At 58.7% G+C, this 57,671-nt stretch carries 54 protein-coding genes and 1 pseudogene; 42 read left to right on the top strand and 13 right to left on the bottom strand.

What is annotated here, in order from left to right; translation table 11 throughout:
• Positions 1-117: 117 nt before the first annotated feature.
• A complete protein-coding gene (gene tenA, locus V1280_RS18285; RefSeq protein WP_334526797.1) occupies positions 118-792 on the top strand; it encodes a thiaminase II in 675 nt (224 codons plus the stop codon).
• Positions 793-1,241: 449 nt separating this feature from the next.
• Here tenA and V1280_RS18280 read toward each other — a convergent pair whose 3' ends face one another.
• Positions 1,242-1,829 (bottom strand): TetR/AcrR family transcriptional regulator, encoded by a 588-nt coding sequence (locus V1280_RS18280; RefSeq protein ID WP_334526794.1) that lies wholly within the window; start codon positions 1,827-1,829, stop codon positions 1,242-1,244.
• Positions 1,830-2,008: 179 nt separating this feature from the next.
• Here V1280_RS18280 and V1280_RS18275 point away from each other — a divergent pair, with 179 nt between their 5' ends.
• Both V1280_RS18275 and V1280_RS18270 read left to right on the top strand, forming a co-directional pair.
• Complete coding sequence (locus V1280_RS18275) at positions 2,009-3,673, top strand: L-lactate permease (protein ID WP_334526791.1); 1,665 nt, start codon at positions 2,009-2,011, stop codon at positions 3,671-3,673.
• Between the two features lie 113 nt (positions 3,674-3,786).
• Entirely contained in the window at positions 3,787-5,313 is a 1,527-nt protein-coding gene (locus V1280_RS18270) for a UxaA family hydrolase (protein WP_334526789.1), read from the top strand.
• Positions 5,314-5,404: 91 nt separating this feature from the next.
• On the opposite strand, the gene V1280_RS18265 is transcribed toward V1280_RS18270, so the two are convergent.
• Positions 5,405-6,073, bottom strand: a complete 669-nt coding sequence (locus tag V1280_RS18265; protein WP_334526786.1) for a Crp/Fnr family transcriptional regulator — start codon at positions 6,071-6,073, stop codon at positions 5,405-5,407.
• 435 nt (positions 6,074-6,508) lie between these two features.
• On the opposite strand from V1280_RS18265, the gene V1280_RS18260 reads away from it, so the two are divergent.
• The 8 genes from V1280_RS18260 (at position 6,509) to V1280_RS18225 (ending at position 15,248) form a co-directional block, all read left to right on the top strand.
• The gene (locus V1280_RS18260; RefSeq protein ID WP_334526783.1) at positions 6,509-8,302 is read left to right on the top strand and encodes a tannase/feruloyl esterase family alpha/beta hydrolase; all 1,794 of its coding nucleotides are present in this window, start codon (positions 6,509-6,511) and stop codon (positions 8,300-8,302) included.
• A 213-nt stretch (positions 8,303-8,515) separates the two neighbouring features.
• Positions 8,516-9,148, top strand: coding sequence for a hypothetical protein (locus V1280_RS18255; RefSeq protein WP_334526780.1), 633 nt, complete (start codon positions 8,516-8,518; stop codon positions 9,146-9,148).
• Positions 9,149-9,488: 340 nt separating this feature from the next.
• A complete protein-coding gene (locus V1280_RS18250; RefSeq protein ID WP_442895140.1) occupies positions 9,489-10,490 on the top strand; it encodes an alpha/beta fold hydrolase in 1,002 nt (333 codons plus the stop codon).
• 133 nt (positions 10,491-10,623) lie between these two features.
• A complete protein-coding gene (locus V1280_RS18245) occupies positions 10,624-11,823 on the top strand; it encodes an adenylate/guanylate cyclase domain-containing protein (protein WP_334526777.1) in 1,200 nt (399 codons plus the stop codon).
• A 386-nt stretch (positions 11,824-12,209) separates the two neighbouring features.
• Positions 12,210-13,004 (top strand): haloacid dehalogenase type II, encoded by a 795-nt coding sequence (locus tag V1280_RS18240; protein WP_334526774.1) that lies wholly within the window; start codon positions 12,210-12,212, stop codon positions 13,002-13,004.
• Between the two features lie 24 nt (positions 13,005-13,028).
• Positions 13,029-13,808 carry an MOSC domain-containing protein gene (locus V1280_RS18235; protein ID WP_334526771.1) on the top strand — a complete coding sequence of 260 codons (780 nt, stop codon included), beginning with the start codon at positions 13,029-13,031 and terminating at the stop codon, positions 13,806-13,808.
• Positions 13,809-14,025: 217 nt separating this feature from the next.
• Positions 14,026-14,499: a nuclear transport factor 2 family protein gene (locus V1280_RS18230; RefSeq protein ID WP_334526768.1), complete on the top strand. Its 474-nt coding sequence runs from the start codon at positions 14,026-14,028 to the stop codon at positions 14,497-14,499.
• Positions 14,500-14,858: 359 nt separating this feature from the next.
• Positions 14,859-15,248: a PAS domain-containing protein gene (locus tag V1280_RS18225; RefSeq protein ID WP_334526766.1), complete on the top strand. Its 390-nt coding sequence runs from the start codon at positions 14,859-14,861 to the stop codon at positions 15,246-15,248.
• A gap of 156 nt (positions 15,249-15,404) precedes the next feature.
• Here the strand turns inward: V1280_RS18225 and V1280_RS18220 are convergent, their stop codons facing one another.
• The 4 genes and pseudogenes from V1280_RS18220 to V1280_RS18205 form a co-directional block, all read right to left on the bottom strand.
• Positions 15,405-16,019, bottom strand: coding sequence for an SH3-like domain-containing protein (locus V1280_RS18220; protein ID WP_334526763.1), 615 nt, complete (start codon positions 16,017-16,019; stop codon positions 15,405-15,407).
• Positions 16,020-16,022: 3 nt separating this feature from the next.
• Positions 16,023-16,539: pseudogene (locus V1280_RS18215) on the bottom strand (nitrile hydratase subunit alpha).
• 232 nt (positions 16,540-16,771) lie between these two features.
• Complete coding sequence (locus tag V1280_RS18210) at positions 16,772-17,716, bottom strand: MBL fold metallo-hydrolase (protein ID WP_334526760.1); 945 nt, start codon at positions 17,714-17,716, stop codon at positions 16,772-16,774.
• Between the two features lie 138 nt (positions 17,717-17,854).
• Complete coding sequence (locus tag V1280_RS18205; RefSeq protein ID WP_334526757.1) at positions 17,855-18,799, bottom strand: pyridoxamine 5'-phosphate oxidase family protein; 945 nt, start codon at positions 18,797-18,799, stop codon at positions 17,855-17,857.
• A gap of 129 nt (positions 18,800-18,928) precedes the next feature.
• Here V1280_RS18205 and V1280_RS18200 point away from each other — a divergent pair, with 129 nt between their 5' ends.
• Entirely contained in the window at positions 18,929-19,492 is a 564-nt protein-coding gene (locus V1280_RS18200) for a TetR/AcrR family transcriptional regulator (protein WP_334526755.1), read from the top strand.
• 217 nt (positions 19,493-19,709) lie between these two features.
• Here V1280_RS18200 and V1280_RS18195 read toward each other — a convergent pair whose 3' ends face one another.
• Positions 19,710-20,609 carry a LysR family transcriptional regulator gene (locus V1280_RS18195; protein ID WP_334526751.1) on the bottom strand — a complete coding sequence of 300 codons (900 nt, stop codon included), beginning with the start codon at positions 20,607-20,609 and terminating at the stop codon, positions 19,710-19,712.
• A gap of 119 nt (positions 20,610-20,728) precedes the next feature.
• On the opposite strand from V1280_RS18195, the gene V1280_RS18190 reads away from it, so the two are divergent.
• From V1280_RS18190 to V1280_RS18180, 3 genes are all read left to right on the top strand, one after another.
• On the top strand, positions 20,729-21,163 hold the full coding sequence (locus tag V1280_RS18190; protein WP_334526749.1) for an organic hydroperoxide resistance protein: 435 nt from the start codon (positions 20,729-20,731) through the stop codon (positions 21,161-21,163).
• Between the two features lie 65 nt (positions 21,164-21,228).
• Positions 21,229-21,948, top strand: coding sequence for an SDR family NAD(P)-dependent oxidoreductase (locus tag V1280_RS18185; RefSeq protein ID WP_148776631.1), 720 nt, complete (start codon positions 21,229-21,231; stop codon positions 21,946-21,948).
• Positions 21,942-22,406 carry a RidA family protein gene (locus tag V1280_RS18180; protein WP_334526745.1) on the top strand — a complete coding sequence of 155 codons (465 nt, stop codon included), beginning with the start codon at positions 21,942-21,944 and terminating at the stop codon, positions 22,404-22,406. The genes V1280_RS18185 and V1280_RS18180 overlap by 7 nt, the downstream gene beginning before the upstream one ends.
• Before the next feature lie 590 nt (positions 22,407-22,996).
• Here V1280_RS18180 and V1280_RS18175 read toward each other — a convergent pair.
• Positions 22,997-23,596 carry a glutathione S-transferase family protein gene (locus V1280_RS18175; protein ID WP_334526743.1) on the bottom strand — a complete coding sequence of 200 codons (600 nt, stop codon included), beginning with the start codon at positions 23,594-23,596 and terminating at the stop codon, positions 22,997-22,999.
• A gap of 501 nt (positions 23,597-24,097) precedes the next feature.
• Here V1280_RS18175 and V1280_RS18170 point away from each other — a divergent pair.
• From V1280_RS18170 to V1280_RS18125, 10 genes are all read left to right on the top strand, one after another.
• Positions 24,098-24,352 (top strand): hypothetical protein, encoded by a 255-nt coding sequence (locus V1280_RS18170; protein ID WP_334526740.1) that lies wholly within the window; start codon positions 24,098-24,100, stop codon positions 24,350-24,352.
• Between the two features lie 24 nt (positions 24,353-24,376).
• On the top strand, positions 24,377-25,987 hold the full coding sequence (locus V1280_RS18165) for a sodium:solute symporter family transporter (RefSeq protein WP_334526738.1): 1,611 nt from the start codon (positions 24,377-24,379) through the stop codon (positions 25,985-25,987).
• A 333-nt stretch (positions 25,988-26,320) separates the two neighbouring features.
• Complete coding sequence (locus V1280_RS18160) at positions 26,321-27,289, top strand: LysR family transcriptional regulator (RefSeq protein WP_334526735.1); 969 nt, start codon at positions 26,321-26,323, stop codon at positions 27,287-27,289.
• 174 nt (positions 27,290-27,463) lie between these two features.
• Positions 27,464-28,441, top strand: a complete 978-nt coding sequence (locus tag V1280_RS18155) for an NAD(P)H-dependent flavin oxidoreductase (RefSeq protein ID WP_334526732.1) — start codon at positions 27,464-27,466, stop codon at positions 28,439-28,441.
• Between the two features lie 369 nt (positions 28,442-28,810).
• Positions 28,811-29,701, top strand: a complete 891-nt coding sequence (locus V1280_RS18150) for a LysR family transcriptional regulator (RefSeq protein ID WP_334526729.1) — start codon at positions 28,811-28,813, stop codon at positions 29,699-29,701.
• 509 nt (positions 29,702-30,210) lie between these two features.
• Positions 30,211-31,635 (top strand): MmgE/PrpD family protein, encoded by a 1,425-nt coding sequence (locus V1280_RS18145; RefSeq protein ID WP_334526726.1) that lies wholly within the window; start codon positions 30,211-30,213, stop codon positions 31,633-31,635.
• A gap of 28 nt (positions 31,636-31,663) precedes the next feature.
• Complete coding sequence (locus V1280_RS18140) at positions 31,664-31,894, top strand: tautomerase family protein (protein ID WP_044999827.1); 231 nt, start codon at positions 31,664-31,666, stop codon at positions 31,892-31,894.
• A gap of 15 nt (positions 31,895-31,909) precedes the next feature.
• The gene (locus V1280_RS18135; protein WP_085403820.1) at positions 31,910-32,101 is read left to right on the top strand and encodes a tautomerase family protein; all 192 of its coding nucleotides are present in this window, start codon (positions 31,910-31,912) and stop codon (positions 32,099-32,101) included.
• A gap of 178 nt (positions 32,102-32,279) precedes the next feature.
• Positions 32,280-33,389: an enolase C-terminal domain-like protein gene (locus tag V1280_RS18130; RefSeq protein ID WP_334526715.1), complete on the top strand. Its 1,110-nt coding sequence runs from the start codon at positions 32,280-32,282 to the stop codon at positions 33,387-33,389.
• A gap of 347 nt (positions 33,390-33,736) precedes the next feature.
• Complete coding sequence (locus tag V1280_RS18125; protein ID WP_334526712.1) at positions 33,737-34,165, top strand: ester cyclase; 429 nt, start codon at positions 33,737-33,739, stop codon at positions 34,163-34,165.
• 280 nt (positions 34,166-34,445) lie between these two features.
• Here the strand turns inward: V1280_RS18125 and V1280_RS18120 are convergent, their stop codons facing one another.
• The 3 genes from V1280_RS18120 to V1280_RS18110 form a co-directional block, all read right to left on the bottom strand.
• Positions 34,446-34,835, bottom strand: a complete 390-nt coding sequence (locus tag V1280_RS18120; protein WP_334538347.1) for a tautomerase family protein — start codon at positions 34,833-34,835, stop codon at positions 34,446-34,448.
• Positions 34,836-34,981: 146 nt separating this feature from the next.
• Positions 34,982-36,535, bottom strand: a complete 1,554-nt coding sequence (locus V1280_RS18115) for a CoA-acylating methylmalonate-semialdehyde dehydrogenase (RefSeq protein ID WP_442895239.1) — start codon at positions 36,533-36,535, stop codon at positions 34,982-34,984.
• A gap of 226 nt (positions 36,536-36,761) precedes the next feature.
• Positions 36,762-37,724 carry a GlxA family transcriptional regulator gene (locus V1280_RS18110; protein ID WP_334526707.1) on the bottom strand — a complete coding sequence of 321 codons (963 nt, stop codon included), beginning with the start codon at positions 37,722-37,724 and terminating at the stop codon, positions 36,762-36,764.
• Between the two features lie 217 nt (positions 37,725-37,941).
• Here V1280_RS18110 and V1280_RS18105 point away from each other — a divergent pair, with 217 nt between their 5' ends.
• The 6 genes from V1280_RS18105 (at position 37,942) to V1280_RS18080 (ending at position 43,034) form a co-directional block, all read left to right on the top strand.
• A complete protein-coding gene (locus V1280_RS18105; RefSeq protein ID WP_334526704.1) occupies positions 37,942-38,250 on the top strand; it encodes a putative quinol monooxygenase in 309 nt (102 codons plus the stop codon).
• Positions 38,251-38,375: 125 nt separating this feature from the next.
• Entirely contained in the window at positions 38,376-39,143 is a 768-nt protein-coding gene (locus V1280_RS18100; RefSeq protein ID WP_334526701.1) for an alpha/beta fold hydrolase, read from the top strand.
• 125 nt (positions 39,144-39,268) lie between these two features.
• On the top strand, positions 39,269-40,114 hold the full coding sequence (locus tag V1280_RS18095; RefSeq protein WP_334526698.1) for a cytochrome b/b6 domain-containing protein: 846 nt from the start codon (positions 39,269-39,271) through the stop codon (positions 40,112-40,114).
• A complete protein-coding gene (locus V1280_RS18090) occupies positions 40,104-40,892 on the top strand; it encodes a molybdopterin-binding protein (protein ID WP_334526696.1) in 789 nt (262 codons plus the stop codon). The genes V1280_RS18095 and V1280_RS18090 overlap by 11 nt, the downstream gene beginning before the upstream one ends.
• Before the next feature lie 208 nt (positions 40,893-41,100).
• Entirely contained in the window at positions 41,101-41,985 is an 885-nt protein-coding gene (locus V1280_RS18085) for a LysR family transcriptional regulator (RefSeq protein WP_334526694.1), read from the top strand.
• A gap of 221 nt (positions 41,986-42,206) precedes the next feature.
• On the top strand, positions 42,207-43,034 hold the full coding sequence (locus tag V1280_RS18080) for a hydroxypyruvate isomerase family protein (protein WP_334526692.1): 828 nt from the start codon (positions 42,207-42,209) through the stop codon (positions 43,032-43,034).
• A gap of 50 nt (positions 43,035-43,084) precedes the next feature.
• Here the strand turns inward: V1280_RS18080 and V1280_RS18075 are convergent, their stop codons facing one another.
• Positions 43,085-44,389, bottom strand: a complete 1,305-nt coding sequence (locus V1280_RS18075) for an adenylate/guanylate cyclase domain-containing protein (protein WP_334526690.1) — start codon at positions 44,387-44,389, stop codon at positions 43,085-43,087.
• Between the two features lie 544 nt (positions 44,390-44,933).
• Between V1280_RS18075 and V1280_RS18070 the strand changes: the two genes are divergently transcribed.
• The 11 genes from V1280_RS18070 to V1280_RS18020 all read left to right on the top strand — a co-directional run bounded on the left by V1280_RS18070 (position 44,934) and on the right by V1280_RS18020 (position 56,873).
• A complete protein-coding gene (locus V1280_RS18070; RefSeq protein WP_334526685.1) occupies positions 44,934-46,061 on the top strand; it encodes an acyl-CoA dehydrogenase family protein in 1,128 nt (375 codons plus the stop codon).
• A gap of 57 nt (positions 46,062-46,118) precedes the next feature.
• Positions 46,119-46,337 carry a hypothetical protein gene (locus V1280_RS18065; RefSeq protein WP_334526682.1) on the top strand — a complete coding sequence of 73 codons (219 nt, stop codon included), beginning with the start codon at positions 46,119-46,121 and terminating at the stop codon, positions 46,335-46,337.
• A 125-nt stretch (positions 46,338-46,462) separates the two neighbouring features.
• The gene (locus V1280_RS18060; protein WP_334526679.1) at positions 46,463-47,110 is read left to right on the top strand and encodes a GntR family transcriptional regulator; all 648 of its coding nucleotides are present in this window, start codon (positions 46,463-46,465) and stop codon (positions 47,108-47,110) included.
• A gap of 106 nt (positions 47,111-47,216) precedes the next feature.
• Positions 47,217-48,209, top strand: coding sequence for a thioredoxin-disulfide reductase (gene trxB, locus V1280_RS18055; protein WP_334526676.1), 993 nt, complete (start codon positions 47,217-47,219; stop codon positions 48,207-48,209).
• A 64-nt stretch (positions 48,210-48,273) separates the two neighbouring features.
• Complete coding sequence (gene dctA, locus V1280_RS18050) at positions 48,274-49,632, top strand: C4-dicarboxylate transporter DctA (RefSeq protein ID WP_334526673.1); 1,359 nt, start codon at positions 48,274-48,276, stop codon at positions 49,630-49,632.
• 87 nt (positions 49,633-49,719) lie between these two features.
• Complete coding sequence (locus tag V1280_RS18045) at positions 49,720-51,171, top strand: thioredoxin family protein (protein ID WP_334526671.1); 1,452 nt, start codon at positions 49,720-49,722, stop codon at positions 51,169-51,171.
• An 8-nt stretch (positions 51,172-51,179) separates the two neighbouring features.
• The gene (locus V1280_RS18040) at positions 51,180-51,722 is read left to right on the top strand and encodes a UGSC family (seleno)protein (RefSeq protein ID WP_334526668.1); all 543 of its coding nucleotides are present in this window, start codon (positions 51,180-51,182) and stop codon (positions 51,720-51,722) included.
• Between the two features lie 263 nt (positions 51,723-51,985).
• Positions 51,986-52,696, top strand: a complete 711-nt coding sequence (locus V1280_RS18035; protein WP_334526665.1) for an SDR family NAD(P)-dependent oxidoreductase — start codon at positions 51,986-51,988, stop codon at positions 52,694-52,696.
• A 306-nt stretch (positions 52,697-53,002) separates the two neighbouring features.
• Positions 53,003-54,268, top strand: coding sequence for a CaiB/BaiF CoA transferase family protein (locus V1280_RS18030; RefSeq protein ID WP_334526663.1), 1,266 nt, complete (start codon positions 53,003-53,005; stop codon positions 54,266-54,268).
• On the top strand, positions 54,265-55,149 hold the full coding sequence (locus V1280_RS18025) for an enoyl-CoA hydratase (protein WP_334526660.1): 885 nt from the start codon (positions 54,265-54,267) through the stop codon (positions 55,147-55,149). Before V1280_RS18030 ends, V1280_RS18025 begins: the two co-directional genes overlap by 4 nt.
• Positions 55,150-55,247: 98 nt before the next feature.
• Positions 55,248-56,873: a GMC family oxidoreductase gene (locus V1280_RS18020; RefSeq protein ID WP_334526657.1), complete on the top strand. Its 1,626-nt coding sequence runs from the start codon at positions 55,248-55,250 to the stop codon at positions 56,871-56,873.
• Between the two features lie 172 nt (positions 56,874-57,045).
• Here the strand turns inward: V1280_RS18020 and V1280_RS18015 are convergent, their stop codons facing one another.
• Complete coding sequence (locus V1280_RS18015) at positions 57,046-57,420, bottom strand: nuclear transport factor 2 family protein (RefSeq protein WP_334526654.1); 375 nt, start codon at positions 57,418-57,420, stop codon at positions 57,046-57,048.
• Between the last annotated feature and the right edge of the window lie 251 nt (positions 57,421-57,671).

The following is a 57,671-nucleotide window of genomic DNA, read 5'->3' as shown; positions in this document are numbered from 1 at the left end:
GAGTCGTGCCGGCTGATCGTGGCGGCGTGCTCAAGGTCAGCGTCCACCCGGTTCGCAACGCGCTATCGGTAGCGAGCCAAAGACGTTCATGGGAAAGCAAGCTAGGCGAAAGAGATCGTGAGTTTTTTCGAGCGTCTAAAGGCAGAAGCATCCGCTGAGTGGCGGGCCTACACCGAACATCCCTTCACGAACGGGTTAGCAGACGGCTCGCTCGCCGAAGCGGCGTTTCGTCACTACCTCGTTCAGGACTACCTGTTCCTCATCGAGTTTGCTCGCGCCTACGCGCTCGCGGTCTATAAGTCGCCCAGGCTTGCGGACATGCGTGAAGCAGCGGCCGGTCTCTCGGCCATCCTTGATGTTGAGATGAACCTTCACGTGAAGCTCTGTGCCGGTTGGGGGTTGTCTCCGAGCGACCTTGAACAAACCCCTCCAGCGGTCGAGATGCTAGCCTATACACGCTACGTGCTCGACGCAGGAATGCGCGGCGATCTGCTAGCACTCAGGGTGGCGCTTGCCCCCTGCGTGATCGGCTACGCGGAGATCGCAACGCGGCTCGCCTCGCGCCCCGATGCGGGCGCTGCGACGAACCCCTATCGCGTTTGGATCGCCGAGTATGACGGCGTGCCATACGAGGAGGTCGCGACGAAAGCGCGGGCGCACCTTGAGCGTCTCGCCGATCTCTACGCCACGCCGGCCCGCGAGGTCGAACTGATTGCGATCTTCAAGGAAGCCACCCGACTCGAGGCAGACTTCTGGGAGATGGCCTGGCGCGCGGGCCAGCGCGATGAATAACCATTTCGGCAATCGTCAGGCTCATACCAAGGTCATAGATTCAAATCCTATCCCCGATTTGAACCTACCGTTCGACAAGGTTCTGAGCTTTAGGTGGAAATATCGCAGATTGGCGTCGTGTGGGGAAAGGCGATAGCGGTCTCTCGCCACCAAGCCTCTGCGATTTTGCTCGCGTTCCCTCGATCCTCTACGATCCCGAGTGCTGAATGGTAGCGACCGTCAGCGCGAACGGATGAAGACGCCCTGCAAACTTGGCAAAAGTCGAGGGGATGAGCGCCGCTCGCGCGAGCCAGTATAATAAGCGGCTGATCTTCAATCATCATGGACATACGCCACGACATTCAAACTCTCTCTTATCCCCGGAGCGATAGTACTTGTCCATGACTGCACAGTAGGCCTTCGTGTCGGCTGCGTCTGCCACCGCAGGTCTGCGCGCGTCGTTCAACGTTTCACTTTGTCCTTAGCAGCGCGAACAGTGGGCGGACGACACCGGTCAGGAGCTCGCGTTCCGAGCTGGTCCGCGCCAGCACGCGGATGCCTAGCATTGCGCCGAGGAAGAGGCGGGCCAGGTCAGCAGCCGGCAGTTTGGTTCGAATTGTCCCGTCTGACTGGCCGCGGACGATGCAATCGCGCATGTACTTCTCGATTCGGCCGAAGACGTTCGTAACCAGATCACGGAAGTCAGCGTCATGCGGGGCGACCTCAAGCGCGGTGTTGACGACGAAGCATCCTTTCCGCAGGGCGTCGGCCCGCGTCTCCTCTATGAGAGCGTCGAAGTACCGCTCTAGTGCGCGCAAGGGCGGGTCATCGTCTCCGAAAATCGCAGAGCAAGATTCGAGCGCGCGACGAACATACCGATCGAGCACGAGGCGGTAGATGGCTCTTTTGTCACCGAACGCATTGTAGAGGCTCGGTGTGGTCATTCCAGTGCGGTCGGCGAGGTCGCGCATCGATGTCGCCTCATAGCCGTTCGTCCAAAAGCGCTGCGTTGCGGCTTCGAGCACCGTGTCTTCATCGAATTCCCTGGGCCTGGCCATCTAGATTTGTCTGCCAATGGTGAGAGCGATAGCTTGCGACCTGTTTTATCACGTTTGTCAAAAAAATCTATTGCGTGTTTTCTTACGATCGTTATAAAAAGCGCCTGGCCTGGCCTGACCCGCGACGACAAGGGGCGCGGCGAGCCCACAGTCGACCTTGTTTGGAGAGGAGCTACCCATTGTGGAATCAAGTTTACAATCCGTTCGGTAATGCCGCCCTGTCGACCGTCGCTGCCGCCGTTCCCGCCGTCACCCTGCTCGTCTTGATCGCATCGAATAAGGTCAAGGCTCACATTGCAGCGGTTATCGCGCTGATTGCCACCAATATCGTCACCATCTTTGCCTTCACGATGCCGGTCGGAATGTCTATCCGTGCCTCTCTGCTCGGGGTTGTCGTAGGATTTTTCCCGATCGGCTGGATCGTGCTCAACGTCATCTTTCTTTATCGCATCACGGTCGAGACTGGACGGTTCGAGCTGCTGAAGCGCGCCATCGGCGGCGTCACGACGGACCGCCGCCTGCAGCTCTTGCTGATCGCGTTTGGATTCGGCGCCTTTTTTGAAGGAACCTCCGGCTTCGGAACGCCGGTCGCAATCACCGGCGCTGTTTTGCTCGGCCTCGGCTTCTCGCCACTGGCAGCATCCGGCCTGTCGCTGATCGCCAACACCGCGCCCGTCGCCTACGGTGCGCTGGGCGCACCGATCCAGGGTCTCGCGTCCGTCACCGGGCTCGATCCCTATATCCTTGGCGCGATGATCGGCCGGCAACTGCCGTTCTTCTCGATGCTCGTGCCGTTCTGGCTGATCTGGGCGTTCGCCGGATGGCGTGGCATGATAGCGATCTGGCCGGCCATTCTCGTCACCGCCGTGTCATTCGCGATTCCGCAATTCGTGATCTCGAACTACATCAACCCCTGGATCGTCGATATCGGCGCGTCGCTGATCTCGATGGGCTGTCTCATCCTGTTTCTGGAAGTCTGGCAGCCGAGGGAACTGTGGCTGTCGCCGGCGCTGCGTGGCAAGGACGAGTCGATCTCGACGATGAAGCCAGTCAAGCCGCTGGACACAAAACCGCTCACCCAGTCGCAGCTCTGGAACGCGTTGCTGCCATGGATCATCGTTTTCATCGTCATGCTGATCTGGGGCAACGGTTCGTTCAAGACTTGGGCAAATTCCATATTTATCTGGAATTACCAAGTCCCTGATCTGCACAACATGATCAACAAGATGCCACCGGTGGCGGCCAAGCCGACGCTTGAAGGTGCGGTTTTCTCGTTCCCCTACCTGTCGTTGACCGGAACCGGGTTGCTGATCGCCACTCTGATCTCGGGCGCCCTGATGGGCGTCGCGCCGGCCAAGATGGTCGTGGAATATGGCCGCACCATCCGGCTGTGCGCGGTCTCGCTGATCACGATCTCGGCGATGCTGGCGATCGGCACTCTGACGCGGCTGTCCGGCGTCGACGCGACGCTCGGTCTGGCGTTCGCTACCACCGGCGTTCTCTACCCCTTCTTCGGCACGCTGCTCGGCTGGCTGGGCGTGGCGCTGACGGGATCGGATACTGCCTCCAACGTGCTGTTCGGCAATTTGCAGAAGATTACCTCCGAACAGCTCGGCCTGTCGCCGATCCTGATGGCCGCCGCCAACTCGTCTGGTGGCGTCATGGGCAAGATGATCGACGCGCAGTCGATCGTGGTTGCCTCGACCGCGACCAACTGGTTCGGCCACGAAGGCACGATCCTGCGCTTCGTGTTCAAGCACTCGATCGCGCTGGCGTGTCTCGTTGGCGGGCTCGTGACGTTGCAGGCTTACGTCTATCCGTTCACGCAGATGGTCTTGAAATAACTACCTGCGGTGTGCGGTCGAATTCTTGTTACTGGTTCAGACGTAGAGCAGTTGTCCGTCCGGCCACTGCTACACGATCAAAGCGAACGACAATCAGCGGATCGAGGCAAATTATGGGAACGCCGTCATCGGTAATAAAGCTGCATGCTCGGGATAACGTCGCTATTGCGAGATCGGATATTAGTAGCGGATCCCTTCTCGTTGGACTCGATGGATTGATCGCCAGTTCGCCAATTCCAGCCGCGCATAAAGTGGCGGCCGTAGATATCCGTCGAGGCGAGCCCGTCTTACGCTACGGACAGATCATTGGTTTTGCGACGAGTGATATTGCAGCCGGAGAGCACGTCCACACCCATAATCTGGCCATGGGCACGTTCGAGCGGGACTATGCATTCGGTGCAGACGGGGGCGCGCGTCCGAGTGCCACGACGGTCGATGAATTTCAAGGAATTGTCCGTGCCGATGGGCGTGTCGCTACGCGCAACTACATTGGCGTCGTGAGTACCGTGAATTGCTCTGCGACGGTCGCCAAGCTTGCCGTTGAGCATTTCTCGAGGCCCGGAGCCTTGGAGAAATATCCGAATGTCGACGGGGTGGTGCCGATAACTCACGGTGTTGGATGCTGCATCGAACATAACGGGGAGGGCGTTCAACAATTGCGCAGAACCTTGGGCGGGTTCGTCAAGCACGTGAACTTTGCCGGCGTCGTGGTCATCGGTCTTGGTTGTGAAGCGAACCAGATGGGCGCGATGTTCATGGCTGAGGGTATCGAAACCGGCAAGATGATCGCTCCGCTCGTGATCCAGGAAAAAGGAGGCACGAGGAATACCGTTGCAGCGGCTGTTGCTGCAATCGAGGAGATGTTGCCACGGGCGAACGAGTGTCGCCGGCAACCGGTGCCGGTCTCTAATCTGGTCGTCGCTTTACAATGCGGCGGTTCTGACGGCTACTCGGGCATTACTGCAAATCCAGCCCTTGGTGTGGCAGTTGACATGCTGGTTGCACAGGGCGGTACGGCCATACTTAGTGAGACACCAGAGATCTATGGCGCCGAACATCTTCTGACGCGGCGAGCAGTGTCCAGAGAGGTCGGTGAGAAAATCGTCAGCCTGATCAAATGGTGGGAGGGTTATGCCGAACGAGAGAAGGGCAGCATCGACAATAATCCAACCCCCGGCAACAAAGCTGGAGGGCTTACGACGATTCTGGAAAAGTCGTTGGGGGCTGTCGCCAAAAGTGGCTCGACGCCCCTTACGGGCGTGTACCGATACGCTGAGCCGATCAAGGATCGAGGTCTCGTATTTATGGATGCGCCAGGCTACGACCCGATGGGGACGACTGGACAAATCGCCGGAGGTGCGAATTTAGTGGCTTTCACGACGGGGCGCGGCTCTTGTTTTGGTGCAAAGCCGTCACCCTCCGTAAAGCTCGCGACCAATACTAAGATGTATGCGCGCATGCGCGACGACATGGACATAAACTGCGGAGACATCATGGATGGCGGCTCCACAATCGAGAGCAAGGGCCTGGAAATCTATCGCAAGCTTATCGAAGTTGCGTCCGGTGAAAAGTCGAAAAGCGAAGAACTGGGCGTTGGCAACGAAGAGACCGTTCCGTGGATGATTGGTGCGCAGATGTAACGTCATGCACGAGTGCTTGCGTTCTGTCGTCGCATTCGTTCGCCCCACTCGAATGAGAACTGCTTCTAACACGCACGAGTTCGGTGCTAGACTAGCCGCCAAAGCCTCGCAGGCCCTCGATATCGAGCACGTTAATTTCCCGGTACTCTACTTTGATCAGTCCGCATTTCTCTAGCACTTGTAATGCCTGATTGACCCTTTGTCGTGATGTGCCAACGATGTAACCAAGCTCCTCGTTGGAGATATCGATACGGCCACCTCGGTTCGGATAGAGCTGCGGATGCAGCATGTCCGCGATCGTATGGGCGACACGCGCATCTGGATCGTCCAGCCGATCATGCTCGAATGCCCCCATGAATTGACCGAGGCGTTCGTTGAGCTGGGTAATGATGAAGCGGTTGAAATCGATGCTTGAGTCCAGCAGCCAGAAGAAAGTAGTAGCTGGCATCAACGCGACGCGCGAGTCACGCAACGCAACAACATCATATTTGCGCAGCTCCTGTTTGAGTATCGAACCCTCGCCAAACCAAGAATTGGCAGGGAAGGTTGCGAAGGTCACGGACTTGCCCGTGTCGGACAGGGTTGAAACTTTGACCAGTCCATCGATTACCCCGATCCAGAAACTGGATGGATCGCCCTTGTGGCATGCATAATTGCCCGGCAGAAATTCGCGGACGAGGATCGCTGCACGCACACGCTGCAACTGTTCGGTTGAGAGCGCGCGCGCCCATTTACTGGCCGCTAGTAAATCGTCGAGCACCCGGGCCCCTTGCGATCGAGATTGTCCGTCAAGCGACAGTCTCTGGGAAGTTAGTGATCTAGCTTGCGATAGTCGGGCATGCAAGCGTTCCAAAAAGCGCAAGCCCGCGCAGTCCGCTTGGAGGAAACGCTATGGGCTTAACGTTCGCTTGCAAACCGCATTCTCTGTTCAGCGGATTGCCTCTCAGCCTCGTGGGTATCACCGGACTCAGGTCTTTCAATCGAACCGGTACTTCACCGACGGCGCATTTGGGTGGAGGGGACTTGTCGCGCAGCTGTATGCCCAGGCATCGAGCTGGCCCACGGGCAGCGCGCTGCACTCATTTCTTCTTTTCGTCCGATTCATCCGGCCGGCCCCGTGAGCGCGCTGGCCGGATCGACGTCTTCGCTCGCGAGCGAGGCCAACCCAACAGCCTGATGAGTATGGCGCCGTAGAGTGGACGCCGTCTTTCGGAAATCGCACTCCAATAACAACAGCCGGAGCACGTCCGCGCAACTGGCGATCGTCAAATTCGATGCCTGGTTCTCAGGCGCAAACGTGGAGGAGGGAAAGACAATGATTCTTGACGAGTATCCAGTTGGCTCACGAAAGTATTTGAGAACGTTCGTGGCGGTGGCGTTCGCGACAACGGCATTCGCGGCCGCAACACCCGCCAAAGCGGACAGTTGCTCGAATTTGGCCAAGACCTTCCATCGACCAAAGACAACGATAACGATGGCTCAGACTGTTCCGGCGGGGACGTTCGTTAGTCCAGCCGCCGATACACTACCGAATATGCCGAAGTTCTGCCGGGTGGCCGGGTTCGCGACACCAAGCAGCGACTCACATATCCAGTTCGAGGTCTGGCTGCCGCAATCCGGTTGGAATCTGAAATATCTTCAGGTGGGGTGTGGCGGATATTGCGGCGCCGTCCCGTATACCTCGATGGCCGATCCGCTGCGCCGAGGATATGTCGTAGCCGCGACCGACGACGGCAATCAGTCGAATGCCATCGACACTAGTTGGGCCGTAGGTCATCCCGAGAAGGTCGTTGATTGGGGATACCGGGCCATCAAGGAGACCACTGATGTCGCCAAGGGTCTCATCTTCGCGTTCCAGAATAGCGGACCTCAACGCTCCTATTTCCTTGGTTGTTCGAACGGTGGTCGGGAAGCCTTGATGGAGGCCCAGCACTATCCGCGGGACTTCGACGGGATCATCGCCGGGTCTCCGGGGAACAACTGGACCCATCTAATGAGCGGGTTTGCCTATAACGTCGCGGCGCTGCAAGGGATCTCCAGCGGAGATCTCTCGCAATCGGACCTCGACACGCTGAGCAAGTCCACGCTGGCGGAATGTGCCGGAAAGGACGGAGGGCTGAGCACGGATCAGTTCCTGAACAATCCGCGCGCCTGCGGCTTCGACCCGAAGAAGTTGTCGTTGTCGAAAGAAAAGATAGAGGCCATCGAGAAAATCTTTTCCGGACCCCGCGGTATCTTCCCGGGCTATCAGGGCGGGAGTGGAGAAGCGAACAGCTTTGTCGATTGGCCGCTTTGGCTAACGGGTTCTGGAAATCCAGCCGCGGGGTTGCAGGGAGCCTTCGCGATCAGCACCTTCACGAAGCTGGTGTTTCCGAACTCCGGATGGACGCCGACTTCTTTCACCGCCGCCGATAACGCCAAGCAAGCGGACAAAGAGCTCGGTGCAATTGCGAACTCTATCGATCCCGATCTTCGTGTCTTCACCTCGCATGGCGGCAAGTTGATCCAGTATGCGGGCTGGAGTGACAGCGCCATTTCACCCCAGAACGACCTCGATTACTTTCACGCGCTGAACCGCGAAATGGGGAAGGGAGCTACGCGGGAGTTCTATCGTCTCTTCATGGTACCGGGAATGGCTCACTGCAACGGCGGACCTGGTGCAAATGCGTTTGGACAAGCCTTCACCCCCAGCGGACCGAACCCCTCCGATCCAGCTGCCGATATCATTTCCGCACTCGACAACTGGGTGGTGAACGGGAGAGTGCCTGAACAGATCAACGCTACCAAATACGTGAATGACGATCCGAATCAGGGCGTCGCGTTCCAGAGGCCGTTATGCGCGTTTCCGAACATCGCGAAGTATAACGGAAGAGGTAGCACGGCTGCCGCATCCAGCTTTGAATGTGTTCGCCCTGACGACGACGAAAGACTTGGCCACGACGATCATGACGACCATCAGCATGAGCAAAGGCTTGGCGCCAATCGTTAACTGAAGCGGTGCGGCAGCGCACGGGTTGGTCGAGACGTAGGGCTCGAGAACCAATTTTCTCGGTTCTCGAGCTGCTACGCGGGTTCTGTTCCGATCATTCGCGCAGAACTCTGCGGGGTTACGTCGCAAGAGGTGTTCGGAGGTGAAGAGGCGGGATGCCGGCGAAAGAGCGTCCGAGCAATGGCAGGGCGCGAAATCATGAGATGGCAGATCTTGGGCAAACGCAGCGTAAGGCGCGCCTTGCTGCTCGCCGCTACTGTTGCCGCGTCGGCGGCAACACGTGCATTGCCGACTGACGCGCCCGATCTCAACGCGCCGAGTCATGCCGATGACCCATCAATCCCAACGGTTTGGGAGCTACCAGCGACGCCTGCGCCGAGCATCATCGTTCGATCGGTGGAAGCGCAGCCTCCCGGGCCGGAGCGCGCACTCAGCCCCAATCCGCTTTGGGAAATTTTGCATTCGAGCCTCTCGGCCACGCGCGAGCGGCCGATCTTCTCGCCGTCGCGCCGGCCGCCGCCGGTAGTCGCGGCCGCATCTCCCGCACCGCGCCCCCCTCCAGAGCCGCCGCGCGTCGAACGTCCGCAGTTTTTCCTGGTCGGCACCGTCGACGGCGGCGATGAGGGTTTTGGCATCTTTGTCGACGAGGCAACCAAGGCTGCGTTGCGCCTGAAGATCGGCGAAGGTTACCAGGGCTGGAAATTGCGCGCGGTGCACGGCCGCGAGGTGATGCTTGAGCGTGATCAGCAGACCACAACACTGATGTTGCCGCAGCCGGGCGCTGGTGCGCTGGGCCAGCCGCTTATCGGGAACGACGGCGTCGCGGTGCCAAAGTCGGCCGATTAATCGCCACAGCGGCGTGACCCGCGCCGCCAGTAGATCACGCTCCGTTCCTGAGGCGCGCCTTGTCGTCAGAAACGTTGGGCTGCGGCTTCGAGCGTCGCGTCCTCGTCGAATTCGCTAGGCTTGGCCATCTGGACCCGTCGGGTAGCGAGAGCGAATACCCCATCGCGCTGTTTTATCACGATCGTCAAAAATCTATTGCATGTTTTAGTACGGTCGTTATAAAACTAGTCAGCCGATGCCGAGCCCGGCCTCGACCACCGATAGTCGGAGACTCGATTCCGGCTTCGGCGCGGCTCTTTGCCCGTACAAGCCGACCGCGATCCGCACAGGAGGAATTCGCATGATCAAGCACCTCAATCCCTCTCGCCGCGACTTTCTGACCACGACAGCTATCGGCCTGGGCGCGGTGGCCGAGTTCACACTAATGGGCGCGGCACGCGCCCAAACCAGGAGCAAACAGATGAGCGAGCATGTCCAAGTAGATGGAATTCATCCCTTTCCGGCTGCGATGCAGGCGCGGACGATCGAAACCAACGGTGCATCCATCCATGTGCGGGTCGGCGGTCAAGGCCCGGCGGTGGTCCTCGTGCACGGCTTCGGCACGTCGGGCGACATGTGGGGTCATCTGACGAGCGCCCTCATCAAGGATCACACGATTATCATACCCGACTTACGTGGGTCCGGCCTCTCGTCGAAGCCCGATGGCGGCTATGAGAAGAAGAATCTTGCGGTAGACGTGGTGGGCGTCCTGGACGTCCTGGGTGCGCGTACGTTCGAATTGGTGACGCACGACATCGGCATTATGGTCGGCTACGCAATTGCCGCCACCCACCCCGAGCGCGTGACCCGATGGGTGGCGATCGATGCGCCGCTGCCCGGCATCGGCCCCTGGGAGAAAATCCTCCAGGAGCCGGCCATGTGGCACTTTGGCTTCGGTGGTAAGGACATGGAGCGCCTGGTCGCCGGCCGCGAGCGGATCTATCTCGACCGCTTCTGGAACGAACTTTCCCGGCACCCGGAGCGGTTTGATGAAGCGAAGCGCCAGCACTACGCCGCGCTCTATGCGCAACCCGGCGCAATGCGCGCGGGCTTTGCCCAGTTCTTGTCGTTCAGCCAGGATGCGATCGACAACAAGGCGTTCCTTGCGAAGGGTAAGCTTCAGATGCCGGTCCTGGCCCTGGGTGGCGAAGCTACATTCGCTCCTATGATCGGCGAGGTGATCCGGGGTGTCGCCAACAATGTCGAAGTTGCGACGATCCCCGATTGCGGGCACTGGATCACGGAAGAACAACCGGCCGTGACGACAAAACTTGTCGTCGACTTCCTGCCGCGCCGTTCGTGAGTTAGCGCGTTACGTAGCGCGGCGCCGCTCGGGTGAGTCCAACCGACGCCGCAGTCCCTCCACGAGCAAGGGGGATTTTTCGTGACCTCTGGCCCCTCGAGGCGGATCCAAGGTCATGGCTCAGGAGCGAGATATGAACGCGTCGCGAAACATCGATCACCTCACCGCGCATGCTGACGGCGATGTTCTGCACTGGCTGACAAACGACACGCGCGACGAGCGTTTCCTCGACAATATTTTCGCTGAGCTTTGCCTTCGGCTCCAGCGAGCGGGCGTTCCGGTCAAACGGGCGACGCTTCATCTCATGATTGTCCATCCGCAGTGGCTCGGCTCCCGGATCATGTGGGCCGACGGGATGCGCGAAGCCGAGCTTAGGAGAGTCGACTACGATGTCAGGGAGCGCTCCGACTACATCGACAGTCCCGCAAACGAACTCCATGACGGGGCCGCCGAGGTGCGCGAGAATCTGGAGCGCGACCCCGCGTTGAGCCGCAAGCACGCCTTCTATAATAGGATGCGGGCGAAAGGCCTCACTGACTATGTGGCGTGGCCGCTGTACCATACATTGGGCAAGCGGCATATTGTGACCTTTGCAACCGACCAGCCCGGAGGTTTCGACGACGCGCATATCGCCGGCCTGTTAAGGCTGTTGCCGGTTCTGGCGTTGGTCAGCGAAATCCGTATGAAGAACCGGCTGGCGCGAACGCTGCTCGAAACCTATGTCGGGTCGCACGCCAGCGAACTCGTTCTGGCTGGCGCCACCAGGCGCGGAAGCGGAACGACGGTACGCGCCGCCATCATGATCTGTGATCTTCGTGATTTCACGGGGATTTCCGACAAATGGCCGCGCGATGACGTGATTGACCTTCTGAACGGCTATTTCGACGCGATGTCGGAGCCGATTGCACGACATGGCGGGGAAATACTGAAATTCATAGGAGACGGTCTGCTCGCCATCTTTCCGCTCAGCAACCCGTCGGCCTGTGCAAATCTGCTGCATGCCGTGGCTGAGGCCCGACAGGCCATGATTGCCTTGAACGAAAAGAACGGCGAAACCGGCCGTGAGCCGCTCAACTACGGCATCGGCGTCCATGTCGGCGACGTCATGTACGGCAATATCGGGTCACAGACCCGGCTCGACTTCACGGTGATCGGTCCGGCGGTCAACATGGCATCGCGTCTCGAAACCCTCACCAAACAACTGGGGCGAACAGTGCTGCTGTCCCGCGCGTTCGCGGACTTCGTCAACAGCGATTTCGACCTCGAACGCGTCGGCGAATATCCGGTGCGCGGCTTCAGTGATCCAATCGAGCTGTTTGCGTATCACGGCTGAATGCCGGCCCCATTGGTTGACGCCAGAGCGCCCCGAGCGGGGATAATCGGCCTAGGGAGCCCGCTGATGCCGATCGGCGGACGAGAGACCGCTTCAAACCGCGGAGGATCCTCCGCCACTCACTAGCGGCTGTCAGATATGGCTTCCAAATAGTGCTCGCCCTCGAGCGCGCAACACAAAGTTCTTACTTGCATTGTACCAACTAGTATGTACGTTCTACCGAACTTCGGAGATACCCAGGCAATCTCTTCGTATCTGGAGCTGACTGCGCGCGTAGTCGCGTTCAACACATGAACGACAAGCCAGGTTCAGCGAACAGGTGCACCGACCTACAATCGTTGTGCCCCGCACTGACCGCCAAAGACAGAGCAACTATGGAAACTCGGATGATCCGTCAGATTGAGCCCAAAACAGCGACCCGCCGTGACTTGTTGCGGATGACCAGCGCGGCCGCTGTAGCAGGGGGAGCCGCGCAGGTGTTCGGCACGGCTGCATCTGCGCAGACGGCGGTGGGAAAGATCAAGGCGATCGGGTTCGATGCGTTCACGATATTCAACCCGCTCTCGGTTGACGCGGTAATTGATGAAATCTTTCCCGGCAAAGGTACTCAGTTGGCCAGTGCCTGGCGCACGCGAATCTTCGAGTATTGCTGGCTCAGAACACTCAACCAGACTTATGTGGATTTTTGGCACATCCTGGACGATGCGTTGGTGTTCGTGTTCAAGGCTGCGAAGATCGAGCTCAAGCCGGACGCGCGCGACAAATTCATGGATGCCTTCCTTCGCGTGAAACCTTGGCCGGAGGCGGTCGAGGCGCTTAGATCGATGCGGCAAGCAGGGATCCGACTCGCTTACGTCTCGAATCTGACCCCCAAGATGCTGACGGAAATGAGCCAGAGCGCCGGCATCCTCGATCTGTTCGAGCACATTTTGAGCACTGATCGCGTGAAGGCTTATAAGCCGGATCCGCGCGCCTATCAGATGGCCGAGGTTGTGTTCAATTTGCCGCGCGAAAATATCGTGTTTGCGGCGTTCGGAGGGTGGGACGCAGCAGGTGCCAAATCGTTTGGCCTCAATACCTTCTGGGTCAATCACGTGAACGCGCCCATTGAGGAGTTGGGTGTGAGGCCTGATGTCATCGGGACGACGCTCACCGAATTGGCAGGATACGTCACTGCATAGCCCCCCTACGACGAAGTGGACGTCATGCCAGCTCAGGTTTCAAGATTATCTAGATACCCGATCAAGGGGCTCTCATCTGAGCCGCTCAACTCGGTGACATTGCAAGCTGGTCGAGGCGTGTCAGGCGACAGAGCATTTGCGTTGGCGCTGCCCACGACCGTGTTTGACGAAAGAAATCCTCAGCCGCTAAGCAAATTCGAGTTCATGGTGCTGGCACGTCAGGAAGCTTTGGCGCGGTTGAAAACATCTTACGACGGCAGCACCGGATTGTTGTCGGTGATCGACGGCAGTGAAGGATTGTCGGCAAACGTCCACTGCGCCGAGGGTCGCGCCGCGATCGCAGCGTTCTTCGCTCGCTTTCTTCCCGAAGATCAAAAATCATCGAAGCCGCGACTCGTCACTGCGGCCAATCATTGCTTCACCGACGTCGGGGTGCACTCGTCCGAGCTCATGCACGCTATATCGGTGCTTAACCTGGCCTCGGTCAGGGACCTCGAAGCGCGTATCGGCGAACGGCTCGATCCGCGCAGGTTCCGGGCGAATATTCTCATCGACGGACTCGACCCGTGGGTGGAGAACGAGTGGCTCGACCACGAGCTAATGCTGGGTGCCGTTCGGTGTCGGGGCATGCGGCTGACCCGCCGTTGTCCCGCCACTGAGGTCAATCCCGACAGCGCAATCCGGGACATCAATGTCCCACGTGAGCTAATGCGTTGTTTTGGTCACATTCATCTCGGCATTTATCTTACCGTGATCAAAGGAGGAGTGGTGCGCATCGGCGACACGGTCACTGCGGCCGGTTAAGCAACCAGCACGACACGATGATCCAGCCTCGTGCGCGTTGCGGGGGCGTTGTCGTCGATCTTGGGGCTGGACGGTGCGCCGGCCGTCCACGAGCCGTTGGTGAAATAACCCGAACAGGCATAGCGATCATAGCCGCGCAGCGAGTAGGGCCCCTCGCAAGTATCTCGAGCAAGCTTGCGTCGTTTTGTTGATCTAAACCTAAAACGAGGAATTCGTCGTGACTGAGACCCGTCCCCCATTTCCACCTTTTAGTCGTGAGACTGCTACGCAAAAGGTACGAGGCGCCGAAGATGGCTGGAATTCCTGCGATCCTGAACGGGTTGCGCTGGTTTACACGCCGAACAGTTACTGGCGAAATCGATCGGAGTTTATTCGAGGTCGCACCGAAATAGTCGCATTCCTTAGTCGCAAATGGGCGAAGGAGCTCGACTACCGCCTGATCAAGGAGCTTTGGGCATTCACGGAGAATCGGATCGCTGTGCGGTTTGCCTACGAGTGGCATGACGATAGCGGAAACTGGTTTCGTTCTTACGGGAACGAAAACTGGGAGTTCGCCGCCAATGGATTGATGGAGAAGCGCTTTGCTTGCATCAATGATCTCCCGATCAAGGAATCTGAGCGCAAATTCCACTGGGATCGTTCACGACCGCGTCCCGTGGACCATCCAGGGCTCTCAGAACTCGGGCTTTGAAGCTCGCGCGCGGCGCGTGGACATGTACGCTCATGGCTGCTGAACTGACGGTTGCTCCGTGCAGCTAGTGTGCTCCGTTTGAGATGGCCTGCGGAGCAACGCCGGCGAATGCCATTGTCTGCGCACGAAGCCCCGAAAGTCGATGGGCCGCGGTGCAACTCGCGCTGGATAACGCCGAAGATGCCGCGCCTAGCAAAAATGCTGGTTTTGACTGATAAGGGCTCATACGAAAGCAAAGCGGACATTGGCCGAAAGCTTGACGCCAGCCGTCAGCTGGTCGACGATCCGTCGCGCCAGGCGGCCCAATCGAACCGCTGGCTTCTTATCCGAAAGGCGTGTCCATGGGAGACCGATCGGAATTGACTGAAAGGATTATCGATCAACTCGCTGACGCGATCATCTTTACGGACCGCCTGGGGGTTATCGTCCGCTGGAACCGCGCTTCTGTTGCTTTGTTCGGCTTCTCTGCGGAGGATGCGCTCGGCCAAAGTCTCGATCTGATTATTCCCGAACATCTGAGGGCCTCACATTGGAGCGGCTTCGAAGCAGCGATCACAAAAGGCACTATGAAGCTCCAGGGCCGTCCGACGCTAACGCGCGCGCTTCACAAGAATGGACGCAAACTATACGTGGAGATGACTTTCGCAGTCGTCAAAGGTGAGGCTGACGATGTGCTTGGCTCGGTTGCCATGGCGCGAGACGTAACGGACCGTGTTGAACGAGAGCGCGCTGCGGCCCGTGCATCGTGAGGCGTCCTCACTCCCGCGACGCCAGCAGTTGCAAGCGGTGGCAACCACCTAAAGTCGTAGAGATTAGGGCCTCGGAGCACGGGGAGTGGATCGAAGGCCCATTTGCAGTCAACGTTCATCTCGATACCAGCAAAGCGAGACTAATTGAGATGTGCGTTACGTCGATTCTAGCTTCTCGAGATAGCTCCAGAAGACTCCCACATGATTCAGAGCGTCGTCGCAGCTATCTGGCCAAAGGTCGCGCGAGCGGAAGCGTACATCACATGTTGGCTCCATCGGAGCCTGCACACCGTGCCCAGCGGAATCCGGAAACGGGTACCGCGGTGAAATGCCAACGACAACCCCGACCTTGCCGCGAATATACCCTGGCATTCGGTGGTGCCCTGGCACGTATTCGTTCCTCACGCGCACCCTGTCGCCGATTTCGAATGTTTGTGGCGGAGCGGCTTGTCGCCCCGGACCGATGAAGCCTGCGAGCGGAAATCCGCCATTGACGTGAGACTCGAGTTCCTCGCGAGCGATGACGCCTTTCTCCACAAGGAGTGTAGCCACAGCGGTCAGATGGCGCTCGTAATAGGGCGCATTGATATAGTGTCGTGGCGCCATACGCTCGATGGCGTGTCGGAACTCATCCATGTTGTGGATGTGACTCTTCAGCGCGAATGCCGAAAGGGCGCGAACCAACGGCTCCCAGGTCTCTTCGTGTGGGCGCGACGGGTATGCCACACGTCCGAAGCCTTGCTTACCTCCGAGGTCATGCATACCGTCCATGGCTTACCTCGCGGTTGCCTGGAGGCGCGAGGCGCCAATCATGGAATCTTGTGTAACGATCTTGGCGAGATCTTCCTCGGACCAGCCAATTGTTGCCGGGGGCTGTACCGGCAGGACCATGTAGCGGTGGTCGGCCGTGGTGTCCCAGACGCGAATCTCGATACTCGCCGGCAGGTCGAGCCCCATCTCGCGGAGGACAGTGCGAGACTCACGGACGACTCTGGCGCGGTAATCCAGGTCCTTGTACCAGTCGGGCGCGGCGCCAATAATCGTATACGCGGTGCAAGAGCACAGCGTGCACACGATGACGTTGTGAACGGCCGCCGTATTTTCGAGGACCACAAGTTTCCTGTGGTGCTTGGGAAAATCGAAACCCATTAGCCAAGGTGGTACCATCAGCTAGCAGTCGTTTGCGGAATGAGGGATCGACCCAGGCACGTGCTACCATGCGCGCGCCGTTGTCGGTTATCCATTCCTCTTCTGCGTGCTCTGTGAAATCGTGGACGAAGGTCTCGGGCATTTCGCCCTTGCGTCTCAAGACGATTTCGAGCGCCGCCGCGCGCTGTTCGGGAGGTGCAACGAGCGGGTTTTGGCCGTGGGACATTGGCTTCCTTCTTCTTTGCAGAGCTGCAGTTCGGGCGACACGCGATTTCGGATGTCCGAACAAGGTGGTCTCGCGGATCAAAAGATGCTGCGCCGAAGACGGCCACCGATTGGGAATCGATGGCCGCCTCCGCCCGCGTCGTGCTTGGTTATGCAGCAGGTACGAAAGTGTAACCTGCGCCGTCCGTCACGATCTTGCCAACGGCCGGGAACGGGAAATGGTAGCCGGTAACGAGCGCCTTGTCGGCCACAGCACGGTCGAACAGTTTGCGCCGCGTTGCTTCCGCAAGCACCGGGTTAGCATCGATTGCGCCGTGCCAGTTCGGGTGCTTCGCGAACAGGGCAGGCATGTTCGTCGTGTCACTCAGCACCATCAGCTGCTCGCTACCTGATGCGACATGGAATGCAGTATGGCCCGGAGTGTGGCCCGGTGCCGCGATCGAGCGGATACCCGGAATAACCTCCGTATCCCACTCGTACTGCTTCAACTTGTCCTTCAGGAGTGGGAACATCGCCTGAAGTCTTTTGGGCAGGCCATGCTGCTTCTCAGGAAGCTTGGTGAAGATGCTTTCATCCATCCAGAACTTGTATTCGTTGCTTGGCACGTAGACGACGGCGTTCGGGAAGGTCGGTGTGTTATCTGGAGCTTTGCTCATAAGCCCGAAAACGTGGTCCGGATGGAAATGCGAAACGATCACCTTCGTGATCTGTTCCGGCTTGATACCGGCTGCCGCCATATTGGCGATCATCGCTCCGGCTGTGGGCTGAAACTGACCGCCCGTGCCGGCATCGAACAGAACCGTTTCGTTGCCGAGCTTGACCAGGGTGACATTGAATGGAATAGGCACGACTTCATTCGCGATTCCAGCGGCTGCCAGCGCGGCTTTGGTTTCTTCAACGGACACATCCTTGATAAACGACGGATCGTGAGGTTTTTCCCAAACGCCATCGTTCAGGATGAACCCCTCGACCTGACCGAACTTGAACGGGCGAAAGCCCTTGCCGGCTTCCGGTCCCTTCTGGGCGAGCGCAGCCTCGATGAACGAGACCGGTTTGGGCAGGCCGAACGCTGCTCCTGCAACTGCTGCCGTCAACAGAGCGTTCCGGCGGGTTAGATTTAGCATCGCTGTCTCCTTACTTGTTCTGCGAAGACGGCCATTCGCGGTCCGCCGGCCGAAGCCGGCATCTCGTGTCAAGCGATCGCAAACTTCCTATTGGGGAATTTTGAAATCCTAACCCTCCGTCCCCAGATGCGGCGAGTAGCTGACAAAGTCGAACAAATGCGGAAATGCACGCTCACGGTTCAAGACGCATTGGATGTCGAGAAAGATGAGCCTCTCGATCCCAGCGGACCGCATCGTCTCCGAAACGTCCCAGCAGATCCTGGCTCTGCCGATGATGTGCAGCATCCGGCCGCTCTGGAAGTCGATGAACAGAAGCCCGGTGCGCGCGTCCGTTTCCAGATTGCCGAGCGTATTGAAGAGCAAGTTGCCACTATAATCCGGAAAGCTAAGTTGGTTTGGCGATATCACCCGCACGAAGCCGGGACGTCCGCCGCGGTGGGAGATGTCGAGACCTTGCGAGGAGTCTTGCGGGTCGAGTTGCGGCGACCGAGATGCAATAAAGAAAGTGTCGGCCTCGGTAATGAAGCTGACGTCGTCATCGCCTAGATGGGAAGCTGTTCGGGCTTCGGGCGCAAGCCTGGAGCAGATCCGCGACCGTTCGCTACGTGCCTGAATGTATTTCGGGCAATTTCCAAAGCTCTGTTGAACCCTGATCGAGAAACCTTCGCCGATAACGCAATTTTCGATGCGGCCGTTGACCCGGTTTCGGCGACGCGTCGAAAGCTCGATTCCGAGGCCCCCGACCGGAGCACCATCTCGAATACACGAATGCAAGGGGTCACCCGGATCGGGCCATGACTTGATGGTAAGGAGATTCGCGTCCGAAGAATTCATGAACCCTGGCGGACCAGACAAAGTGGTGGCCCAGGGGTGTCCGTTCTGGTCCGCCATTCCCACGAGCATAAACGGCAGCGCAGCGAAGAACGCCCGATGCTGCTCCGGCATGTAGTCCCGGATGACCGCGCGCCCCTTGAGTTCCATGCGATCACGCACGCCGGCAAGGCTTTGGATCGTTTGCTCGCCGGCGTGAAAGGGAGACGTGGCCTTCATCATAATAGTACCATCATCGCCGCACGCCTTGAGAAAACATGGCTGATCCCCGTTATCGGCGGTTGTCTTTACATACTAGTAGTTACAGAATACAATCACGTTCGGTTGATTCGGCGCGATCATGAGGATGTCATGAAGGCGAAGGGCGAGCTTGTTAAGGCGGCCAAGAAACTGATGTGGGAGCGCGGTTACGAGGGCGTAAGTCCGCGCGACTTGCTGGAAGAAAGTGGTGCAGGGCAAGGCAGTCTCTATCACCACTTCAAGGGAAAACTGGACCTCGCGTCGGTTGCTCTGGCTGAGGTGTCCGAGGAAATGTGTGAGTTCGCGCGCGAGACCGTCGGAACGGATGGTTCTGGGTTGGATCGCGTCTTCCGCTTTCTCGACGTTGCTCGCGACGGGCTTAAGGGTTGCAGGATGGGTAGATTTGCTTGCGAGTCGTCCATCGCCGAGGCTTCGTTGAGGAAACCGGTCGAACGTTATTTCCGCGAACTGCAACAGCTCCTTGCGGCAGCTCTTCGTGAAGCTCAAGCCAACGGAGAAATCGCGAAACGCCTCGATGCCAGCGAGCTTGCGCTGATGCTCATAACTGTCGTGCAGGGCGGCTTCGTCGTTTCGAGGGTTTACCGCGATCGAAACGCCATCAATCAGGCCACTGAGATGGCCAAGTCCTTGCTCAAACCGCTCCCTCGCCGTTGAGCAGGAGGAGGCAGTCTTCGGGTTGAAATAGAGGCCGGGATCTCGGACAAGTCTCGGAAAAACGCCTGGGAGGCGCCTCCTGGTCAACAGTTACGCGGGACCAATCCGCCGTCGCCAATCTAATATCTCTCAATTCCAGGTTTATATCGCGACCAAGTGGTCATCGCCACCAAGTTCGGTGGCCTTCGCAGCAACGTCGGGATGTAGCCCGTTTCGACTAAGGTAAAGTCCACAGGGGGCTTTTCCAGGCCCTCAACGCTTCAAGGAATACATGTAGCCTTGAAGGCAAGAAATTCCTTGTGGGGTAGACGGCGTGCACTTCGAGTTGCCTCGAAGCCCAGTCGGGCAGCAACCTTACGAGTTCACCTTTTTCGATTTTGTCGTTGCAATAGGTCGATGGCAAAAGACCGATGCCGTGCCCTCGATAAACAAACGTGCTGACGGATTGGAAGTCCCGGCTTGAAATAGGGCCCGCAACCCGGATTTCCGCGCGTTTTCGTCCATTCAGCAATTCCCACTCTGCTTCGTTATTCTTGCCGTTGAGCAAGACACACTGATGTAGCCCGAGGTCGGCGGGCTTGGTTGGAGGCTTGCGATCCTTCAAATATTCGGGGGAGGCGACGACATAACGGACCTGGCTGCCAAGCTTCTTGGCAATCAAGGTCGAGTCTTTCAGCTCACCGAAGCGAATGCCGACATCGACATTTTCTGCGATCAGATCCAGGAACAGGTTGGTGATGAAAAGGTCGACCTTGATCCTCGGATAGAGTTTCAGGAAATCAGAGATAAATTCGAGAAAAGGATCTTGCCCCAAAACCACGGGTACGGAGATATTGAGTGCGCCCTCCGGCTTCCTCTGGGTCTGTGTCAAAACCCGCTCAGCGTCGAACAGGAGGTTCAGCGGCTCACTGCATTCGTGGAAATAATCCTGGCCTTGCGAAGTGAGCGCGAGCTTGCGCGTCGTCCTTTGCAACAGCGTGACACCCAGTTCCGCTTCGAGTGCCGAGACCTTCCGGCTCACGGTGGAAACCGGCATGCCAAGAGCGTGCGAAGCACGGCTAAAGCTTCCGAGCTGCGCGACCTTCACAAATACAGCAATGTCATTCAGATCAGCCATTTTCGCGATTTTTCCATAAATGGAAATGTAATTCCAGATATTTCCGCCTAATCAATCAAGCCGGCAGCTCCCATTCTCCCTCCTACCAGCGACCGACACCGCATGAAGAGGAGAACGCGATGCCAACCAATGTCTTATACAGAACCAATGCCACAGCGACGGGAGGCCGTGTCGGTCATGCCGCAACGCCCGACGGAAACCTGAAGGTCAGCCTGACCCGGCCCAAAGAACTGGGTGGCGATGGTGCCCCGGGCACCAATCCGGAGCAGCTGTTTGCCGCCGGTTATGCTGCCTGCTTTCTCAGCTCCATGCAGTTCGTCGCCACGCAAGGTGGCCCGAAGGTGCCGGCCGATACCACCGTCAAAGCAACGGTGGGAATTGGCCCGCGTGCCGAGGGTGGTTTCGGTCTTGAGGTCGGCCTAGCGGTTCTTCTGCCCGGGCTGGCAAAAGCTGATGCTGAGACGCTGGTGCAGAAGGCTCATCAGATCTGCCCCTATTCGAATGCGACGCGGAACAGCCTCGACGTGCGCGTAGACATCGTCGCAACGCAGTGAAGTTTCGAGCGGAAGGTTCAAGCGACTGACCTTCCGACGACCAATCCAAAACAACGGAGAACATCATGAGCAAGACAGTTATCGTAACAGGTGCTTCCCAGGGTATCGGTGCCGGCGTCGTGAAGGCGTTCCTCGACAAGGGCTACAACGTCGTTGCGACATCTCGCAGCGTGAGCAAGTCAAAGGAACTGCCGACGTCCGCCAAGCTCGCGCTGGTTGACGGCGATATCGGTGACGCATCGGTGGCCGCGAAGGTTGCTCAGACCGCAATCAGCAAGTTCGGTTCGATCGACGCGCTGGTCAACAATGCCGGCATCTTCTTTCCCAAGGCATTTACCGATTACACGGGTGAAGATCTGAAGAAGCTGTCGTCAACCAACCTGGAAGGCTATCTTTACATCACGCAGCATGCCGTGAAGCAGATGCTGGCCCAGAAATCGGGCGGCAGTGTCGTCGGCGTCACCTCGTCGCTGGTCGAAAACCCGATCGCAGGCCTAACCGTATCGGTGCCGATGATCACCAAAGGCGGCCTGGAGGCCATGACCCGCAACCTGGCAGTCGAATATGCGAAGCAGGGCATCCGCTTTAATACGGTCGCGCCCGGCATGGTGGACACCCCCCTGCACAAGGACGATCCGCACGAGTTCCTGAAGACTCTTGCCCCGTTGGGCACGGTCTCCAGCGTCAAGGACATCGTCGATGCGATCGTCTATTTGACCGAAGCGCAGAATGTTACCGGTGAATCGCTGCACGTTGATGGCGGCGCGCATTCCGGAAGATGGTAAGCGCGGAAGTCAGCCTGCGGGAGTTGGGTATCCAACTCCCGCAGGCACCCAAGCCTTTCGGCGCGTACGTCGAGGCAGTGCAGACCGGCAATCTGCTGTTCCTGACCGGCATGCTACCCGTGGTAAATCAGAAGCCGAAGTTTGCTGGACGTGTCGGCAAGGAACTAGACGGCGCGGCAGGCCGGGAGGCGGCGCAGCTTGCGGCCCTCAATGCCTTGGCTGTTGCCAGAGAGAGGCTAGGATCGCTTGACAAGGTCACACGCGTTGTCAGGCTTGGCGTCTATATTGCGACCTCGGGCGATCTTGTTGATCAGCCAAGGGTGGCGGACGGTGCCTCTGAACTGTTCAACAAGGTGTTTGGCCCGGACAAGATGTCAGCTCGGCTTGTGATAGGCGTTGCAAGGTTACCGATGGACACGCCGGTCGAATTAGAGGTCATCCTGGAGACGAAGTCGTAAGTTGCGGACCGACCTCAGCGGAGTGCTGATGTCGGTCTCAACTATCGCGTCGAAGTCGATGGGTAGAAGTGAGACCTTCACGCGACGAGAGGGTTTCTCCGCCAACTGGCGGAGTGGTTTGAGCTTTTGACCGTACCAAGCCATTTGCGGAGCCAAGGGTGCTTCGCCATCCACTCGCGCGGGGGCTACTTCCGCATACTCCAGGAGATCCTCGCAGACAGCCTTCGTGAGGTGCAAACTAACGGCGAGCTCGTGAAACGTCTCGACGCCAGCGAGCTAGCGATGACAGCTCATCGCTGTGGCGCAGGGCGGCTTCGTCGTTTCGAGGGTCTACCGAGATAGGAACGCCATCAATCGAGAGAGCGACGGTAAAATTCGCTGCTCAGATCACTGCAGCGGACATAATGACATAAAAAGCGCCGGGACCTTCAAGAAGATCCCGGCGAGTCTGGGAGAACGCACCAGAAGGGTGGTGATCTCCTTTGCCAGTCAAAAGCGACCGGCTCCGCCGAGGGGCAGCGGATTGAGTGTGGCAAGCCTGCACAATTGTACGACGGCTAACGAGCAAGCCGCTGTTCTCGGAACTCTGATCACTGAGGATGCCTTGTGCTTGCGATGCTCAGCCGCAAAGCTAATTGCTCGTGCCAGGCTGTCAGGTGAGGTCGTTGCGATCGCCAGGGGCGGTCGCCGAAGCGAAAGTCAAGATATTCAAGTGCGCAACCGACTGTTATGGTGCCGAGATCGGGATCGAGTGCCGGCGCGTTGGCGTCAAGGACGTCGAGGATCTTGCCGATCCGACCAAACTGAGCGTCGACCCATCCGCTCCAGCGGTAGCCTTCAGGCCGTAGGGTTTCTTGGCGGCAGACTACAGCCCGGTCCATGATGTCCAGGCCAAACAGTTCGAGCTTAAGCACTTGCCGGCGAGCTGGCCCAAGCGCCGGCAGCAATCCACCGTCTGCGAACTCGTCCAGGTACTCACAGATCAGGCTGCTATCGAAGAGAGTCTCGCCAGTATTCAATTGAAGCGTCGGTATGCGGGTCAACGGATTGAGTGCCGAAAGCTCAGAGTTCTCTTTGGTCGGCACCGCGGATGTCTCAATGAGTTTGACACGATCGTCGATCCGCAGCTCCTTGGCAACTACCACGACTTTTCGCGCGTAGGGGGAGTTCGGCGACCAATAGAGCTTCATAAGAATCTCCCGAGAAGAACCTATGAGTTGATGCCGTCGATGCCATGGTTGCGTCGGAATCGCCGGTTGGTGGTTGCCGCCGTCGCATGGTCAAGTACGGAGCATCTTCTTGATGGAAACGTCGATCATCATTTGGGTCGTTCGTGAGCACATCCACCACTCGTGCCGTCGCCAGATGTTTTCCAGTTCGGCTTCCAAAACTAGCCTATGAACTTGATATGTGCAGGCGAAGCGATTTGAACTGAACGTGGTATCTGTCGCGTCGATAGGACGGGGGCCGGAGCTCCGCGACCGGTCGATCGGTGGTGCTGAATCGCTCCGGCAGAGCCGTGCAGGGCGATCGATAGAGCTTGCGAATGCAAGATCGGCCGTCCGCCAATCTCAGCAGAAGATACGGCTATCTCGAAAATGCGTTTGATGGTGGCGCCAGCGGTTGCCTAGCGTTGAACCGACACGATCGCAAAATATGCGACGCAAATAATTCAATGCAGGGTAGGAAATATGCACAGAACCGCTGAAGTGCGTCCATTGCGCGCTGCTGCCAACAGGCCAGATACGCTCCGCGTCCGGTTGATGCTCGCGATGATCCTCGCGTATTTGGGGATGATGGCCTTCGTGATCTACAGCGCGCGGCACCCGGAGCCTGCCGCCATTGCTTCAACTACCTTTAGTCCAGCGATGATCGCGTTGGCCAGTTGTATGGCTGTCAGCGTCATCCTGACCGGGTTGTTCGTGTTCATGCGGCACGGAGATTGAGTGATGCGTATGTTACGGAATGGCATGAGCCGCCTCCTGCTCGCGATTGCATATAGCATCGGTATTGGCGGATCGGCGTACTCAGCGCAGTCGGAGTCTCAAGTTCGCCAAGCTGACGGTTCGACCATCTTGTTCTTCGTAGTCTTCGCAGTGCTTACGCTGCTCATCAGCTTCTGGACGGCGCGCCGCGCAACCAGTTCATCGGAATATCTTACGGCAGGAAGCTCAATCTCGTCAGGACAGAATGGATTGGCCATTGCGGGCGATTACATGTCGGCCGGCGCCTTCCTCGGACTGTCAGGTGCAATCTATGCTTCCGGCCTGGACGGAATGTTCCTCGCCGCAAGCTATTTGGCCAGTTGGCCTATTGTGCTGTTTCTCGTTGCGGAGCCACTGCGTCGCCTTGGGAAGTATTCCTTTGCAGACGTGCTGACTCATAAACTGAGAGAGCGGCCGGTTCGTATTCTGGCCGGTTCGTCTACCCTCGTAATCGTGAGCTTCTACCTCGTCGCGCAAATGGTCGGCGCTGGCGAGCTTATCTCCTTGCTGTTCGGAATTGGTTATACGCCAGCGATCATCATGGTCGGCGCGCTCATGATTGTGTTTTCGACCCTCGGCGGCATGCGCGCCGCCACATGGGTGCAGATCATCAAGGCCATCCTGATGATTGGCGGAAGTTCCATGATCGCGGCGCTGGTCCTGGTTAGGTTCGGATTTGATATGTCGAACCTCTTCAAGACGGCGGTGAGCAATCATCCGATCGGCCACGGGATCATGGATGTTCGTGGTTTCGCCCAGGATGGAGTTGCGACTCTGTCGCTAGGCGTCGGGGTCCTGTTCGGTACGGCCGGTCTGCCTCATATCCTAATGCGCTTCTTCACGGTTAGCGACGAGCGCGCAGCGCGTCTGTCAGTGTTCTACGCGACCTGCCTGATCGGCCTGTTCTTTGTAATGCTGTTTTTTATCGGATATGGCAGTATCGCGCTCCTCCGTGGCGATGCCACCTACGCCAGCGCCAATGGCGCACTCTTTGGCGGAAATAATCTGGCTCCCATCCACCTGGCGAGGGCCGTTGGCGGAAGCATTCTAGCGGGATTCATCTCTGCGGTTGCGTTCGCGACGATCCTGGCAGTCGTCTCCGGACTGCTCATAGCGGGTGCTTCGTCAGCTGCCAACGACCTCGTCGTCGGTTTGTCCGGACGGCAACTTACTGAGCGCACGCGGCTCCAAGTGTCGCGGATCTCCGCGGTGGCATTGGGAGTGCTCGGCATATTGCTCGGACTGGCATGCGAGGGCCAGAATGTGGCTTACCTGCTTGCGCTTGCGACGGCGATCGCAGCCAGCGCCAACTTCCCCTTGCTGATCCTGGCAATCTACTGGGAGGGCCTGACGACTCGTGGTGCAGTCATCGGTGGCACCTTCGGGCTTATCTCATCGGTTGTTCTAACGGCCATGGGCCCGACGATCTGGTCAAAGGTGCTGGGTCTTGGTCCCGCGATCTTTCCGTACGACTCTCCGGCGCTCGTCACCTTGCCACTGACGCTGCTTGTCTGCTGGCTGGTATCGATCACCAAGGCAGAACCTGAGGGGGATTGGCGCCTAACGGGACCATCCGTTGCGCGATACGTGGAGTAGATCGATGTCGCGTCGATAAGGCTGGTGGCCAAGATCTTGGATCGATCGACCAACGGCGATGGATAGCTTCGATGGGCTGTGCGAATTAATCAGCCAAGCCGGGGATTCCCGCGTAGGCCGCCCGCCAATCTCCAGAGAAGATAGGGCTATCTAGAAAAACCGTTTGATGGTGGCGCTAGCGACTGCCTAGCCTTAATCAATATGGTCGCGGAATCTGCGATGCATAGTCGAGTGCGGGAAAGAGTTCGCGATCCGCCAGGGACTTGTCGAACTGCGCATACCTCGTTCGTAAGCTGAGGCGTTGATCGACATCTCGTGTCAAGTGGTGGGTAAGTGGACCGTATCGACGCTATGAAGATCTTTGTTGCCGCCCTCGATGAGGGAGGCTTGAGGAAGGCGGGACGCAAGCTGGGACGATCGCCGGCTGCGATAAGCCGGGCGCTCGCGTCTCTCGAGGCGCACGTAGGCGTTACCCTTCTTCATCGCACGACGCGGTCGTTCAAGCTGAGCGAAGCGGGGGAACGCTATGCGATTGTATGTCGCCGCGTCATTGCAGATCTTGACGAAGCTGATCTCGTCGCGGCAGGTGAACGGTCGACCCCGCGTGGCACGTTGACCATAACAGCTCCGGTCGCAGCGGGAGAAGATATCTTGCGTCCGGTATTGGACGAGTTCATGGACGTCTATCCAACCGTCTCCGTCAGACTATTTTTGCTGGATAGACCGGTCAAGCTTATCGATGAGGGCATGGATATCGCCTTGCGAATCGGCAATTTAACCGATTCCGCGCTCGTCGCGATCCGGTTGGGAGAGGTTAGGCGCGTCGTAGTGGCGTCGCCCCAGTATTTGTCGGTGCATCCGAAAATCGAAGAGATCGCTGATCTTGCAAAGCACAAGATCATCGCAATGACTCACTTCGGAATCGATTCGTGGAGCTTTCCGCCGGCGAAGGGATCGTCGATACCCCGTTCGGTGCAATTTACGCCACGCCTGGTGGTGAATAGTGTTCGCGGTGCTATCGCTCCGGCCGTCGAGGGGCGAGGCGTCACCCGGCTCTTCTCCTACCACATTGCGGAGCAACTTTCGCAAAACAGGCTACAAATCCTTCTCGCGCAGGACGACGCTTCCGCGGTTCCTCTGCATCTGATTTCCCCACAGGGGCGGCTCGCTGTCCCCAAAGTGCGGGCTTTCGTCGATTTCGCCGTGCCACGTCTCAAAGCGCAATTCTCCCGCCTCTCGACAGATGCCGTGATTCAACAAGGCATCATTCGTGCACGCCGCGAAAGAATGTCTTCCGCCTAGCGAGTATTGGCGGCGTCAGGTGTTTGCGAAAGAATCCAGCGACCTTCGGAAGGCCGCGCGGTTGGTCAAGCGCCGAACGTCCTAAGACGAGGCGCCAGTCATTATTCAGGGGCATCGGGGTGATGAGAAGTCACATGGCAGAGAAGCTGGCCTAACGGTGAAAAGGGTAGGACGATGATCAGGACGCGGTTAACGAAGTTGTTTGGTATTGAGCACCCAATCATCCTTGCGCCGATGACGCCAGCCGCAGGCGCAGACCTGTCCACCGCGGTTGCGGCCGCCGGCGGGCTCGGCCTGCTTGGCGGCGGATATGGCGACCGCGCCTGGTTCGAGACGGAGTCAGCGAAGATCACGCGCGACGATGTGGGGTGCGGCTTCATCACTTGGTCGGTTGCAAAACAACCGGAATTGCTCGACTTCGCAATAGAGCGTCATCCACGCGCGATCATGTTGTCATTTGCTGATCCGGCACCGTTTGCAAAGCGCATCAAGCAAGCCGGGGTGCCACTCATTTGCCAAGTCCACACGGTCGATCAAGCGCGGCGAGCCGCCGATGTCGGGGCTGATGTTGTTGTAGCGCAAGGCACGGAAGCGGGCGGTCACGGCCAAACAGCCCGATCGACATTGCCGTTCGTCCCAACGGTGGTCGACGCTCTGAGCAAATACGCACCCGACGTGGTCGTTGTTGCCGCGGGCGGGATCGCTGACGGGCGAGGTCTTGCTGCGGCTCTGATGCTCGGCGCCGAAGGCGCTCTCATGGGCAGCCGCTTTTGGGCAACAAAGGAGGCCCTTATCCATCCGAATGCCAAAGCCAAGGTGGTGGCAGCTTCGGGCGATGAGACGATACGAACCAGCGTGTACGATATCGTAAGGCAGAGAGCTTGGCCGGAAGGATACACTGGGCGGCTCATGAAAAATGAGTTCATCGAAAAGTGGCATGGCCACGAAGAGAAGCTAAAGGCTCTACAGGCCGACGAATTGGAGAAAGTGGAGGCGGCGTCGCGCGTCGGCGACTTCGATGTGGCGAATGTGACGGTCGGGGAGTCAATCGGCATGATTCATGACCTGCCCGAGGCGGGTGACGTCGTGCGGCGTGTCGTTACCGAGGCCAAGGAAATGCTCGGCAGGTACGCCCGTGTTTCGCTGGAGTGACCGAACGGCGTCAGTTGACGCCCCTCGACGCTCCCCCTCCCAAGGACGGCGAAGCCGTTGGCTCCCCTTTGCCGTGCACTCGTTTCGCTGCGGGATCGGCAACGTCTGATCGGTGACCAACGGCTTCCAATTTGATGGGACGACGAATCGTTAGACAGGGCCTCGGCGGCAATCCTTGTCATCGTGCGGGTATCTGCGTTTGAGATATAGGTATTCTTTTTAGTGATAGCTTGCCGCAGCGCGTCTGTTTTCGAAAACGGGCATAAGCCGTTCGGATTCGGCCTTGTAAAACGGGTAGCTTGGATCAAGATAATCACTCGACCAAGCGCCTTGGTGCCGAACCGTTCGCTTCAGAAGATAGGGCTTGTTATGGACGCGACCGATCTAAGGGTTTTTGAGGCAGTTGCCCGGCACGGCAGTATGAACCGAGCGGCCGCTGAGCTGAACACTGTCCAATCCAACGTGACCGCGCGCGTGAGGGCGCTGGAGCTTGAGCTTGGTATTCAGCTATTTCAACGTCATGCACGCGGCGTGAAGGTCACGCCGGCTGGACGACGCATGCTCCCCTTTTCGGCACGCATAACCAAGCTCCTCAGCGACGCCAAGGCGGCCGCAAGGGATGACGGCATCCCGGGTGGCGTCCTTGAAATCGGAACTCTTGAAACGACCGCGGCGATTCGGCTTCCGTCGGTGCTTGCAAGCTTCACCAAGGCTTACCCAAAGGTTCGTCCAGTGGTGACGACCGGGACGACCTGCAGTCTCATTGAGGACGTTGTCGAGTGCAGACTGGAGGGGGCGTTTGTTGCGGGGCCGGTCGATCATCCAGATTTGCAACAGGAGTGCCTGTTTCGGGAAGAACTCGTCTTGGTAACGCCTCGTTCAATTCGAGGCATCGAAGACCTTTCCTCGATCAATGAACTGAAGACAATCGTCTTCCGTGTTGGTTGCTCCTATCGAGTAAGGCTTGAGAATCTGTTGACCAAGGCGGGAATACTTGTGGCGCAGCCTTTGGAATTCGGCTCGATAGATGCAATCCTCGGCTGTGTGGGGGCGGGCGTTGGAATTACATTGCTGCCAAAGGGAGTGGTTGTTGCGGCATGGCGGGACGGCCAAGTCGCCGTGCATGAACTGGAATCCGAATTTTCTGAAGTGCAGACCGTCTTCATTCGGCGCACAGACGCCTACGTCTCCAGTGCACTTTCTGCCTTTCTTCAGATTGTACGGCCGGGCACCGAGATACATGCGGCGGCCGCCGAGTAGTCCGGTTCGTTGCGAGCCGTCGAGTTCTCAAATGAAGGCAGTCATCCAGGCGCTTGCCATTCTGGCTATTCCTGCTTGGGACCGAGACAACTCCAGCGGCGCGCTGACGAACCTCGTTCAAACTTCGAGGCCTGGCGAAGGCGTTGAATCCGCGCGCCGCATCCAGTTCAGCAAGCTGGTGTTTCATCCTTGGCAGGTGCGAGCGACGCGCCTCTGTTGTCGCCGCGCGTCTCGGTACGCAGATCGATGCGGCTGCGTCCGAGCAGCAACGATAAGAGATCGCTCGATCGCTGCAATTGATGGCACCGTCTCCCGGACGGCAGCACCCTGCTCAATTCCGTTGCCCGATGCCGGCCTCCTTTATCCAACGAGCTCTGCGCCTGCTCGAGTAATCTGCCGTGCAGATTGCCTTCTCGAATCTATTCGTTTGCTGATCTCAAGTGATAAAGGCACGCTCCTTTGAAATTAAGCCAGTTCAATCGTATGGGACGCCGCCAAGGATCCATTATATGCTGATGAAGAATGCGACCTCCGTCTCTACGGTGAACGCGATCGCCGGCTTTGCCGATCGGGCTGTGGCGGCATCCCTAACGCCTGACGCGCGCAAGCTCTACAAGCGAAATATTCTGGATAGCTTGGGATGCGCGATCTCCGCGCTTCCGGGAGCGCCGTTCGCGGCGTTGCGCGAACAGTTTACGGAGTACCGGTCCGGCGGATCGTGCACGCTGATCGGCGGCGGCAGGACTGCGCCGGACCAAGCCGCCTTGTATAACTCCGGGCTGGTGCGATATGTCGACCTGCTCGACAGCTACATGTCGCCAGGCGGGCTATGTCATCCCAGCGACAATTTCGGCGCGATCCTTGCTGCTGCCGAGCACGCCAAGGCATCCGGCGAGGACTTCATGCTCGCCCTTGCGGTAGCCTACGAAATCCAATGCCGGTTTACCGCCGTCGTGCCTGTTATGGCGAAGGGATTCAATCACGCGATTCAGCTCGCAATATCTGCTGCGGCCGGAGCAGGAAAGCTGTTCGGATTGAGCGGTGAGCAGATCGCACATGCGATCTCGATCGCGACTGTCGACAATATTTCCCTCACTTGCGTCCATGTCGAGCCGGTATCGCAGTGGAAGGGCTTTTCTCCCGGAATGACCGGGATGCGCGCGGTCTATTCCGCTTCGCTCGCTAAGCGTGGCTTCACCGGTCCATCCGGGCTGTTCGAGGGCCCGAACGGCTTGCTGCGGATGTTTGATCAAAAGATCGACGTTGATTGGTCGGACGACTCGCTTGAGATCATCAAGCTCACGATCATGAAGAAATTCTGTTCGCTCATTCACGGTCAGCCGGTTCTCGAAGCCGTGCTCAAGCTGAAGCGCGACAATAACTTGGCGGCCAGCGATATTGAGGCCGTCCGTTGCGACATCTTCCAGTCAGGTTTCGACATCGCGGGCGGCGGCGCATTTGGCTCCAAGGATAGACCGCAGACCAAGGAGCAAGCGGACTACAACCTGAAGTATCTGATCGCGGCGGCACTTTTGGACGATGAGGTCGGGCCAGCGCAGCTCGAGCAGGCGCGTGTCCAGGCTGATGACGCACAAGCCCTGTTGAGCAAGGTAACGATAGCTCCCGACGATGCCTTCACCGCCAGATACCCGCACGAGCTGAATACCCGGATCGCTATCAAGGTCAAAGACGGTCGTACCTTCGATCGCGAGCAGCTTGGATACGAAGGCGGGCTCGGCAACCCAATGTCATGGAAACGCACGGTCGAGAAGTTCAACTGGCTGAGCGAGCCATTTGCAGATGATGCACTACGTAACAGTATCATCATGGCGGTCGAGAAGATCGACGAGCGACCGATCTCTGATTTGATGGCTATCCTTGGGAAAGTGAACCCCAAGGCGGTCCACCCTGCGCTTCACCCAGGAATTCAATAGTCATTCGCGCCAACCAAGGAGTATCCCGATGTCAATGATTTCTTGCGACATGCGGTACGGCCGCTCGGATGAGCAAAAACGAGCTCTTTCGGCCGGCCTGCTTCGTGTCGTCAGCGAAGCCACCGGTGAACCGGCCAACAACATCTTCTTTGTCATCAGAGAGGGGCGAGGCATCAACTTCGTCGAGCATGGGCAACACCTGCCCGAGTTCGTCGAAGGCAATGCCAACGACAAAGAGCTCATTGCTCGCCTGAAATAGGAAAGGGAGGCAACTATGCCCTACATCGAGTGTCATATCGCGGCCGGGCTCACCAAGACCCGTAAGACGCAGCTGATCCGAGACATCGTCAAGGTTACCCACGAATCGATCGGCTCCGATCCGAAGATCATCAATGTTCTTCTGTTTGAGCATCCCGCCGACAACATGAGCATTTCTGGAAGAATCCACGGCGAGGACTCGCAGTAAGTTTGCAGAAGCACGTGCCAGTTTAGGCGGTCTCAAGCGACTAGCATGGCCTACCAGCCAGAAAGCGTGGGCCAGGGACGACACCGCGCCTCGGGCAAGTTAGGCACGCGCGGTGGGCGAAAGCGGGGGGCGCAATACGCTCGTCGACCAGTTTCTCAATGAGCATTGAAAGAGCAAGATGACGAACAGCCTGAGTGCGGCAGGGCAACGAGTTCACTCGGTGACGACCCGCGGGGTGATGGTCCCGCTGAAGTTCACGCTGGGAACGAGTGCGGCTGTTATCAAAGCCGTGCCGCTGTTGCTTGTCGATTTGCTGAATGAAGAAGGTGTAACGGGCAAGGCCTACACGTTTTGCTACCGGCCTTCGGGCGCGACCGCGATAGCGTCCCATCTCCATGAGGCGGTCGAACTCCTCAAAGGCGGCAACGCCACGCCATTTGAAGCTTCACAGACCCTGTCGCGTCAGTTTGCGCTGCTTGGCGTGACCGGTGCTGTCCGTATGGCACTTTCGCTGCTCGACATGGCCATGTGGGACGCGATTGCACAGAAGCATCGTGTTCCGCTGTCCACGCTACTCGGGTCAGGGCCTAAATCGCTCCGCGCGTATGACAGCCGCGGGCTCGGACTGATGGAGCCGGATCGCCTCGTGCGGGAAGTGCGGGCCCTTCTGGAGAGCGGCTTAAGGGCCGTGAAGGTCAGGCTCGGATACCCCACTCTTTTTGAGGACTTGGCTGCCTTGCGGGCAGTTCGCAAGAGCATCTCCGGCGCAGATGTTGCGATCATGGTGGACTACAATCAGGCCCTGACCCCAGCGGAGGCGGTTCTTCGCGGAAGGGAGCTGGAAAAAGAGGGGATCTACTGGCTCGAAGAGCCGATCGCTCACGACGACTATGTGGCGAGCGCCGCATTGGCGCGTGAACTGACGGTTCCGGTCCAGATCGGCGAAAACCTCAACGGCCCGGATGCCCTGTTGCGTGCCGTCACGACCGGCGCGAGCGACTACGTCATGGTCGACGTCGCGCGGATTGGCGGTGTAACCGGCTGGCTGCATGCGGCCGGCATCGCTGCAGCCCAGGGCATCGAAATGTCGTCGCATCTGATGCCGGAAGTCAGCACGCATCTTCTTTGCGCTACGCCCACCGCCCATTGGCTTGAGTATGTTGATTGGGCAGATGCGATCGTCGAAGAACCATTGAAAATCCGCGACGGAATGGTTCTCACGCCGGAGAGTGTCGGCAGCGGGATCTCATGGGACGAGGCCAAGGTAAAGCGCCTTGCTGCAATCTGAGTCCGACCAAAGAAGACCCTTAACGCCATGGCTCCCGAAACGCACAAGTTGTTGCGGAGCTGTATCCAGTCGGGTGGATAGTAGATCGTCAGGAGAGCCCTAAGCAGCGAGGTTCGAGCGATCGTTTCGGCTGATATCGGCTCTCTGAAAGACTCGTCGGCTACAACAAAAAGTGGTTTGGCCACCACGAGATATAAGTGCCAGTTTGCCGCGCGTTCCGCTCCTACATTCGACGGCGGGAAACGTGATGATCAGATCGGGGAGACGTTATGGATAGAAGGAATCTTTTGAGGACGGTTACGTTGGCGGGATCGGCACTTGCTTTGCCGGCCCTTGTCGCGCCGGCCATGGCAGACAAGAAGAACGCAGCCGCACCGTTGATTGAAAAGTTCGCGGCGACTTTGAACGCGCACGACCTCACGGCATTCGCGGCGCTGTTCTCAGATAATTACGTCAACCATCAGCTCAGCGCGGCCGCACCGCCGCCGCCGCAGGGCAAATCGCCGAAGCAGGGGACGGTGGCAGTGTTTACTGCGCGGCTGGCGGGAATACCGGACCTCAAGGTGGAGATCGAGGCGACGGTCGCGGCCGGCGATCGTGCGGCCGCAAGCTTCGTCTATAGCGGCACCCATAACGGCCCGCTTTCGGGAGTTGCGCCAACCGGCCGCGCGCTCCGATTCACCTCCTGCGATATCTTCAGGGTTCAAGGCGGCCTGATTGTCGAGCACTGGGGCATGGGCGATATCGCCGGAGTCCTGGCACAGTTGAAGGCCTGACCGGCGACTGTTCGAGCGTCCGCCTCTGTGTTGCGAGAGTCACATTTCCTCGAGTGACGCCCGGCCAAAACAGGCTGTTTCAATCGACGGGATTGTTATTATGAATCCAGCACCGCCGGGGGCTTCAGGAACCCAGTATTAAGCGCCGCCGGGACACTAGATTTCGACGGCGTAAGTTCTCGGCGATCGGCAGATAGGTGCCCGAGTGGCGTCGTCTTGCCGCTGCCAAGCCAAAATTAATCCCGAGTTCTTTTAGGTCCAACCGTTGGGCTTCGACAGGCTAGAGCTCACCCGTGAGGAACTGGGCACGTCCGAGCCCAAATGACCAATCCTCATCGGTGTTCGTTACAAACGTCACGACAACGTCGCTCGGCGAAATGCCGCATTGATCGGCAAGCCGTTCCACCAACGAACTATAGAATGTTTGCTTCATTACGCGGCTGCGAGGGCGAGTCGTGACTTGAAGGACAAGCATGTTGGGTGTGCGTTTGATACCAAGGCCCGTGTCCTCGATGATCATTCTGGAAGGTGGGTGCTCCCTGACGATTTGATAGCGGTCGCGATGAGGTACGTTGAATGAGTCGACCAACACCTCATGGGTGACGTCTAGTATCTGTTTGAGCTGCCGTTCCGAACGTCCCTCAACAAGATCGAAGCACAAAAGGGGCATCATCCATTCTCCGTGTCGCTATGGGTCGTCGCTTCGTCTTCGAGAGCGCGATCGCGGCTGTTGATCGACTTTTGAAACCGACAGGCTTTCGCCGCCGCTTTCCAGATCGGCCCGCTGCTGGGTGAGCAGCGGGCCGGTTGTAGCGATCAGGACATTGTGGGCATCACGAACTCGGCGCCGGAACGAATGCCGGTTGGCCAGCGGCTCGTGATCGTCTTCATCCGCGTATAGAAGCGGACGCCTTCCGGGCCGTGCATGTGGTGGTCGCCGAAGATCGATGCCTTCCATCCACCGAAGGAATGGAATGCCATCGGCACTGGGATCGGCACATTGATGCCAACCATGCCGATCTTGATCTTGTGCGCGAACTCCCGAGCCGCGTCGCCGTCGCGCGTGAAGATCGAGGTGCCGTTACCGAACTCGTGCTCGTTGATCATGCGCGCGGCGGTGTCGTAGTCGGGCGCACGGACAACAGACAGAACGGGACCGAAGATCTCTTCCTTGTAGATCTTCATGTTCGGCGTCACGTGATCGAACAACGACCCGCCGATGAAGTAACCGTCTTCGTAGCCCTGCATGTTGAACCCGCGGCCGTCGACCAGCAGCTTGGCACCCTCGGCGACACCGGCGTCGATATAGCCACGGACCTTGTCCAGATGCTGTTTGGTGACCAGCGGCCCCATTTCGGCTTCGGGATCCGTGCCGGGCCCGATCTTGAGGCTGCGGATCTTCGGCTCCAGCGCCGAGATCAGCCGGTTCGCGGTCGTCTCACCGACCGGGACCGCGACGGAGATCGCCATGCAACGCTCGCCGGCCGAACCGAAGGCAGCGCCCATCAGGGCATCGACCGCTTGGTCCATGTCCGCGTCCGGCATGATGATCATGTGGTTCTTGGCACCGCCCAGCGCCTGGCAGCGCTTTCCGGTGCTGGCGGACGTCTCGTAGATGTACTTTGCGATCGGCGTGGATCCCACAAAGCTGATCGCCGAGATGTCGGGATGATGCAGCAGCGCATCGACGGTCTCCTTGTCGCCATGGACCACACCGAATACGCCGTCGGGCAGACCCGCTTCCTTCAGCCATTCTGCCACGATGACGGATGCCGACGGATCGCGCTCGGAGGGCTTCAGGATGAAGGTGTTGCCGCAGGCCAGCGCCACCGGAAACATCCACATCGGCACCATGGCGGGGAAATTGAACGGGGTAATGCCGGCGACCACGCCGAGAGGCTGGCGCATCGAGTAGCTATCGACGCGTGTTCCGACGTTCTCGGTGATCTCGCCCTTCAACAGCTGCGGGGCGGCCGTCGCGAACTCGACGACCTCCATGCCACGCTGAATTTCGCCGACCGCGTCGGAATGGACCTTTCCATGCTCGGCTACGATGACGTCTGCCAGCTGGCTGGTGCGTTCCTCGAGGATTCTGAGGAACCGATTGAGAATCCTGGCCCGCCGCAGCGGCGTCGTCGCCGCCCATCCCGGCGCAGCCTTCACCGCCGCGGCGACGGCATCCGCCACATCGGCCGCGTTTGCGATCGGCGCCGATGCCGCCTGCTCGCCGGTCGCCGGATTGAAGACGAACGACGACCGCCCGTTGCGGCCAGCGACGCGCTGGCCATTGATATAATGCTGAACTTGCGTAACCACGATGAACCTCCTTGTTTTCCGCAAACGCCATATGAAACGTCCAAGTCTGCACATCAACGAGAACTATCGCGCATTCGTTGTGCAGAAATTCAAGTCGGGGAGCGTAATCGGCAGCGAAGCGGCATTTGCGTGAATCGTCATCAGCAAGGCGCGTTGATCGCGCTGATGACGTCCATTCGTTGAGCGGAATTTTCGCCCATCTCGACAATGATCGAGCGGTTCATCACAAGGCCAATGGGAAGCGCGGGCTTCCGTAGCACCGGCCAAGAGTGATGCGACCTCAGAGGCCTCGGCGGATTTCGCGCACGCCGCGGCCGAGCTTCCGGCGCAACAGCGCGCGCAACGTCACGCCTTCGGCGTAGCCGACCTCGGTGGCGATCTGATCGACGCTGGCATGGCCTGTTGTAAGCAGGTGGACGGCCCGCTCGATCCGCAAATCCTGGAGGTACTCGAGTGGAGATTTGCCCAGCACGCTCTGCATCCGGCGCGCCAGCGTGCGCTTGCTGGTGGCGAGCTCCGCGGCAGCCTCATCCAGCGAGAATCCCTCGGCCAGCCGTTGCCGTGCCCATCGTTCGAACTTGTGTACGAGCGGATCGCCGTGGACTACGTGCCCAGGTATCGCGTAGGCGGCCTGCGAGTTGCGGACGTCGGCCATCAGATACTTGCCCGTAAGGTCGGCCAGTGCAGGGTCCGCGCGCCGGATCAAGGTCAGCGCCAGGTCCAGATGGCTGAGCGCCGCGCCAGCGGTGACGACCGTGTTGGACTGAACGATGATTTGCGACTCGTCGAGCCGCACATGCGGATAGCGCTGTCGGAACAGTGGAGCCAGCCACCAGGTGGTGGTTGCTTCTTCGCCGTCGAGCAAGGCCGCTTCCGCCAGCACGAAGGTGCCGACGCAGGCGGCCGCAGCCAGCGCACCGCGCTCCGACCATTTGCGCAACACCACACGGGCCTCGCGGACTTCGTCGCTGGCCAGCATTTGCACCAGCGGCTTCGGCATGATCCGGTTGACCGCTGGCATCACCACGGCATCGGGCTTCTGCGTGCGTATTGCCGAAGTCACCGGAACGTTCAGGCCCTGCGCTGTTGTGACAGTCTCACGCAAACCGACCACTTTCGTCTTGAAGCGCACCGAGGAAATGCCGTGCATTTCGGCCAGCGTGTTGGCGAAGGCAAAGGCGTCAAGCACCGCAGCGAGTCCGGTGTCGAGCACGTCGTTCAGAGCAAGGACATGGATGCGCATGGCAAGAACGATATCAGAATTAGACGCTTTGCCAACACTTTGACCAGGGATTCAAGTCGAACTTGCAATCCATCGTGTCTATAGAATTGGCGTAATCCCGAACATTGTTGGCCTGATCAGTATCAAAATTGGCAATCCAGCCAATACGCGCGGGGCCGCTCATCTCATAGAGATGCATGACTTTGAAGTCTCGGCAATCAACGAACGGAGAAGAAAAATGACGCTCAAATGTGGATTATTCGTCCGGCTGGAAGCCAAGCCAGGCAAGGAACGGGCCGTGAAGGATTTTCTCATCAGCGGTCTTGATCTGACAAATCAGGAGGCGGGCACGCCGGTCTGGTTTGCGCTGCAGCTCTCGCCGACGACATTCGGCGTGTTCGACGCCTTCAACAGTGAAGAAGATCGCCAAGCACATCTCGCCGGCAACATGGCCAAGGCCTTGATGTCGCGGGTCGAGGAAATGCTGGCCAAGCCGCCGTCAGTCGAGCCGGTTGACGTTCTCGCCGTGAAGAACCAGCCGGCCTGATCTCGGCGTCTGCCAACCCGGACGTGAATTCGGAATCTATCAAACCTGATAGCCGTCACCGGCCACGGCCCGGCGCCGAGATGGTCCTGCGAAACGGGCAGACTGCAACACACTAGGAGACTCACATGTCCTTACTACGAAAGACTTCCGCGATCGCTCTCATGCTCGCGGTGACTGGCGCAGTCGCCCACGCCGAGACGAAGCCGGCTGCGAAGGACGTTGTCATCGTCCATGGTGCACTGGCGGATGGTTCAGGCTGGCGCGCCGTCTACGACATCCTGACCAAGGATGGGTTCCACGTGACGATCGTGCAGGAGCCGCTCACCGGTCTCGCCGAGGACGTCGACGCCACTAAGCGCGTCATCGATCAACAGACCGGTCCGGTTGTGTTGGTCGGTCACAGCTATGGCGGTTCGGTGATCACGGAAGCCGGTGCCGACCCCAAGGTCAGCGCTCTCGTCTATGTGGCTGCCCTGCAGCCCGACAAGGGAGAGGCCAGCGGCGCGCTGATGTCGAAGTTCGCCGCGCCGAACGATGCCATGCGGGTCTCGGTCAACAAGGCTACGCCGGACAACAAGTATTTCTTCATCCCGGCGGAGAAGTTCCGAGAAACCTACGCCCAGGACGTCCCGGCAGAGCAAGCTCAGTTCATGGCGGACTCGGAGCAGCAGCTTGCCCAGAAGGCCATGGGGGCCCCGCTCTCGGTGGCGGCCTGGCACAACAAGCCCAGCTACGCCATTCTGACCACTGAGGACCACGTGATCAGCCCTGAGCTTCAACGCTGGATGTACAAGCGTTCGGGCGCCAAGGTCACCGAAGTGCCCGCAAGCCACGCTGTTTTCGTCTCGCAGCCGGCCGCGATCGCCCGCGTGATCGAGGACGCCGCGAAGTAAACGAAGAAGAGGCGATCACACCGCTGGTCGCCTCATTCGATTCGGAGTGCGCATACTTTGCGGTCTACCAACACGCGAAGTATGTACGCCTTGCCGGCGGCGCGTCCGAAGCGCAGGAGCACGATATGGCTACTGTTCCCAGTCCCGATCGGCCTGTCGTCGAGCGCTGGTACCGCCGCCATGCCGCGCTGGTGCGTATCACGCATTGGATCAACGCAGTCTGCTTCGCGCTGCTCCTGATGAGCGGACTTCAGATCTTTAATGCCCACCCCGCGCTCTATCTCGGCGAGCGATCGGACTTTGAGCATCCGGCCATGTCGATCCGGGCGCGCCTGTCTGAGAGCGGCCTCGTCGGAGAAACAATGATCGTCGGCCATTCCTTCGATACGTCGGGCATGCTCGGCATCTCGAGCGAAGACGGCCAAATCTCGCAGCGCGCCTTTCCGAGCTGGATCACGATCCCGAGCAACCAGGACCTCGCGACTGGCCGGCGCTGGCACTTCTTCTTTGCCTGGCTGCTGGTGCTAAATGGTCTTGTCTATTTTGCGTGGAGTTTTGTAAGGCGGCATTTTGACCGAGATCTTCTCCCTAGTCGCCGCGAGCTCAGCCATGTCGGAAGGGAGTTCCTTGAGCATCTGCGCCTGCGCTTCCCACGCGGTAAAGCAGCGAAGCGCTACAATGTGCTCCAACAGATCAGCTATCTCCTGGTCATCGTTGTGTTGTTCCCGCTGATGATCCTAACGGGGCTCACCATGTCGCCCGGGATCGACAGTGCCGTGCCGCAGCTGCTCGCGCTATTCGGGGGACGCCAGACGGCGCGGCTGGTCCACTTCCTGGCCGCATCGAGCCTCGCGCTCTTCGTCATTGTACATCTCGTGATGGTGCTGGTCTCAGGCGTCTTGAACAATTTGCGCTCCATGATCACCGGCTGGTACGATCTTGGCAGTCCGAGGACGCCCGATGTCACATGAACATCCGCGGCGCCGCGATTTGTTGACGGCACTCGCCGCAATCGGCGGCCTCGCTTTGTCGGGTTGTGACCGTGTCTCCGCCGGACCGCGCTTCCGTTCCGTCCTCAATGCCGCGAGCACCCTCACCTATAAAGTGCAGCGCCTCCTCATCGGGGCTCATCGGCTCGCGCCCGAATACAGTGAAGCCGACATCTCTCCCGCGTTTCGCCCCAATGGTTCGATTGATCCGCAGGACAAGGACTACCTCAAGCTGATCGGCAATCATTTCACCGATTGGCGCCTGAAGGTTCACGGCCTCGTTGAGCACGAGCTATCGCTCTCGCTTGAGCAGTTGCGTGCCTTGCCCACACGGACCCAAATCACCCGCCATGATTGTGTTGAGGGCTGGAGCTGCATCGCCAAATGGACCGGCGTGCCGCTCTCGGAACTCCTGTTGCGTGCCGGTGTAAGGGCAGAGGCACGATTTGCCGTATTCCATTGCGCGGACACCTTGGACGACGGCGGTGAGCCTGCTGAGCCAGAGAGCATCCGGTACTATGAGAGCATCGATCTGATCGATGCTGCGCATCCACAGACAATCCTCGCTTATGATATGAACGACGCGCCGCTGACCGTCAGCCACGGTGCGCCGCTGCGACTGCGTGTCGAGCGGCAGCTTGGATATAAGATGGCGAAATACATCATGCGTGTCGAACTGGTGCAAAGCTTCTCCAGCCTACATGGCGGCCAAGGCGGCTATTGGGAAGATCGCGGCTATGAATGGTATGCAGGAATCTGAGCGACTCCTAATACACCGCCGGAATCCCGATCTCTTTCCGCGGGCAAAGCCAGAGGTCGGCACTGGACGTCGCGGCGAGCTACAGACATTCACCTTTCGGTGTGACCGAAGGCGTCGCCCTGCTTGTTTCCACAGATTCGATATGGAATGCTGAGATCTACACATCATCGAGAATTGCTCTTGGTGCGCCTCGCGAGAATTGAACCCGATGGATTGGGACCGCATCCGCATATTCCTGGAGGTCGCCCGCACGGGTCAAATTCTCGGTGCCGCCCGGCGCCTGGGTGTGAACCACGCGACCGTGGCACGGCAACTCACCGCGCTTGAGCAGGAACTTAAAACCCGGTTGGTCGAACGGCGTACAACTGGCTGTGTCCTGACAAGCGCAGGCGAGGCCCTCGTTGCCGCGGCGGAGCGTGCCGAATCCGAATTCCTTCAGGTCGGCACCCAGCTTCGCGGCTCGTCGGACGCCATCTCAGGTACGGTCCGTGTCGGTGCTCCAGATGGATTGGGTAACTACTTTCTTGCCAGCCAGCTCGGTGCGCTTGCCGCGCAGCACCCCGACCTGCTCATTCAGCTTGTTCCGCTGCCGCGGACATTCTCACTGTCGAGGCGGGAGGCTGACATTGCGATCACCTTGGACCGTCCGAAGCAGGGGCGACTGATTTTCAAAAAGCTTACGGACTACACGCTCAGTGTTTACAGTGCACAGAGCTATCTGAAGCGCTTGGGACCAATCCGAAAGCAAGCCGATCTCGCCGGCCATCTTTTCGTGACGCATGTCGAGGATTTTGCCTACAGCCGAGCGCTCGACTACGCGTCTTCGCTCGGAAAAGTCATGACCAGGCACTACGAATGCGGGAGCGTCGTGGCACAGATGGAGGCGGTGAGGGGCGGTCACGGCGTGGGCATACTACACGACTACGCCGCGCGACGGTTTCCAGAGCTCAAGCGGCTACTACCGGAGATCAGCTTTGTACGGAGCTATTGGCTGATTTCTCATCCCGACACTCATCATACGCGCAGAGTGTCGGAGGTTCACGCCCACATCGTGGCAAGCGTGCGCTCAGCCCGCCGGGAATTCACGCATTGAACAGGTTACCTCCCCACATTTTGTGATTCCGCACTGTTTCGCTTTTCGGGACAGAAGTTTCCCACCCGAACGACCGATCGAATTCACCTGCATCTCTTCCGCCAATAACAGTTTCAGTTACTCCGTAGCTCAATGTTTTCACTAGCCACCGCAACTGTCATACTGTTCGATGGTGCCGGATCCAGAATGCAGCGTACCAACTCCAGTTTGAGAGAATTGCCATGCCGCGTTTCGCTGCCAATCTCCACTATCTCTTCAACGAGGTACCGTTCCTCGACCGGTTTGCCGCTGCTGCCCGCGTCGGGTTCCGAGGTGTGGAATTTCAGGTACCCTATCAATGGCCTGCTGCTGAACTTGCGTCCCTGCTTAGCGAACATCGGTTGGAGCTCGCTCTAATCGATACTCCTCAGGGAAACTGGGATGCCGGCGAACGCGGTCTGGCTGCATTGCCGGGCCGGGAAGACGAATTTCGCGCCGGGGTCGAGCTCGCTGCCGATTATGCGCAGGCGATGCTATGCGGTGCGGTCCATCTTATTGCTGGCATTGTGCCACCTGAGACGGATCCCGAAGCTGCGAAAGCGACGTACCTGAAAAATCTGGCGCACGGTGCGCGGGTTCTCGGGAAGCGAGGTATCGCCGCTGTTATCGAACCAATAAATGCGCTGCAAGGGGATATCGATGGCGGAGAGACGTACACGACTTATGGCATGCGCGGATTCTATTTGACGCGCACCGAACAAGCTCTACGAGCGATCGAGGCGGTAGGCGATCACAACCTTCATCTCCATCTTGACGTCTACCACATGCAGCTCACGGAAGGACACCTCGCCGATACGATTACCCGGAACATCCGGCGCATCAAGCACCTCCAAATCGCAGGCGTACCCGGACGTAACGAACCGAGCCGGGGTGAAATCAACTATCCGTACCTGTTCGATCTGATCGACAGGCTGGAATTCAGCGGTTGGGTAGGGTGTGAGTATCGTCCATTCGGCGAGACCGTGGCAGGCCTCGGCTGGGCGGCGGCTTACGGTATCGGACGTCGGTAGCCTCGCCGGATCATGACGCTCCATTTCGGTGCGGCAGCGGTTTCTGCTCTTTACGCACTGGCTGCAAAGAGATCCCATCGGCCGGGCAGGCCTTTGAACTCATACGCGCCTCGTTGGTCGAACCTCAGTCCTGCTCCCGCTACAAGATCCGAGACCACGCGGGACACGAGGACTTCGTCCGGCGCGGAATTGGCCATGACGCGGGACGCTGCGTGAACGGCGATGCCACCGATGTCGCGGCCTCTGACCTCGATTTCTCCCGTGTGCAGGCCCGAACGCAGGGGCAAACCAATCTGCCTAGCTGCGGCCGAAAACGCCAGCGCACAGCGTACGGCACGGCCAGGTCCGTCGAAGGTAGCGAGAATGCCGTCGCCGGTGCTCTTGATCAGGTTGCCGCGGTGTCTTTCGATCATCAGGCGCGCGAGCCGATCATGTTCGTCCAATAGCCGATGCCAGCTCTGATCGCCCATCTCGGCGGCGCGGCGGGTTGAATCGACGATGTCCGTGAACATTACGGTCGCCAGGATGCGCTCCAGGTCGGCCGATTCAGTCTCGCGATGGCCGATGATGAATTCCTCTATGTCTCCGAGCAACGTCTCGACGTCACCTGACCAGAAGGCATGATCGCCGCCGGGATATTCTGTATATGCCGCACCGGGAATATGGGCCGCGAAATCGCGTCCCTTCTGGACCGGAACCAGTGCATCGTTCGTCCGATGCAGCACGAGTGTTGGAGTACGCACGGTTGGCAGGATATCGACGACGTCGATCTGCAAGTTCAATAGCTGGAGGGCTTTCATTGCCCCTGGGCTGGCTGACAGGCGCTCGAACTTGGCAAATTTCGCAACCGCTTCAGGATCGGACGCCCTGCTGGCCATTACCTCTTTCATCAGTGCCCCGGTTCCCCAATACTTCATCTGCTCCTGAACGACCAGCTGTGGGTCAGCGTCGGGGAAAAGCTCGGTATAGCGGACAAACGCTCCAAACAGAACGAGGTGTGAAACGCGCTCCGGATAGGATGCCGCAAATACGGCACTCATTGCACAACCTTCAGAAAATCCCAGCAGGGCAGCGCGCTGTGCGCCAACGGAGTCCAGAACGGCGCGAACGTCATCCATGCGCTCATCGAGCGTGGGAGCGCCCGATATTTTGTCCGAAAGCCCCTGGCCACGCTTGTCGAACGTGATGACGCGCGCAAATCTTGAAAGACGCTGCAAGAACGCCGTGTATCCCGGCATTTCATGCATGAATTCGACATGCGAAACGATTCCAGGAATCGCGATGATGTTTATAGGGCCGTCTCCCATGGTCTGGTACGCGACGCTTACGTCCCCGCTCATCGCGTAACGCGTCATGGGTAATTCCAAATAGCTCATCGGGATAGGCGTCTCCGCGCGCATGTTTTCAACGGCTGCATCGTAACACCGCCAGAATCGTCGCGCGAGTTCTGTTCAGATCATTCGCGCGCTTGTGAGCGCGAAAGTGCTCGTAATCTCAAACGAAGACACGCGACGGACGATAACACAACGGAGCCGATCGGCCTTGACGTTTGTCAGTTTTGGATCGCGCGCCCGTCGCGGTCAAGCAAACGGACGATGTCGGCTCTCTACCTATCTCATATAGAGATATGGCTATCTCAAAAATGCGCTTGATGGCTACGCCGGTGACTGCCTAGCCTGAACAGGGCCGGTCGCAAATTGTGCGAGAACGCGAAGGCTGCCCTCGATATGGCGGGATCTAATAGGTACCCGATGGGAGTTTGAACGCACCGGCAAATGCCGCACCCGGCATGCGCGACCACCAGGCTGCCTGCGTAGTGCGGCTGAATGCCGTTCAAAAACCTCAAGCGTCAACCCGACCAGCGGACGTGATCCGGCCGCAGCTTCCAACGGAAGATTGATGAACATAACAACGATCGCGGAGGAGTTCGCTCGGACGAAGATATTGCCGAGAGCCGCTGGCTGGGAGAAGTCGCGCGCTATGGCGACGGCCGAGCTCCGGGAAGCGATCAATGCGGGAATTGGATCAATTAGAATCGGTGCCGAGTATGGCGGTCTGGGTCTCGATTATTTGTCCACGGGAGGCGTCCTGCGAGTCCTGGCCTCCGCAGATTTCCCGTTCGCGTTCAGCTTGGCGGTCCACAGCGCGGTTGCCGGTTCGATTGCGGAGCACGGATCGCCAACTCAGATCGCTCGATATCTTCGCTCTGTACAGTCCGGAGAGTTGATCCTGTCCGTGTGCATAACCGAACCCTCTGCAGGCTCTGATGCCGCCGCCATGCGAACGACAGCGACGCCTGACAAAGGTGGCTGGCGCATAAGTGGATCCAAGGCATGGATTACCAATGCCATGTCAGCCGATCTATTTCTTGTGTACGCCCAGACCGATTTGGAAGTCGGGCCGGCAGGCATTGCGTCGTTTCTCATCGAGCGGGATTGTCCCGGCTTTTCCGTCACAGCCGCGTATGATCTTATCGGATGCCATTCCATGGGTCTTGCCGGCGTCGAACTCGCCGGCTGCTACGTTCCCGATGAAGCACTGTTTGCTCGGCCTGACGAGGGGTTCAAGCGGGCAATGAGCGGCATTGATGTGGCGCGCACGCTGGTCAGCGCCATGTGTTGCGGCATGATGGAAGCAAGTCTCGCATTCGCAATAAAGGCAACGGCCGAGCGTTCAGCGTTCGGTTCAAGGACGATCGACTTTCAAGGGGTGCAATGGATGCTGGCCGACGTCGCCACAGACCTTTCGGCGTCGGAACTGCTCTTCAAAGCTGCTGCAACGAGGCTCGATCGAGGGGAGCGAGCGACGATCGAGGCTGCGCACGCCAAGAAGTTTGCAACAAAAGTAGCGTTGAACGCGGTCGTTCAGTGCATGCAACTCGCTGGTGCGCGTGGGCTCTTGGCCGAAACCCCCATCTCACGTCATCTCGCTGGCGCCAAGGCCGCTCAGTATCTGGATGGGACAACAGAGATACAGAATGTTGTCATCGCGAGGTCTCTTCAGTCGCGTGTAGATCAGGCTTTGTAGGGTTTAACGGAGTGGCTGCGTCAAGTGGCGCAGAGGCCAGTCATGGGGGGTGGGTGCGTGGCTCTTTCGCTTAATATCATCGCGGAGTTGCCGCGTCGTCTTCACGAGGTGGTGGACAATCAGGCGGCCAGTGCGTCAAAGCAGCCAGCAGTCATTGACCATACGAACGCGTTGTCATTTGGGGAGCTAAAGGGAGCGTCGATAGCAATGGCTTATGCCATCGGTCAGCCGACCAACGTGGACGTCAACGAAATCCTCATCCGGCCGACGGCGTAACCCCCTAGCGTCTTACGTGGCCCGAGGGTTTGGATGACCTCGTTGTGAAATTTGAGGCCAAGCCGCTCCAGTAAACGACGCGCCCGTTCATTGCTCTCGATCCGAGAATCTGGTATGCCAGATTTATGGACCAAACTGTAGATCTGAGCGCGCAAGCGGAGAAGACGATCCGCGAAGGTATCATCCGTGGGGCATTCGGGTTCGGCGAAAAGCTATCCGATCGCGTGCTCGCGTCGTCTCTGGGGATTAGCCGAACGCCGGTGCGGGAAGCTCTTGCCAGTCTCGCGCGGGAAGGACTGGTGGTGATCCGCCCCCAGAGTGGGACGTTCGTTATGGTCTTGGACGAGGAGTCCGTGCGTGCCTTGTGTGAGATGCGCACGATTCTTGAGCTAGGCGCCCTTCGCATTCTTACGGATCATCCCGAGCGGCTCGCCAGTGCGGTTTCGAAACAGATTGCTCGTGGTGCCTTGGCGGTTGAAGCGAAGGACGTCGAAGAGGCCGAGCGAATGGACTCGGCATTCCACCAAGCGTTTGTGCACGCAGCGGAAAACCCTCTTCTCACCCAAGCATATCAAATCATCACGCATAAGCTCGATGCCATTCGCCATCGGTTACCTCCCGACCTTGAGCGGATGCGCAGAGCGGTGGAGCAGCATCGGCGGATAGTCGATTTGACGGTAACGGGCCGCATCGCTGAGGCGAATGAAGAGCTCACCTCGCACTTGAAGATCGTCCAGCAACTTGCCATGCGCATCGTCGGTCCGCTGAAGTGATGGCAAACCGAGGCCCTCGCAATCGAGGCGCCTGAATCTGGAATACCAGTTGACACGGTACATCGTATTTATCACAAACTGGAATTCCAGTTTGTGAGGTATTCGCGTGGCCAGATTCGAAACGAAGGTCTTGATCATCGGTGCGGGGCCTGCCGGCTATACGGCCGCGATTTACGCGGCTCGGGCAAATCTCAAGCCGGTGCTGGTCACAGGGATACAGCCAGGCGGACAGCTGACCACGACAACGGGCGTTGAGAATTTTCCCGGGTTTGCCGAGGCAGTCCAAGGGCCGGAGCTCATGGATCAAATGCGGCAGCAGGCCGAGCATGTGGGCACCGGCATCATCTACGACACCATCACTTCGGTCGACCTTTCGCAGGATCCAATCGTCGCCCAAGGCGACTCCGGCGATGTTTATCTGGCGGACACTCTGATCATCGCGACGGGCGCCCAGGCAAAATGGCTCGGGCGTCCCGGCGAAGCCGACTATTCGGGCTACGGCATCTCGGCTTGTGCCGTTTGCGATGGATTCTTCTATCGCGGCAAAGAGGTCGTCGTCATAGGAGGCGGCAATACGGCCGTCGAAGAGGCCCTCTATCTGACCAATCACGCTTCCAAGGTAACGCTGGTTCATCGGCGCGACAGCCTGCGCGCCGAGCCGATCATGCAGGATCGTCTCTTCGCCCACTCGAAGATTGACGTGATGTGGAATACCGAGATCGTCGCTTTCCTCGGAAAAGATCAGCCATCACCCCGCCTGACCGGACTCCGGCTGCACGACAGAACAACGGGAACTGAATCTGTGATCGCCGTCGACGGCGCGTTCGTGGCCATCGGTCATGACCCAGCGACGGCGCTCTTTCGAGGCCAGTTGGACATGACTGATGACGGCTACATCAAGATTTCTCAGTGGTCGACGGCGACGTCGCGCAAGAACGTTTGGTCGGCGGGTGATGTGAGCGACGACCGTTACAAGCAGGCCGTCGTCGCAGCTGGCATGGGCTGCATGGCGGCGCTCGAAGCAGAAAAATATCTAGCCGATCGCGCGTCACCCGCCGCGAACCGACCGCCCGTCGGAATCCCCCAGCTCGTGGCCTAGCCAGGAGGCGCTTTCCTTCATCGTTAATCGGCATTCCGTGCAAGCCCCCCAAGAGAAAGCTCAGATGACGACATTGCTCCGAAGGCTCTCGAAGAATCTCACCGTGCAGGTCCTGCTGGCACTCTTGTTGGGCGCGACCCTGGGTGTGCTTTGGCCCGCTGTCGGGACCTCGATGCAGATGTTGAGTGACATCTTCATCAAGTTAATCAAGATGGTCATTCCGCCAATCGCGTTTCTCACAATCGTTGTCGGCATTGCGGAAGTGCGTGACTTGCGTCGGTTGGGGCGCGTAGGCGGACAAGCGCTCATCTACTTTGAGGTAGTTTCGACGATTGCTCTGGTCGTCGGCATGATCGTTATGAACGTCCTGAGGCCGGGCGCCGGCTTCGACAGGGCTGCCATCGGTAGCCAGGCCGTCGACGTATCTAAATATAAAGCGGCTCCCGTCGGGTCTTATTTTTTCGACTTCCTGTCTGGCATCGTTCCCGACAATGCGGTGGCGGCTTTTGCGAAGGGCGATCTGCTCCAAATCGTTTTCTTCGGAGTGTTGTTTGGCTGTGCGGCCGTCCTGGTCGGTGATCGAGCGAGGCCCTTTGTTTTGGTGGCCCAGTCCGCGAACGATATTCTGTTCAATATCGTCGGGATGATCATGCGGCTCGCGCCAATCGGCGCATTTGGAGCCATGGCGTTTACCGTTGGCCGCTACGGCCTCGGATCAATCCTCGTTCTAGGCCATATGCTGGTTGCCGTCTACGCGACCTGCATCATCTTCATGTTCGTCGTGCTCGGCGCGGTCGCCCGATTGAATGGCTTCAGCTTCGTTCGCTTTCTGCGTTACATGGCCGACGAGGCCCTCATCGTCCTCGGGACCTGCTCCTCAGAAAGCGTGCTGCCGCGGCTAATGGACAAGCTCACACAGTTGGGATGTTCACGATCGAGCGTCGGACTCGTCCTTCCGATCGGTTACTCGTTCAATGCCGATGGCACTGCGATCTATCTTTCGATGGCTGCTCTTTTTATTGCGCAGGCTTATGGGATCGAAATGACCGTATTGCAACAGATCGGACTTCTGTTGCTGCTTCTCATCACCTCCAAGGGCTCCGGCTCGGTCGCAGGATCGGGGTTTGTGGTTCTGGCGGCGACACTCTCTGCCACGCATGTGTTGCCCGTGGAGGGGCTCGCGTTGCTGATTGGCATCGATCGCTTCATGTCGGAAGCCAGATCCGTGACGAACATCATCGGAAATGGTGTCGCGACCGTCGTTGTTTCAAAAATGAGCGCAGAATTCGATCCGGTGCAGGCCGATTCTGCTTATGCGCAGCGGTTTGGGGCGGGGGTGAAATTCAACCTCAAACCCTTTGTGACTTCTGCCGACCAAGAGGTGGTCCCGGCGGCGTCAATGATATCGCCGCAGCCGGACTAAAAAATATCGTCGACTTTGTAATTGACCAAGGGCGGTGATCTTGCGGCAATCGCGAGTAGACACCCCCGATCTAAGAGTAGGGAGACCATGACCGTGGATATCAGCGAGCGACAGCAGGATGGTGTTTTGATCTTCGCCAAACGCGAATGCGAGACCTGCCAAATGGTCGAACCGGTATTTGGGCAGATTGCCGACAACCTACCGACGGTCATCTATACGCAGGACGATCCGACCTTTCCGTCGTGCGTTGCAGCAACTGACGATACATCGCTCGAATCGTCTTTCTCGTTCGATATCGAAGCCGTTCCGACACTCGTCCGCATGAAAGATGGCAAGGAGATCGCGCGAACCTACGGTTGGAACCGTCATGATTGGGAGACGCTTACGGGTCTCAAAGCTCTCGGAGAGGGCTTGCCGGACATGCGGCCCGGGTGCGGCTCGAAATCACGGGAGCCGGGCGTTCACGACGCCTTGCGCGCGAAGTACGGCAAGCTTGACTACAAGTCGCGGCAGATCCGGCTCGGTGAGTGGGATGACGACATCGAAGCTTGCTTCGATCGCGGTTTCAGCGACGGGCTGCCGGTAGTTCCTCCGACCGACGTTCGCATTTTGCGCATGCTTGAAGGGACGACACGTAAGCCCGACGAGATCATCGGCGACGTTCCCCCGAATCTCTCACCCATCACTGTCGAGAAGGTCGCAATCAACGCGGTGATGGCCGGCTGCCGGCCCGAATATATGCCGGTCGTTCTGACCGCACTCGAGGCAGCGTTGGATCCGCTCTTCACGATGCACGGTCTGCTGTGCACGACATGCTTTTCGGGGCCCATTGTCGTTGTAAATGGACCGATCGCTCGCGAGATCGGCATGAACTCCGGCATCAATTGTCTTGGCCAGGGTAACCGCGCCAACGCAACCATCGGCCGGGCGCTTCAACTGATCATTCGCAACGTTGGGGGCGGCCGCCCGGGAGAGCTCGACCGTGCAGTGCTGGGAGGACCTGGCAAATATACATTCTGCTTCGCAGAGGATGAGTCCGATCCAACATGGATGCCGCTCTCGGTCGCGCGTGGGATCGGACGTGATAAGAATGCGGTCACGCTCTTTCAGGGTGACGGCATTCAAGGGTTCCTAGACCAGCGATCCCGAACTCCCGAAGAACTCACGAAATCGCTGGCCATGTCCTTGCTCGCGGTCGGACATCCCAAGCTGTGCGAATTCACAAACGCCATGCTGGTTCTGGTGCCCGAGCACTATGCGATCTTCCGCGAAGCTGGATGGGACCGCGGACGCATCACTGAGGAGCTTCACAGGGCAATGATACGCCCCGGAAAGGATGTGATCCAAGGCGCTCATGGTGTCGGCGAAGGCATCGACCGAAGGCGGGTCGACGAAATGGTCAACAAGTTCTGGCCCGAAGGCCTCCTGATCGTCCAGGCTGGCGGACAGGCGGGCTTATTCTCAGCGATCTGCGCCGGCTGGACCGGTGGCCGTTTCCGGCATGAATCAAAGCCAGTCACCAGGGAGATTACCATATGAGATACGGAGTGAGTTTCCGCGACCCCACGGCCGAATCGGCTTCGGCGTTGCGGGATCGTGTAGCGCCGCTCGAGACCATCAGCGGTAAGACAATTGCGCTCATGGATATCGGGAAGATGCGCGGCGACGAGTTCATCGACCGCCTCGAACAGCTTTGCGCCGAACGCGACATCAAGACCCTCAGATACAAGAAGCCCACGAATACCCGGGTCGCCCCTCGTGAAATGATCAAGGACATTGCCGAAAACTGTGATGCGGTCATCATTGCGCTATCGGATTGCGGATCGTGCACGTCATGCTCAACGCATGATTTGAATGATCTCGATAAAAAAGGCCTTGCCGGCGTTAGTGTCCTGACGACCGAATTTCGGCAGGCGTTCGAGTCCCAGAAAGCATCGATCGGTCTGGATGGTGCCGCGGTGTACGTGGCGCATCCGCTTCAGAATAGAACCACGGCAGAGCTCCATCGGTGGGCCGAAGCCGCGGTAGATGAGATTCTGCAGATGATCGCGCGTGATCAGTCCAAGACGAAAATGCGCGAAACGGCCTAAGGGGGGCGCGTGTAGTGTACTGAAAGACTGCCATTTCCGAACTCGGCTCCTGGCTGAGTTCGGCGGGCGGCCACTTGCTCGTTGAACGAAAAACGGCGGCCTCGGTGGCTTCTCGTGTGGCTATCATTGTTCCAGTTTCTGGAACAGAACCTGCCGGATGACGGCCATTCGGCGTGTGCCCAACTCGCACTAGGTTTGTGGGATCAGACGTGGACCGTCTGGCGGGTGGTACTGACGTCGCCCGCTGATGAGGTGAGGCAGGCATGGGAACTGAGCAGAAAGTGGTTGTCATCACCGGCGCATCGCAGGGTTTCGGCGCCGGGCTCGTGAAGGCGTATAGCGATCGCAATTACCGCGTGATTGCGAACTCACGCTCTATCAAGCCCAGCACGGATCCAGACATCTTGACGATCGCGGGCGACGTCGCGGATCCCAAGACGGCTGATCGCATCGTCGAGGAAGGCCTGGCACGTTTCGGACGTATCGACACCCTCATCAACAATGCGGGGATCTTCATCGCCAAGCCGCTGATCAATTATACAGAGGAAGATTATGCTTCGGTCGTAGCGATCAATCTTGGAGGCTTCTTCCGGATCACCAAACGCGTCGCGGTCGAAATGTTGAAGCAAGAGTCCGGCCATATCGTGCAGATTACGACCAGCCTTGTCGATCATGCCAACAGCAACGTCCCCTCGGTCCTGGCCTCATTAACCAAGGGGGGACTAAACGCAGCCACGAAATCCCTGGCGATCGAGTACGCAAAAAAGGGAGTCCGGGTTAACGCCGTTGCTCCCGGTGTGATGAAGACACCGATGCATGCCCCCGAAAAGCATGAGTTCCTTGCGAAACAGCATCCGGTCGGGCGAATGGGAGAAATCAAGGACATCGTCGACGCGGTCCTTTTCCTCGAGAACGCTCCCTTCGTCACCGGCGAGATACTGCACGTAGACGGCGGCCAGAGCGCCGGTCGTTGACCTGTATCGAGTCGCGGCCGGCGCCACTGCTCCGATCCGCTCGCCTCGGCGGCGAGCCGCGCTTCGAGGATTATCGGCGGACTCAGGCCTTTCAATCGGACCGGTACTTCACCAGGCCGGCATCCGGGTTGGATGATCGAGGTCCGCCCGTTTGCCTGAAGAAGCCATCCGTTTGGCGAGGGTTACCGTTGATCGTTTCGCGGCCAGAAGGCTGAGGCCTGAGCCGGCGCGATCGCCAATGGACCGGAATTTTCAGGGCTCGTTCGCAACTGTCGCGCGCCAGCCAATGTCTTGGGAGGAGTTATTATGCAGAGTACGGCTAACCAGGCTCCGAAGAAGGGGCCCCTCGAAGGCATTACGGTCCTCGATTTTTCGCGGGTATTGGCTGGACCTTATTGCACCATGGTCCTGGCTGATCTCGGCGCCCGCGTCATCAAGATCGAGAAGTTTGGCACCGGTGACGATACGCGCGCATTTGGTCCGTTCGTCGACGGAGAGTCGGCCTATTTCATGTGCTTCAATCGGGGCAAGGAGAGCATTGTTCTCGATATCAAGTCACCGCGCGACAGGGAATTGCTTGAGCGACTGCTGGATCGCGCCGATGTGGTCGTCGAGAACTTTCGTCCCGGCGTCATGGATCGGCTCGGCTATGGCGCCGAACGGCTCGCCAAAACGCACCCCCACATCGTCTATGCATCAATTTCGGGATTTGGCCATACCGGTCCGTTCAGTGACCTGCCTGGATACGACATGGTGGTGCAAGCCATGGGCGGCGTGATGAGCTTGACGGGATGGCCTGACGGGCCGCCCTCTCGCGTTGGGACCAGTTTTGGCGATCTCGGTGCCGCCCTGTTCGCGACAGTCGGAATCCTCTCCGCGCTCTTTAAGCGCGTGCAAAACGCTCAGGGAGCGCGTGTAGATATTGGTATGCTTGACTGCCAGGCAGCGCTGATGGAGACGGCACTCGCTCGATATGACGTGGAAGGTAAGATACCTGGCCGCACCGGCGACAGTCATCCTTCACTGGCTCCGTTCGAAAGCTTCGCCGCAAAGGATGGGCGCGTCATCATAGCCGCGGGCAACGACACGCTTTTCATGTTGATGGCAGACGCGCTTGGATCGCCGGCGTTGGCACTCGATTCACGTTTTATGAGCAATGACCTGCGGTGCAGCAACCGCCCTGCCATGATTGCAGCTATCGAGGCGATCACCACGCGCGAGCCTGTTGAGCACTGGGTCGCTAAGCTCAATGAGGCCGGCGTCCCCTGTTCACCGATCAACACGATCGACAAGCTCTTTGATCACCCGCAACTCAAGGCGCGGAACATGATCGTGAAGGTGAGAGGTGAGGGCGCCCGTCCCATCCGTACCGCCGGCAACCCGATCCGTCTAACCGGCTACGCCGAAAACGACGTCGAAACACCCGCCCGTTCGCCGGGCCTTAATCAGCACCGCGAAGCAATTCTGAACGAGCTCATGGCCACACACGGCGCATATGCGAACGCATTGGCTGGTGAGGTCAACTCCGACGAAATCGATGCGTCCGGCTCGCTGCCACGAGCGGCCGAATGACACGGGCATCTCCCAAACGTAGGAAACAGGCCATGAGCAATACTGTCGCCCCCATCCGCAAGGACAGCCCACCCCCCTCCGAACAGCCGGCCGTAACGCCCGAGAGGAACTCGCCGCAGACGATTATCGTGGAACGCCGCGATCGTGTGGGCCTCATTACCCTGAACCGGCCAAAGAGTTTGAACGCCCTGAACGGTCAACTGGCGATCGAGACGTTGGCGGCATTGAAGGCGTTCGATGCCGACGATCGGGTCGGAGCGGTCGTGATCACCGGCAGTGCGCGCGCCTTTGCGGCCGGGGCAGACATAGCGGAAATGGCCGAGAAGCCCTTCACCGACTTCTATATGAATGACTTTCTCGGACCCTGGGATGAGGTCAAATCCATTTCCAAGCCGATCATAGCGGCGGTCGGCGGATTTGCGCTTGGCGGCGGCTGCGAGCTGGCGCTGCTCTGCGATTTCATCATTGCATCGGAAGACGCGCAATTCGGTCAACCGGAGATCAAGCTCGGTATCTTGCCAGGTATCGGAGGGTCACAGCGGCTAACGCGTGCGGTCGGCAAATCACTTGCCATGGATCTCGTTCTGACCGGCCGTACCATTGGAGCCGCCGAGGCGAAGGCTGTCGGTCTCGTTGCGCGTATCGTGCCGAGCAGCGATCTTCTGCAGGTTGCGCTGGAAGCCGCGCATACGATTGCTGGCTACAATGCGCCGGCGGTCAAGATGGCCAAAGAGGCAGTCAATCGAGCGTTCGAAGGACCACTTTCGGAAGGATTGCGACATGAACGCCTTCTGTTTCAGGCCGCGTTTGCGACCGAAGGGCAGAAGGAAGGCATGAACGCCTTCGTCAACAAGCGGGCGCCGGTCTTTCGCCACCGCTGAGCGCTCGCTGCTCCGGGCGGCTGCTGCGGGTCCGCGTTCCAGACACACAGGCCTACTCGCGGCGCACCGCAACGCAACCCCCAACGAAGGAGAAGACGGTGGTTTCCAGCACTGAACTGGATGGCGACTACGACTACATTGTCGTGGGAGCCGGGTCTGCCGGCTGCGTTGTCGCAAACCGATTGTCGACCGACAAAAGGAAGCGGGTTCTGGTCCTGGAAGCCGGCGGCAAGGACAACTGGATCTGGTTTCACATTCCGGTCGGCTATCTGTTCGCTATCGGCAATCCGCGTTCAGACTGGATGTTCGAGACAGAAACCGAAGCGGGGCTGAACGGCCGTTCCCTTAAATACCCCCGCGGCAAGGTGATTGGCGGCTCGTCCGCGATCAATGCCATGATCTCGATGCGCGGACAGGCGTCGGACTATGATCACTGGCGCCAACTCGGTCTCACCGGCTGGGGTTGGGACGATGTCCGTCCGGTGTTCAAACGCCTTGACGATCATTTCCTAGGTGAAACCGAGCACCATGGGGTTGGCGGCGAGTGGCGCGTGGAAAGTCCTGGTGTGAAGTGGGACATCCTCGATAACGTGGCAAAAGCGGCAGTCGAGATGGGTATCCCGGCCACGACCGACTTCAATACCGGCGATAATACCGGTGTCGGCTACTTCCACGTCAATCAGAAGCGCGGCTTTCGCTGGTCATCGGCGCGCGGCTTCCTGAAGCCGGTACTTCATCGCGCCAACCTACGTCTCGAAACAGGCGTTTTGGTCGAGAAAGTGCTGTTCGAGGGCAAGCGTGCCGTGGGGGTTCGATTTCGGCAGCATGGACGTACGATCAATGCTCGCGCGAAAGGTGAGGTCATCCTGTGTGCCGGCTCTGTCGGTTCGCCCCAGATCCTCCAACTGTCAGGCGTGGGGCCGGCTGAGTGGCTCGGCGAACTTGGCATCGGGACCATCGCCGACAGACCTGGTGTTGGCCGCAATCTCCAGGACCACCTGCAGCAGAGAGCGATCTACAGGGTATATGGCGCCAAGACACTCAACGAGACCTATCACTCGCCAATCGGGCGGGCGCTCATGGGCCTCGAATATGCATTGTTTCGCCGTGGTCCGCTTACCATGGCTCCGTCGCAGCTCGGGATCTTTACAACCTCATCGCCCGTCTTCGATCGGGCAAACATCGAATTCCACGTGCAGCCCCTCTCGCTCAATAAGTTTGGGGAACCGTTGCACCGCTTTCCGGCGATCACGGTTGCGGCCTGCAATCTTCGACCGACATCTCGCGGCACCATCCGCTTGCGCTCGGCGGATCCATCAGCGAAGCCTGTCATTGCGCCCAACTATCTTTCGACCGACGAAGATCGCCAGGTGGCGGCCGACGCCATTCGCGTCACGCGTCGCCTGATGAAGCAGCAGGCGCTTCGTCGCTTTCGCCCGGAAGAGTATATCCCAGGGCCGTCAGTCGATGACAGCGGGGCTGCTCTCGCCAAAGCCGCCGGCGACATCGGAACGACCATCTTCCATCCGGTCGGCACTGCGAAAATGGGCTTAGAGCATGATCCGCTGGCCGTTGTGGATCGGCACCTGCGCGTAATCGGTCTAGACGGGTTGCGCGTTATCGATGCATCGGTCATGCCCACGATCACTTCGGGCAACACTAATACGCCGACAATCATGATTGCCGACAAAGGCGCGAACTTTGTTCTCTGGGACGCCGGCTAAATTGGTGCGTTGGCGGTCCTTTGAAAAGGAACCCGGCCGAAGCCGGGCTCAGGCGCCCACGGAAAAAGGTCATACTCCGTGGAGAGGAGCCAAATGACTGCTGCCAAGAGCCCCGGGTCCACGAGATAAACACAATGTCGATCTCGTGGAGGCGTATCGAGCACGTCATAGATCAGCTGTGAAGATGGAAGACCTTGTTCATGATTTGCCACTTTCCATCCGTCTTCAGCAACGTGAACATGTCGGTGAAGCGCGATCCCTTCCAGTTATCGATTTCCAGGCGCACGTTTGCGATCGTGCCGACGATGTCGATTTCCGAAATGCGGGATTGGATTCCGGTGGCGGCACCGTTCGAGTCGTTCCAGTCGAACAACCCTTGAATAGGCCCTGCAAACAAGTTGGGTCCGACATATCCAAAGATCGTAGCGTCCTTGTGGAAGGCGGGTTTCATATCGCTTCCCTTGCCCGACTTGGCGCCGTCCAGATAGTGTTGAACGACCTTCGTGATGGCTTCATAGTCGCCCAAATTCGTAGCGGTGGCACTCATCTTTTGCTCCCTTGAATATCAGCAGCGCCATGGCCGAAGTGGAAAACACTCGCCGGCGCTCCTAACTGCTGGCGCCGTCGCAGTAGGAGCTCGCCCGCAATTTCCACCTATAAGCTAGTGGGACACGAGTGCTCCTCACAGCGCCGGTGCAGGCAAAGCGGATGGTACCGGTTCACGGCGAATGTTGAGCTGTTTGGTACGCTCTCGGAGCGGCGCGCGGTAACACGCTCTCAGTCCTCTTCGCGCAAGCA

It is taken from the genome of Bradyrhizobium sp. AZCC 2230 (assembly GCF_036924495.1).
In the GTDB taxonomy this organism is placed as follows: Bacteria; Pseudomonadota; Alphaproteobacteria; order Rhizobiales; family Xanthobacteraceae; genus Bradyrhizobium; species Bradyrhizobium rifense.
The sequence above is the reverse complement of the archived record's forward strand: the minus strand, read 5'-3'. Positions and strand labels throughout refer to the sequence as shown.

What these genes read in the sequence shown, in the direction of transcription:
- V1280_RS18095 (WP_334526698.1), top strand. Translation starts at nt 39,269, where the DNA reads ATGGCTACTGTTCCCAGTCCCGATCGGCCTGTCGTCGAGCGCTGGTAC.
- V1280_RS18110 (WP_334526707.1), bottom strand. Translation starts at nt 37,724, where the DNA reads ATGCGCATCCATGTCCTTGCTCTGAACGACGTGCTCGACACCGGACTC.
- V1280_RS18070 (WP_334526685.1), top strand. Translation starts at nt 44,934, where the DNA reads ATGAACATAACAACGATCGCGGAGGAGTTCGCTCGGACGAAGATATTG.
- V1280_RS18145 (WP_334526726.1), top strand. Translation starts at nt 30,211, where the DNA reads ATGCTGATGAAGAATGCGACCTCCGTCTCTACGGTGAACGCGATCGCC.
- V1280_RS18035 (WP_334526665.1), top strand. Translation starts at nt 51,986, where the DNA reads ATGGGAACTGAGCAGAAAGTGGTTGTCATCACCGGCGCATCGCAGGGT.
- V1280_RS18075 (WP_334526690.1), bottom strand. Translation starts at nt 44,389, where the DNA reads ATGACGCGTTACGCGATGAGCGGGGACGTAAGCGTCGCGTACCAGACC.
- V1280_RS18015 (WP_334526654.1), bottom strand. Translation starts at nt 57,420, where the DNA reads ATGAGTGCCACCGCTACGAATTTGGGCGACTATGAAGCCATCACGAAG.
- V1280_RS18190 (WP_334526749.1), top strand. Translation starts at nt 20,729, where the DNA reads ATGCCAACCAATGTCTTATACAGAACCAATGCCACAGCGACGGGAGGC.
- V1280_RS18205 (WP_334526757.1), bottom strand. Translation starts at nt 18,799, where the DNA reads ATGATGAAGGCCACGTCTCCCTTTCACGCCGGCGAGCAAACGATCCAA.
- V1280_RS18130 (WP_334526715.1), top strand. Translation starts at nt 32,280, where the DNA reads ATGACGAACAGCCTGAGTGCGGCAGGGCAACGAGTTCACTCGGTGACG.
- V1280_RS18220 (WP_334526763.1), bottom strand. Translation starts at nt 16,019, where the DNA reads ATGGACGGTATGCATGACCTCGGAGGTAAGCAAGGCTTCGGACGTGTG.
- V1280_RS18045 (WP_334526671.1), top strand. Translation starts at nt 49,720, where the DNA reads ATGACCGTGGATATCAGCGAGCGACAGCAGGATGGTGTTTTGATCTTC.
- V1280_RS18250 (WP_442895140.1), top strand. Translation starts at nt 9,489, where the DNA reads ATGATCAAGCACCTCAATCCCTCTCGCCGCGACTTTCTGACCACGACA.
- V1280_RS18135 (WP_085403820.1), top strand. Translation starts at nt 31,910, where the DNA reads ATGCCCTACATCGAGTGTCATATCGCGGCCGGGCTCACCAAGACCCGT.
- V1280_RS18280 (WP_334526794.1), bottom strand. Translation starts at nt 1,829, where the DNA reads ATGGCCAGGCCCAGGGAATTCGATGAAGACACGGTGCTCGAAGCCGCA.
- V1280_RS18025 (WP_334526660.1), top strand. Translation starts at nt 54,265, where the DNA reads ATGACACGGGCATCTCCCAAACGTAGGAAACAGGCCATGAGCAATACT.
- V1280_RS18185 (WP_148776631.1), top strand. Translation starts at nt 21,229, where the DNA reads ATGAGCAAGACAGTTATCGTAACAGGTGCTTCCCAGGGTATCGGTGCC.
- V1280_RS18235 (WP_334526771.1), top strand. Translation starts at nt 13,029, where the DNA reads ATGCCAGCTCAGGTTTCAAGATTATCTAGATACCCGATCAAGGGGCTC.
- V1280_RS18195 (WP_334526751.1), bottom strand. Translation starts at nt 20,609, where the DNA reads ATGGCTGATCTGAATGACATTGCTGTATTTGTGAAGGTCGCGCAGCTC.
- V1280_RS18180 (WP_334526745.1), top strand. Translation starts at nt 21,942, where the DNA reads ATGGTAAGCGCGGAAGTCAGCCTGCGGGAGTTGGGTATCCAACTCCCG.
- V1280_RS18090 (WP_334526696.1), top strand. Translation starts at nt 40,104, where the DNA reads ATGTCACATGAACATCCGCGGCGCCGCGATTTGTTGACGGCACTCGCC.
- V1280_RS18245 (WP_334526777.1), top strand. Translation starts at nt 10,624, where the DNA reads ATGAACGCGTCGCGAAACATCGATCACCTCACCGCGCATGCTGACGGC.
- V1280_RS18120 (WP_334538347.1), bottom strand. Translation starts at nt 34,835, where the DNA reads ATGCCCCTTTTGTGCTTCGATCTTGTTGAGGGACGTTCGGAACGGCAG.
- V1280_RS18085 (WP_334526694.1), top strand. Translation starts at nt 41,101, where the DNA reads ATGGATTGGGACCGCATCCGCATATTCCTGGAGGTCGCCCGCACGGGT.
- V1280_RS18060 (WP_334526679.1), top strand. Translation starts at nt 46,463, where the DNA reads ATGGACCAAACTGTAGATCTGAGCGCGCAAGCGGAGAAGACGATCCGC.
- V1280_RS18030 (WP_334526663.1), top strand. Translation starts at nt 53,003, where the DNA reads ATGCAGAGTACGGCTAACCAGGCTCCGAAGAAGGGGCCCCTCGAAGGC.
- V1280_RS18150 (WP_334526729.1), top strand. Translation starts at nt 28,811, where the DNA reads ATGGACGCGACCGATCTAAGGGTTTTTGAGGCAGTTGCCCGGCACGGC.
- V1280_RS18175 (WP_334526743.1), bottom strand. Translation starts at nt 23,596, where the DNA reads ATGAAGCTCTATTGGTCGCCGAACTCCCCCTACGCGCGAAAAGTCGTG.
- V1280_RS18105 (WP_334526704.1), top strand. Translation starts at nt 37,942, where the DNA reads ATGACGCTCAAATGTGGATTATTCGTCCGGCTGGAAGCCAAGCCAGGC.
- V1280_RS18200 (WP_334526755.1), top strand. Translation starts at nt 18,929, where the DNA reads ATGAAGGCGAAGGGCGAGCTTGTTAAGGCGGCCAAGAAACTGATGTGG.
- V1280_RS18080 (WP_334526692.1), top strand. Translation starts at nt 42,207, where the DNA reads ATGCCGCGTTTCGCTGCCAATCTCCACTATCTCTTCAACGAGGTACCG.
- V1280_RS18115 (WP_442895239.1), bottom strand. Translation starts at nt 36,535, where the DNA reads ATGTGCAGACTTGGACGTTTCATATGGCGTTTGCGGAAAACAAGGAGG.
- V1280_RS18155 (WP_334526732.1), top strand. Translation starts at nt 27,464, where the DNA reads ATGATCAGGACGCGGTTAACGAAGTTGTTTGGTATTGAGCACCCAATC.
- V1280_RS18100 (WP_334526701.1), top strand. Translation starts at nt 38,376, where the DNA reads ATGTCCTTACTACGAAAGACTTCCGCGATCGCTCTCATGCTCGCGGTG.
- V1280_RS18170 (WP_334526740.1), top strand. Translation starts at nt 24,098, where the DNA reads ATGCACAGAACCGCTGAAGTGCGTCCATTGCGCGCTGCTGCCAACAGG.
- V1280_RS18140 (WP_044999827.1), top strand. Translation starts at nt 31,664, where the DNA reads ATGTCAATGATTTCTTGCGACATGCGGTACGGCCGCTCGGATGAGCAA.
- dctA (WP_334526673.1), top strand. Translation starts at nt 48,274, where the DNA reads ATGACGACATTGCTCCGAAGGCTCTCGAAGAATCTCACCGTGCAGGTC.
- V1280_RS18270 (WP_334526789.1), top strand. Translation starts at nt 3,787, where the DNA reads ATGGGAACGCCGTCATCGGTAATAAAGCTGCATGCTCGGGATAACGTC.
- V1280_RS18240 (WP_334526774.1), top strand. Translation starts at nt 12,210, where the DNA reads ATGATCCGTCAGATTGAGCCCAAAACAGCGACCCGCCGTGACTTGTTG.
- V1280_RS18125 (WP_334526712.1), top strand. Translation starts at nt 33,737, where the DNA reads ATGGCAGACAAGAAGAACGCAGCCGCACCGTTGATTGAAAAGTTCGCG.
- V1280_RS18165 (WP_334526738.1), top strand. Translation starts at nt 24,377, where the DNA reads ATGAGCCGCCTCCTGCTCGCGATTGCATATAGCATCGGTATTGGCGGA.